Genomic DNA, 47158 nt, shown 5'->3' with positions numbered 1-47158 from the left:
ACCGTAATCACCTGCTCAGCACTGGCCGCCGTTCCCGCCGCGTTGCTCACGGTCACGTTGAGCGTGGTGGTGCCCGCGGCCAGCGCGGTCAGCGCCGCCGAAGGTACGCTCAGGCTCCAGCTGCCGTCGGCCCCGACGGTCGTGGTATAGGTCTGGCCGCCCAGCGTCACGGTGACGGTCTGGCCCGCCTCCACGTTGCTGGTGGTGCCGGAGACCAGCTGATCGCTGGCCTTCTCGCTGTTGTCCAGGACGTTGTCACCGGCAAAGGGATTAACGGTCAGGGTCGGTGTTGCTGGCGTTCCAGGCGTTCCCGGTGCTGCCGGTGTGTCACCGCCTCCGCCTCCGCCGCGACTGGTGCCCAGTGCTAAGCCCCCCAGTCCCAACAGGCCAACACCACTCGCCGTCATCAGGCCGGTAGAAATATTGCTGTTATCAGCCAGCAGGAGCGGCTCCACGTTATCAAGTGACTCAAATCCGGGCGTCACGGATGTTGTCGCTAAATCTGTTGCGCCTGCCGTCGTGGGAAAGAGTGCATGCTCTGGTGGGTTCACGCCATCATCAAAGACCAGTTCACTGTGGTCGCCTGCGGCATCGTCGAGGAAGAATTTTTTATAGCGAACGGAGCTTCCGTCACGCATCTGGACGATGAGATCGTCGCCCTGACGTTGGTATTGTACGACAGCCTCACGCGTACCATTAATGCGTACTACGCTCGGTTCATTAAGAGTGATCGTTTGCGTTAAGCCGCCGTCGACCTGAGACGTAAGCGTACCATTTGCACGGGAAATGATATCGACGCGACTTTGAGTGAGTTCTGCCATCTTGACCTTGCTCCACCAGAATATCTAATTAGCTGAAATGAAAACCATAAACATAAGTTATGATTTTTCATTGACGTTTTTTCATGCTGTGTATCGGAAAACGTTTCAGCCTGGCGGAGGCGGTTTAAGCAAACAGACGAAGTAAAAGGCAACTCCGCAAGTATTGACTTTGTTTTTTTAACATTTGTATTAATCGATGCTCACAAATGGCAACATCGTGCAATCAATAGTTAACTTTCTGCGTTTAAAAATCAATCATAAGATGCAGTTTTATTTATGAATTAATAAAAATAACATTAGCAATTTTTGTGATTTATCAGGGAGGGAAAAGGCGGAATGCATGTTATTGCATGTCAAAATATTGCTAAATATTTCCAGTAAATTGCAAAAGTGCCGGAAATGTCTCTATTTTTTTGTTTTCTGGGTTCCTGCCCGATACTGAAATTCAGCTAAGCAATTCACATCACTAAACTGTGATGCAGATCGTTCCTGAAAGAGGGCCGGTGCAGGGTTTACCCGCGGGTTATGCCAGGAAAGTTCTGGAAAAAAAATTTGTCGCGGTAAAAGTCGGTACACTGGCCGCTGACAGGGCTGATAAAAGCGGTCCGGAAAACCTGTTAAACCTGTGTTCTCACAGCGTTTTGCAGCCAATTAATGCTACACTTTTCTGCTTTGCTACTGATGAATTAGGGCCATGACAGCATTGGATGCCGCAAAATCAACTCCCTCTGACCGCCGCCTGAGCGGGGGCACACGCATCATTTTTTTGATCAATGGCCTGGGAATGTCAGCCTGGGCGCCACTGGTGCCCTATGCACGCGATCGCTTGCATTTAGATGGTGCTTCCCTGGGGGCCCTGTTGCTGTGTCTGGGTATCGGTTCATTGCTCGCGATGCCGGTAACCGGCACGTTGGTGGCGCGCTTTGGCTGCCGTACAGTGATGATATTTTCAACGCTACTGGTGTTATGTATGATGCCGCTGCTCGCCACAGTGCAAACGCATCTTTTCATGGCCGCCGCGTTGATGCTGTTTGGTGCCGGACTCGGCATGCTGGACGTCGCCATGAATTATCAGGCCGTAGAAGTGGAAAAAGCAGCTGGCAAGCCGATGATGTCAGGCTTTCATGCTTTTTTTAGCCTGGGCGGTATTCTGGGTGCCGGGGCGGTCAGCCTGCTGTTGAGCCTGGGATTGACGCCACTGCTTTCCGTGCTGATCGTGATGGCCGTGATGATGGTGCTGTTGTTGTGGCGAATCCCCACCTTTATGAATCAGCGTTTGCACCAGCCCGATCAGCCGTGGCTGGTCATCCCACGTGGACGCGTCGCCTTTCTGGGCATGCTGTGTTTTATTCTGTTTTTAGCAGAGGGCGCCGTGCTCGACTGGGGCGCACTCCTGCTGTTGCAAAACCCTGTGATGACGACCGCGCATGCCGGGCTCGGCTACGCGCTGTTTTCCGTTGCCATGACAGTTGGGCGTTTTAGCGGGGATAAAATTATTCATCGCTTCGGCCGTTATCCTGTCATGTTGGTGGGCGCGCTGGCGGCGGCATCAGGAATGGCATTAGCGGTGCTCCTCCCATGGCCCGAAGCTTCATTGCTGGCGTTCTTACTGGTCGGCTTTGGATTATCGAATACCGTGCCGATGTTGTTCAATGCGGCAGGTAACCAGCATGATATGCCGGCTAACCTGGCGATTTCCGCCATGACAACGTTGGGATATGCAGGTATTCTTTCTGGTCCGGCGTTGATCGGGTTCATTTCTCAATGGATTAGCCTTAGCGGTGCGTTTTTACTCATAGCACTGTTATTGTTGGCTGTGGCTGTCAGTGCGCGCAACGTTGCGCGATAATTCAGGTATCTGAGACGCTATGTTGTATAAGTTTCCGCTGACATCCGGCAATGTCACTCGCTTTTTTATCGTATTTAATCTGGTGCTGTTACTGGCGCTAGGCTTTATGGTGCAAAACTCCGTCAATGCCTGGTTGACCGACAAACGTTACGCCATGGCGGATATGGCGCGAGATATTCAGAAACGTATTGATGCCTACCGTTTCGTTACCTGGCAGATTTATGAAAACCTGTCGACCAGTGCTGCCGGTACGCCTCCTGCCAGTAATCTGCAAGAGACGCGCCTGCGTCCGGATGTCTACTATCTGGAAAAAACGCGCCGCAAAACCGAAGCGCTGATTTTCGGGTCCCATGACAGCAGCACGCTGGATATGTCGATGCGAATGTCCAGCTATCTGGACACCTTATGGGGTGCAGAAACGCCGACCTGGTCCATGTACTTTTTAAATGGTCAGGACAACAGCCTGATCATGATCTCCACCCTGCCGCTGAAAGACATGACGACGCGTTACAAAGAGAATGCCATCAGTTCTCTGGTTGAGGCACGACGTGCTGAAATGCTGCAGCAGGCCAATGCGCTGGATGAGCGTGAAAGCTTTTCTCCCCTTCGCCATCTTGCCTTTCAGAACGACCACTATTTTACGTTGCGCACCACGTTTAATCAGCCCGGTCATCTGGCGACCGTGGTGGCATTTGATCTGCCCATCAACGACTTAATTCCCCTGAATATGCCGGTGGAGAATTTCCAGCTGCGTCAGGATGCCACGCTGAATAACAACGCCAGCAGCAATCAGGACGATGTTGAAACCACACAGGTAGCCCTGGTCAATCACGATATTGAAATCGCCGCTGCACTACCCAGTACATCGCTACAGCTGGTTTACCGTGTGCCGCTCTTACGCCTGTTGCTCGACAGCGCACATAATTTGATGTGGCCGCTGCTGATTAACCTGGTGCTGTTTTTACTCTCGCTTAGCGGCATGTTGTTGCTACGTCAGCAGTCTCTGCGACCCAGTGAGAATCAAAGCGCCGAGCTGGATTCGCTCCGGGTGCTCAATCAGGAGATTGTGGCCAGTTTGCCCGTTGGCCTGCTGGTCTATGATTTTGCCAGTAACCGCACGCTGTTGAGCAATAAAATCGCTGAGCATCTTTTGCCTCACCTGAATCTGCAGAAAATCATCAATATGTCCGACCAGCATCAGGGCGTACTGCAAGCCACCATCAACAATGAAGTGTATGAGATTCGTCACGCACGAAGCGTGCTGTCTCCGCATACCCAACTGTTCATGATGCGCGATCAGGATCGCGAGCTGCTGGTGAATAAGAAACTGCAAAAAGCGCAACAGGTGTTAGATCGCAACCACCAGATGCGTCAGCAACTGCTGCATCATCTTGGTCACGCGTTAAATCAGCCGCTGGAAAAAATTGTCTCGCAGCTGGTGCACCTGAGCCAGCGAGAGAATGACGAAAGCGTGCTGGATATTCTGGATGAGAGCCAGTCACTGGCACGTCTGGTTGACGATATTGTGCTGCTGAATCGCCTTGAAGCGCACGACTGGTCGCCTGACGCCAGTGTGTTTAATCTGCAGGAACTTCTGGACGAAATCGCGCTGGAAAGCCTGCCACTGCTGCGTCGTAAAGGGTTATCGTTGGTGGTGAATAATCATCAGCCGAACGATGAAGTACGCTTTGGCGATCGCCGTGCCCTGCGCAAAGTGCTGACGACGCTAATGCACTATGCCCTGATCACCACGCGCTGGGGCAAGATTACCCTTGAGGTAAAAACCGCCGAACAGCACCCTGACCGCCTCTATATCGAGCTGGTGGATACGGGAGCTGGGCTCACGATCGATGAACTGGCCAATGTCGATTTTCCGTTCCTGGGCGATACCAGCCAGGATCGTTATGGTCAGGCTTCGGGCATGGCCTTTTTCCTGTGCAAACAGCTGTGCAAGCAAATGGGCGGCAGCCTGGAAATCGTTGCCAAGGCGGACATTGGCACCCGATATAACATTCAGCTTCCGCTCACGCTTGAAGAGAAGCACGAAGACGATCAAGAGAAGATTCTCGAAGGGATTACCGCCCTGGTTGAGATTGCCGTTGAAGACGTGCACAAGATCGTCTGTCGCCATCTGGAGAACTGGGGCGCACGCTGCCTGACGCCGGATGAACGTATCTCAGGCCAGGATCACGATGTACAGATTACTGACGATCCCAGCAAACTCAGCGGCTGGGCTTTATTGCTGGCGGAGGATGAACCCGGCCATCATGCTTTAAACGACCAACAGTATCGCGTCAATTTCAATCTCAGCAATGCATTACTTGATGCCTTGCTGGCACTGATTGAGAAGCAATTGTCCCACGATGTGATGGAGGATGACACTGAAGATGACGCCGGCACGGCACTGTTAAGTGGAGGCTATTTCCAGCTGTTTACTGAGACAGTACCGGATGATGTAAAGAGATTGTATACTGAGTCAGCGATATCAGATTATGCCTCGCTTGCTCAGACAGCTCATCGCCTTAAGGGCGTGTTTGCTATGCTCAATTTGACACCGGGCAAACAGCTTTGTGAAGCGTTAGAACACCACATCAAAGTATGTGACGATTCAAACATTAAAAATACCACCAGTAATATTGACGCTTATGTCAATCAACTGCTGCAGCAAGGTAACCAATAAGATGAATAACTTGAATGTAATTATTGCCGATGATCACCCAATTGTTCTTTTCGGTATCCGAAAGTCTCTGGAACAAATTGAGTGGGTTAACGTTGTAGGTGAATTTGAAGATTCAACGGCGCTAATCAACAACCTGTCCAAACTTGATGCGAACGTCCTGATCACCGACCTCTCTATGCCAGGGGAAAAATACGGCGACGGTATTACGCTGATTAAATATATCAAACGTCACTATCCCGATCTGTCCATCATTGTTCTGACAATGAACAATAACCCAGCCATTCTGAGCTCGGTGCTGGATCTGGATATTGAAGGCATTGTCCTGAAACAGGGGGCGCCAACCGATTTGCCAAAAGCGCTGGCGGCACTGCAGAAAGGCAAGAAATATACGCCGGAAAGCGTCGCCAAACTGCTGGAGAAAATCAGCGCGGGCGGCTATGGCGATAAACGTCTGTCACCTAAAGAGAGCGAAGTATTACGCCTCTTTGCTGAAGGTTTCCTGGTGACCGAAATTGCCAAGAAGCTGAACCGCAGTATTAAGACCATCAGTAGCCAGAAAAAATCGGCCATGATGAAGCTGGGCGTGGATAATGATATCGCCCTGCTCAACTACCTGTCGTCCGTCAGTGCGACACAAATCGATAAAGATTAAGTCCTCAGGCGGTGCGTTTCGCACCGCCTCTTTTCCCTGCTACCCTACCCGCGTTTTCCGTACCCGCTCTGCATAAATGCCCAGCGTTGTTTTCAACACGTCTAAGGTCACCGGCTTCGACAAACAATTGTCCATCCCTGCATCCATGCAGCGCTGTTTTTCTTCTGCCAGCGCGTTGGCGGTGACGCCGACTACCGGGAACACGTGCCCCAGTTGGCGCAGCCGCTGCGTCAGGCGATAGCCATCCATATTCGGCATGTTGACATCGGTAAGCACGATATCGATGTTATTACGACTGAGAACGTTTAACGCATCGACGCCGTCCTGGGCGGTCTTGACCTGATAACCCAGGGTGCCAAGCTGTTCTGACAGCAGCATACGGTTGATAGGATGATCGTCAACGATCAGTACCATAATGTCGTCATTATGAATTTTCTCTTCCACCGGACCGTCGAGCGCCAGGCCATCGTTCACCTCCGCGTCAACCGTAATCCGGTAAATGCGCGCCAGCAGCGTGGGTAACTCATGTAGGGTTGCCGTGCTGTGGATCCAGCGTCCCGTCTGAGGCTCACGAGGCATGTCCACGTGCGAACCGTCAAAAGTGATAACCGCCCGCACTGGCGCGTGGATGTCGGGCACGTAATCTGTCAGCACCACATCATCACTGCCCGGCTGGGCCTGATATTCAGCAACCTGGATACCATGCTGCTTTAGCAGCCGTTCAAGGTACTGCGCCAGATATTCATTGCGCATCGCCAGCCAGATTTTCTTATCCTGTAAGCCGTCCAGCAGCGGAATGGAAGGCTGTTTACCGTTGTAGATCGGAATACGGACAATAAACTGGCTTCCCATCCCCGGCTCAGACTCAACCTCAATGTCACCGTCCATCATGTTGATCAGTTTTTCACAGATCGCCAGCCCCAATCCGGTCCCCTGGAAATTACGCTGTACGCCGTTGCCCACCTGGAAAAAGGGATCAAACAGTCGGGTCAACTCTTTAGCCGGAATACCCACACCGGTATCACGCGTGCGGAACGCCAGATAGCCTTGTGTGACATAGGCATGCAGAATAATACAGCCCGTATGGGTGAATTTAATGGCGTTATTCAGAAGGTTAGAAATCACCTGCTGCAGTCGCAGAGGATCACCATCAAGTGCCTGCGGAACATCGTGCTCGATATAGCAGTAAAGCGTCAGGCGCTTCTTCACCACCAGGGAGAGATAGTTTCCGACAATATGGGTGATCACTTCGCGCGGCGAGAAAGGTCGCGGCTCTATTTTCAACTGTTCCGATTCAATTTTGGAGAAGTCGAGAATATCGCTGATGATCTTCAATAGCAGGCTGGAAGAGTTATTCATCGCGGTCACCAGCGAGTCTATACCGCTCGGCAGCTGCCGCGTCTGCAGCAGATCCAGGTTACCAATGATGCCATACAACGGCGTACGAAGTTCGTGACTGACCGTTGCCAGGAACATGGATTTCGACTGGCTGGCCTGCTCTGCCGCGTGGGCCATTTCCTGTAAGGATTGCTCCATGCGCACGCGGGCGGAGACATCCACCAGCACACAGATCGCCACGTTTTCATTGCGGTAGCGGGAATGCACAAAGCTGATTTGCAGGTTAGTATTACTGCCCGTCAGGACATCAACAAAGTTAACCTGCTGCCCGCCGATGATCTCATTTAATCGCTTACGGTCTTCCTGCGTCAGCAGCGTCAGATAGTTGTGTGCCAACTCGTTACTGAGAATATTGGTACCATCGCTGGTGCGTAAAATGCAGATCCCTACCGGCGCTGAAGCGACAATTTTACGGTTGAACTGCTCGTGCTCTTCCAGCCGGTGTGCGTTTTCTTCCGCTGGCAAAAACATGCGTCTCTCAAACAGCCAGGCAAGCGTAAACAGCAGGATGGCGCTCAGGATATTCAGCAACAGGGCATTGATCATCATCAGTTTGAGCTGATCGACCAGCACATCGGTAGAGACCGACCACACCACGTTAAGATTCGACGGTGGCAACGGTTTTTTCAGCACCAGCTGACGGTAACCGTCAAGATAGCCAAACCAGGTTTTATCATCAGGCAATTCATTTAATGAAAAGCCCAAACCGCCCCGGCGCGAGGTCAGGAGCGGAGCGTAATTTTCATCCGTAATCGTTGCCGTGACGGGCAGGCTACCGGGCTGAATAAACGCATCAAGCTGGATATTTTGCTCGACGCCCAGCAGGGCCTGAAGTTTATCCGCCACGTAGATCGGCATGATAACAGAGAAGTTTCCTACGCCTGGCTGGGCGCTGCTGTTTACCCAGTAGACCGGGTTGCGACGCTCCTCTTCCGAACTGTTGCGGTAGCGCTGAAGGTTTTCCTGCAACAGCTTGAGGCTGTTATCGCGGTTAACGTTGTTACCAATAGCAAAATCCGCCAGACACTTGTTATCGCCACCAATGAGGAACACCCGGTTGAGCTCATAAGATGAGGCGAAATGACTCCTCCAGTAATTGATATAGTTACTGAGTGAGTCCAGTGAGTTGCGCCAGGTCGCGCTCATGGCGGTGCAGTCATCACTGGAAAAAAGGGGGGTAAACTGCGGTTGAATCGTCTTTCCTGCCGTTGACCGATCCGAGGCTTCTCCCCCGGCGCTGGCGCTGGTGAGGTGGTTTTCAGCGATGAACTTAAGCTCGCGCATCTTGCCCGCTGAGAGGCGAACGTACCAGTCAATTGTGCCGTAGTTGCCAGCAAATTCCTGCCGTACCTTGTTCTCTTTATCGTGAAGTACGCTAATGATGTAGAAGGTGGTCAGCACCGCGCCCAGTAGCCAGATTAGCAGCGCCAACGCGCGAAACAGATAGCGCGAAATGCGAAGCGTCGTGCGGAAAGAGACTAGATATTTCAAAGGTAACTCGCAGGTGGCAAGGTTAGTCGCATCGTGGGATTTTTAATGCTCATACACTAGCTTTATCGCAGCAAAAAAGCCAGTCGGTGACGGGCACCGGGCGCAGTTTGGGACTATTTGCCCCTGAGGAAATCATCCTTTGCCAAACCTGCCGCAAAAAAAACGGCAGGTCGGGTGATCCCTGACCTGCCGTTGCTCTTAACGTACGACGCGCTAATTACTCATCGTCGTCCGCTGCGGGTACGTCATCGTCGTCATTGTCGACTTCAGGTACGATATCGTCATCCCCTTCCGCCACGCTGCCGTCGATGGAGTCCAGCTCTTCTTCTTCCACCGGCTCAGCCACGCGTTGCAGTCCGACCACGTTCTCGTCCTCTGCCGTACGAATCAGAATCACACCCTGGGTATTACGGCCCACGATGCTGACTTCAGACACACGGGTTCTCACCAGGGTGCCGGCATCAGTGATCATCATGATCTGATCGCTGTCGACCACCTGCACTGCACCAATCACCGGGCCATTACGCTCGGTCACTTTGATGGAGATCACGCCCTGCGTCGCACGGGATTTGGTTGGATACTCACTGTTCGCGGTACGCTTACCGTAGCCGTTCTGCGTCACGGTAAGAATCGCGCCCTCTTCACGCGGCACAATCAGGGAAACCACACGATCGTTTTGCGCCAGCTTGATACCGCGTACGCCCGAGGCCGTACGGCCCATGGCACGCACGGCAGATTCGGCGAAGCGAACCACTTTACCGGCGGCCGAGAACAGCATCGCCTCGTCGTTACCGTTGGTCAGCGCTACGCCAATCAGCTCGTCATCATCGCGCAGGTTAATGGCGATGATACCGGCGCTGCGTGGACGGCTGAACTCCTGCAGACCGGTTTTCTTCACCGTGCCGCTCGCGGTTGCCATAAAGATATTGAAGCCTTCGGTGTATTCGCGCACAGGCAGAATCGCCGTGATACGTTCATTCGCTTCAAGCGGCAACAGGTTGACGATTGGACGTCCACGTGCCCCACGGCTGGCTTCCGGCAGCTGGTAAACCTTCATCCAGTAGAGTCGGCCACGGCTGGAGAAGCACAGAATCGTATCGTGGGTGTTTGCCACCAACAGACGATCGATAAAATCTTCTTCTTTAATGCGGGCGGCAGACTTGCCTTTGCCACCGCGACGCTGCGCTTCGTAATCACTCAGCGGCTGATATTTTACATAGCCCTGATGCGACAGCGTGACGACCACATCTTCCTGATTGATCAGGTCCTCGATGTTGATGTCTGCGCTGTTCGCAGTGATTTCCGTGCGGCGCTCATCGCCGAACTGATCGCGCATCAGTTCCAGCTCTTCGCGAATGACTTCCATCAGGCGCTCAGAACTTCCCAGGATGTGGAGCAACTCCGCAATTTGATCCAGCAGCTGTTTGTATTCATCCAGCAGCTTTTCATGCTCAAGCCCGGTCAGTTTCTGTAAACGTAAGTCCAGAATGGCCTGAGCCTGCTGTTCAGTCAGGTAATATTTACCCTCACGAATACCAAACTGCGCTTCCAGCCACTCTGGGCGGGCAGCATCATCACCGGCACGCTCCAGCATGGCAGACACGTTGCCCAGATCCCAGGATTGTGCGATCAGGCCCGCTTTCGCTTCGGCAGGCGTGGGCGCACGGCGGATCAGCTCAATGATCGGATCGATGTTAGCCAGCGCAATCGCCAGGCCTTCAAGGATATGCGCACGATCGCGAGCTTTGCGCAGTTCAAAAATCGTACGACGCGTGACCACTTCACGACGATGGCGAACGAAGGCTTCCAGAATCTCCTTCAGTGCCATAATCTTCGGCTGGCCCTGATGCAGCGCCACCATGTTGATACCGAAAGAGGTTTGCAACTGAGTCAGTGAATAGAGGTTGTTGAGGACGACTTCACCAACCGCATCGCGCTTGATTTCAATGACAATACGCATGCCGTCTTTATCAGACTCATCACGCAGCGCACTGATGCCTTCAACGCGTTTTTCTTTCACCAGCTCGGCGATTTTCTCAATCAGGCGCGCTTTGTTCACCTGATACGGCAGTTCGTGAATGATGATGGTTTCACGCCCGGTTTTGGCGTCCACTTCCACTTCACCACGGGCACGGATATACACTTTACCGCGACCGGTGCGATAGGCTTCTTCAATGCCGCGACGACCGTTAATGATGGCCGCTGTCGGGAAGTCAGGCCCCGGAATGTGCTCCATCAGCCCTTCGATGCTGATGTTTTCATCTTCGATATAGGCGAGGCAGCCGTTGATCACTTCACGCAGGTTGTGCGGTGGAATGTTGGTTGCCATGCCGACTGCGATACCGGACGAACCGTTTACCAGCAGGTTAGGAATTTTGGTGGGCAGAACTTCAGGGATCTGCTCGGTGCCGTCGTAGTTCGGAACGAAATCAACGGTCTCTTTTTCCAGGTCAGCTAACAGGTCGTGGGCGATTTTGGACATGCGCACTTCGGTATAACGCATCGCCGCAGCGGAGTCGCCGTCGATGGATCCGAAGTTGCCTTGACCGTCCACCAGCATGTAACGCAGGGAGAAAGGCTGGGCCATACGTACAATGGTGTCGTAAACGGCAGAATCACCATGGGGGTGATATTTACCGATAACGTCACCGACGACGCGGGCAGATTTTTTATAGGGTTTGTTCCAGTCATTACCCAGTTCGCTCATCGCGTATAGTACGCGGCGATGTACTGGCTTCAGGCCATCACGCACATCGGGTAAAGCTCGGCCAACGATGACCGACATGGCGTAATCGAGGTAAGAATTTTTTAACTCTTCTTCGATATTAACCGGTGTAATTTCTCTCGCAAGGTCGCTCATGGAGCCGCTATCCCTCTACTAATCCCGGATTTTAAAGGTGCGAAAGTATATCACAGAGCAATTCGCTGGTGAACGTTAACCACCTTATTAAGGTGCTTTTCCTCAAGTTGATAAGGTGCGTCAGAGTCAGTTAAGCGTTTATACTGATGTCACGTTTTGTCAGGAGTCACGATTCAATGAATGCACAACCACAGAATCATCAGCACAATGTCGATGCACAGGAAATTGCCAAGTTTGAGGCCGTTGCCTCGCGCTGGTGGGATCTGGAGGGCGAATTTAAACCGCTGCACCGTATTAACCCTCTGCGGCTGGGCTATATTGCGCAACACAGCAACGGGCTGTTCGGCAAGAAAGTCCTGGATGTTGGCTGTGGCGGCGGCATCCTGGCCGAAAGCATGGCGCGGGAAGGCGCGGTGGTCACCGGGCTGGATATGGGTGCCGAACCGCTGGAAGTGGCGCGTCTGCATGCCCTGGAGAGCGGCGTCACGCTCAGCTATGTGCAACAGACGGTTGAAGAGCACGCCAGCGCGCATGCGGGCGAATACGATGTGGTGACCTGCATGGAGATGCTGGAGCATGTGCCCGATCCGCGTTCGGTGGTGCATGCCTGCGCGCAGTTGGTGAAACCCGGCGGTGAGGTGTTCTTTTCTACCATTAACCGTAATCCCAAAGCCTGGCTGATGGCCATTTTTGGTGCTGAGTATGTGCTGCGCATGGTGCCGCGCGGCACGCATGATGTGAAAAAATTTATCCGCCCTTCCGAACTGCTGGGCTGGGTCGATGAAACACCGCTTCGTGAGCGCAATATGATTGGCCTGCACTACAACCCCATCACCGATAAGTTTCGTCTGGGTAACGGTGTGGATGTGAACTACATGATACACACGCATCACGGCGACGCCTGATAAACCTGCAGCGTGCGGCTGTGCCCTGCCCACGCTGCTGTCATCCTGTTGTCATCTGCGCAGGTTAGCGTTTCAGAGGGGCGGATCCAGGCCATTGGCTGAGACAGTATCTGCACGTTTTGCTCTCCCGCGCTGAGGTGTTGGAAAAGTTAGCGCAATGTTTGAAAAATCAGCGGTCGATCATAAATTGCAATATTTTCTCTGAATGGTTGACACGACCTGCGGCCTTACGAGACGCGGCTTAAGAAAACCCTCAGAAAATACAACCCCCGCAGACATCATTTTTTCCTCTTGTTAAGCGCCAGCAAAATACTAGAATAAGCCTCCATATTGTTATGCATATCGTCAACAACCCCAAGATGTAGTGTTTATCCACAACATTATTCACAATGAATATGCTGTGTATAAATCGGGATTTCTTTTAATTATTGGATACTCACGCAAAGGTAAAAACGCGACATGAACCAAAGTCTGCTCGTTACTAAACGCGATGGCCGCCAGGAGCGCATTGATCTCGACAAAATTCACCGTGTCCTCGACTGGGCGGCCGAAGGGCTGAACAATGTGTCGGTTTCACAGGTAGAGCTGCGTTCCCACATTCAGTTTTATGATGGCATCAAAACGTCTGACATCCATGAAACGATCATCAAGGCCGCTGCAGACCTTATTTCTCGCGATGCCCCTGACTATCAATACCTTGCTGCCCGACTGGCAATCTTCCACCTGCGTAAAAAAGCTTACGGTCAGTTTGAACCGCCCGCGCTGTACGATCAGGTTGTTAAGATGGTCGATCTGGGCAAGTACGATCGCCATCTGCTGGAAGACTACAGCCGTGAAGAGTTCGAGCAGATGGATGGCTTTCTCGACCACTGGCGCGATATGAATTTCTCCTACGCGGCCGTGAAGCAGTTAGAAGGCAAATACCTGGTTCAGAACCGCGTTTCCGGTGAGATCTACGAAAGTGCCCAGTTCCTGTATATCCTGGTCGCCGCCTGCCTGTTCTCAGGTTATCCGCGCGATACGCGTATGGATTACATCAAGCGTTTCTACGATGCGATCTCGACCTTCAAAATCTCGCTGCCAACGCCCATCATGTCGGGAGTGCGTACGCCTACTCGTCAGTTCAGCTCCTGCGTGCTGATTGAGTGCGGCGACAGCCTGGATTCGATCAATGCCACCTCCAGCGCCATTGTGAAATACGTTTCTCAGCGCGCGGGCATTGGTATCAACGCCGGACGTATCCGCGCGCTAGGCAGCCCTATCCGTGGTGGCGAAGCATTCCACACGGGCTGTATCCCGTTCTATAAGCACTTCCAGACTGCGGTGAAATCCTGTTCGCAGGGCGGCGTTCGTGGCGGCGCAGCCACGCTGTTCTACCCAATGTGGCACCTGGAAGTCGAAAGCCTGTTAGTGCTGAAAAACAACCGTGGCGTTGAAGGCAACCGCGTGCGTCATATGGACTATGGCGTGCAGCTCAACAAAATGATGTATCAGCGTCTGCTTAAAGGCGAAGACATCACGCTGTTCAGCCCGTCAGACGTGCCTGGCCTGTACGATGCCTTCTTTGCCGATCAGGATGAGTTTGAGCGCCTCTACACCAAATATGAAAAAGACAGCAGCATTCGCAAGCAGCGAGTGAAAGCCGTGGATCTGTTCTCGCTGATGATGCAGGAACGCGCCTCAACGGGCCGTATCTACATCCAGAACGTCGATCACTGCAACACACACAGCCCGTTTGACGCCAGCATCGCGCCGGTTCGCCAGTCTAACCTGTGTCTGGAAATTGCGCTGCCGACCAAGCCGCTGAGCGACGTCAACGACGAGAACGGTGAAATCGCGCTGTGTACGCTGTCAGCGTTCAACCTGGGCGCCATTGACAGCCTGGACGATCTGGAAGAGCTGGCGACCCTGGCGGTACGTGCGCTGGATGCCCTGCTCGATTATCAGGATTACCCGATTCCTGCCGCACAACGCGGTGCGATGGGCCGTCGCACGCTGGGTATTGGCGTGATTAACTTTGCTTACTACCTGGCGAAGCACGGCGTGCGTTACTCCGACGGCAGCGCCAACGGCCTGACGCACAAAACCTTTGAAGCCATTCAGTATTACCTGCTGAAAGCCTCAAACGAGCTGGCGAAAGAGCAAGGTGCCTGCCCGTGGTTTAATGAAACCACCTATGCGCAGGGCGTACTGCCGATCGACACCTACAAGAAAGATCTGGATGCGATTTGCAATGAGCCGCTGCACCTGGACTGGGAAACCCTGCGTGAGCAGATTAAAACCCACGGTCTGCGTAACTCAACGCTTTCTGCGCTGATGCCGTCTGAAACCTCATCGCAGATTTCAAACGCCACCAATGGTATTGAGCCGCCGCGTGGTCATATCAGCATCAAGGCATCCAAAGACGGTATTCTGCGTCAGGTGGTGCCGGAGTATGAGCGTCTTAAAGATCAGTACGAACTGCTGTGGGATATGCCCTCCAACGACGGTTACCTGCAGCTGGTTGGCGTGATGCAGAAATTTATCGATCAGGCGATTTCGTCTAACACCAACTACGATCCGTCACGCTTCCCGAATGGCAAAGTGCCGATGAAGCAGTTGCTGAAAGATCTGCTGACCGCCTATAAGTTCGGCGTGAAGACGCTCTATTATCAAAACACCCGTGATGGTGCGGAAGATGCGCAGGATGATCTGGCACCTTCTATTCAGGATGATGGCTGCGAAAGCGGCGCCTGTAAGATCTGACGGTCGGGCGGGAGCCATTCCCGCCCACATTTTCCCGCGAGGCCGGTGCTGAGCCTCGTCTACATTGGACAGTTTTTTATGGCTTACTCCACTTTTTCTCAGAATAAAAATGACCAGTTGAAAGAGCCGATGTTTTTCGGTCAGTCCGTTAACGTGGCCCGTTTTGACCAGCAGAAATACGATATCTTTGAAAAGCTGATCGAAAAGCAGCTTTCGTTCTTCTGGCGTCCTGAAGAGGTCGATGTTTCACGCGATCGCATCGATTACCAGGCCCTGCCCGATCACGAAAAACACATTTTTATCAGCAACCTGAAATATCAGACGCTGCTGGACTCCATTCAGGGACGCAGCCCAAACGTGGCGCTGCTGCCGCTGATCTCCATTCCTGAGCTGGAAACCTGGATCGAAACCTGGGCATTCTCAGAGACAATCCACTCACGCTCCTATACCCACATCATTCGTAACATCGTAAACGACCCGGCGGTGGTGTTTGACGATATCGTGACCAACCAGCAGATTCTGGCACGTGCTCAGGATATCTCGCAGTACTACGATGATCTGATTGAGATGACCAGCTACTGGCATCTGTTAGGTGAAGGCACCCATCAGGTTAACGGTAAGTCCGTCACCGTCAGCCTGCGTGCCCTGAAAAAGCAGTTGTATATCTGTCTGATGAGCGTCAACGCGCTGGAAGCCATCCGTTTCTATGTCAGCTTTGCCTGCTCGTTTGCGTTTGCCGAGCGTGAGCTGATGGAAGGCAATGCGAAAATCATCAAGCTGATTGCCCGCGACGAAGCCTTACATCTGACCGGTACTCAGCACATGCTAAACCTGCTGCGCACTGGCGAAGACGATCCTGAGATGAAAGAGATCGCCGCCGAATGTCGTGAAGAGTGTTTTGAACTGTTCAAAAAAGCGGCACTGCAGGAAAAAGAGTGGGCGGAATACCTGTTCAGCGGCGGTTCGATGATCGGCCTGAACAAAGATATCCTGTGTCAGTATATTGAATACATTACCAATATTCGCATGCAGGCGGTTGGCCTCGATCTGCCTTTCGAAACGCGTTCTAACCCGATTCCCTGGATCAACGCCTGGCTGGTGTCGGACAACGTTCAGGTGGCACCGCAGGAAGTGGAAGTCAGCTCCTATCTGGTCGGTCAGATTGACTCCGAAGTGGGCGAAAACGACTTCGACGATTTCCAGTTGTAATGATGAGCCGTTCCGTTGTTATTCTGCGCAGTTCCGGTACCCGACTGGAGGGCGCAGACGATCACCCTAACCTGCTGACGATGCTGGAAGCCAACAACCTGTGTGTTGAGTTCCAGTGCCGTGAGGGCTATTGCGGCTCCTGCCGGATGCGGCTACTGAGCGGCGAAGTCGACTACGCGGAAAAGCCGCTGGCGTTTATTGAGCAGGGCGAGATCCTGCCCTGCTGCTGTAAGGCGAAGGGCGAGATCGAGCTTGAACTCTAGGCTCGCATCTCAGGCAATTAAAAAACCGTCATTCCAACCGAATGGCGGTTTTTTTTCTGGCGCTGGCTCAGGGAATACGGGCAATCACCTTGATTTCAAAATCGAAGCCAGCCAGCCAGGTGAGATCAACAACGCCACGTCCGCAGCATAAAACCGTCAGCGCGCGCCGCTTAACGATTTGTCGACGCTTTCATAAGACAGGCTGGGCGACGCCAGCCCCTTACGTAAGCTCAGGCTTAGTGCTTCACCGTTTCGATCACATCGATCCAGCCGTGCCCTGTGCTTACCTCACTGCCGTGTAGCCAACGGCGCAACATGTTCATCGCCATCATCGCCACCACTTTTTGCCGGGTTTCCAGATTATGACGACCGTGGTTAAACTTCACGCGTTGTCCCCAGGTCGCCTCCGGCGTGTGTAGCGCAACGGAAATCTCGCCTTCGCTCAGGTTGCCGACCGACAGGGCCAACGGCGTCTGCAGCCTCGCCGCCAGCGCCTGCGTGCGCATCACCTGTACCTCAAGGCTTTCGTCCTGCTGCGGCAGAATTTCGGTGGCGCTCAGGGGAACCTCAGCCGAAGCCAACTGCCAGTTGAGTAACCCCGCCGTGTACTGCTCGCTGATTGCGAGACGCAGGTTACGTTGATTCAGTTCTCGCGCCAACAGCGCAGGCAGCCCCTCCAACCCTTCAAAAATCGTGCATTCCGCTAGCAGTAAACGCACCTGCTGCCAGACCTGCTCCATCGCCACGCGCTGTGAGGCAGGCCCGGTGAGCTTAATTTCGATAATGGGCATTGATGAACGGTAGCCCATCAACACATTTTCCGGCAGCGCCAGCGGCTCAAGTTCATTAGCAATATCGCTTTCACCCCGACCAAAGGTCGTCAGCCGCAGGCACAGCGGCGGCTCTGGCAGGTCAAATTTATTTTTCAGGCGGGGGATGATTTGTTGTTCAACCATCACTTTAAATTCAGAGGGTACGCCGGGGGTAAAAAACAGCCAGCAACGGTTGAGCTGCAGGGCAAATCCACAGGCGGTGCCGACCGGATTATCGAGCATTTCGGCATTGGCAGGAATTTCGGCCTGTTTGCGATTGCTGTCGGCCATCACACGTCCACGACTGGCGAACCAGACTTCCATAGTTTCAAGCCAGGCTTCCTGCATCACCAGTTCAACGCCACTCGCCATCGCAGCCGCCTGGGCGCTAAGGTCATCAGATGTGGGCCCCAGGCCGCCGTTAACAATGAGCACATCCGCTTCAAGACTACGTGCCTGTAAGGTCTCAACCAGGGACGACAGGGAATCACCTACCGTTGTACGGCTGGTCATCGGCATTCCGTGCTGAAATAACACATCAGCCAGCCAGGCCGCGTTGGTATCGACGATTTGACCGTGTAACACTTCATCGCCCGTGGACAGCATTTCGACTCTAATCACGTTCTTTCTCCTTGTGCCATTAGGTTCACTTTAGAAAGCCCCTGCGTAAAACACAATCTGTAAGGGAGATTTAGCGTCGAATAAGGCCGCGTCTGGCGAGAGGATAAGGAGGAGATAAGAAGATAAAAAGCAGGCAAGGGATGTTGAGAAAGCGCAAACGGACAGGAGTGAGCCTGCCCGTTGTACGTATTGCACTACGCGTTTAGCTTAACGGCGAGCCAGCAGCAGACCTAAAACCAGCCCTGCCGTTGCACCAATACCGATGCCCTTCCACGGTTTCTCATGAACGTAATCGTCGGCACGGTAAGCAACCTGTTTAGCACGATAGTAGTAGCTATCGGACGCCTGACTAACACGTGACTTTACATCTTCCAGCGCTCGTTCAGCTTTGGTTTTCAGTTCGATGTATTTCTGGTCGGCCGGATCCCCTGATGACTTCAGCACTTCTTCCAGCGTTTCGGTCAGCAGTGCGATATCGTCGTCATAGCCTGTTTCAAAAGATTCAGTCTGTTTTACCATCATTTCCTCCATGTGAATTGCAAAGCACCTGGTTAACTATAGTCCCAAAACAGGGCTTTGCGTGGAACTCCGCCAGGAATTGCCTGAAAATCAGCGTGAGTAAACAAAACGGCAGTGAATCTGTGTCACGCTGGGCGCTACGCAAAGAAGTGTAAGAGATGGCCTGCTGGCAGCGATTTCGCTTCGCTTATTTGATTTATCTGATAAATTTTCAACGAAATGAATTTTTATCTACGCCGACTGTCGTACCCAGCTGTTGCCTGTAATAATCAGGCCATGTGCATATCAATGCGCTGACACGACAGTCACAGCAAACTCGAACAGCTAAGGAATGATCTCTGGCATGAATCGCAGAATGTTTATGAAAGCGTCAATGGCCTTTTCCGCCGTAAGCGGTATGACAGGCTTATCAACGCTGTTCGCGCAATCCGCCTGGGCAGATGATGGCATTGCTGACGGAACCGCAGTACGCTTCGATTTCGATGAGTTGAAGAAGAATGCGGCCGCGCTGGCTAAAAAACCCTGGGGCGGCGCACCCGGCCCCCTTCCCCCCACGTTGGCAACCCTGACACCACAGGCATACAACGACATTCAGTATGATGCCAACCACTCTCTGTGGAACAATATTCCCAATCGCGAACTGGATGTGCAGTTCTTCCACGTAGGCATGGGATTTAAACGCCGCATCCGCATGTTCTCTGTGGACAGCGCCAGTCGTGAAGCACGCGAAATTCATTTTCGTCCTGAGTTGTTTAACTACAACGATGCCAAAGTCGATACCAAACAACTGCAGGGTAAAACGGATCTTGGCTTTGCCGGTTTCCGCGCCTTCAAAAAACCTGAGCTGGCCCGCCGCGACATTGTCTCGTTTCTGGGTGCCAGCTATTTCCGCGCGGTCGATGACACTTATCAGTACGGCCTGTCCGCGCGTGGCGTGGCCATCAACACCTTCAGCAACGGTCAGGAAGAGTTTCCAGACTTTACGGCCTTCTGGTTTGAAACGCCGAAAGCGGAAGACACCACTTTTACCTGCTATGCCTTACTGGACGGTGCCAGCATCACCGGGGCCTATAAGTTTGTCATTCACTGCGAAGCAGAACGCGTGGTCATGGAGATTGAGAATCATCTCTTTGCCCGCAAGGACATTCGTCAGTTAGGCATCTCGCCGATGACCAGCATGTTCAGCTGCGGCACCAACGAACGCCGGATGTGTAACACCTATCATCCGCAGATTCATGACTCCGATCGCCTGGCGATGTGGAGCGGCAAAGGTGAATGGATTGCCCGGCCGTTAAATAATCCTCAGCGCCTGCAGTTCAACGCCTACGAAGACGAAAACCCGCGCGGCTTTGGCCTGCTCCAGCTTGACCATGACTTTGAGAACTATCAGGACGTGATTGGCTGGTATAACAAACGCCCAAGCCTGTGGGTGGAACCGGTAGGCAAATGGGGCAAAGGCGCCATTAACCTGATGGAAATTCCAACCACCGGCGAAACGCTTGATAACATCGTCTGCTTCTGGCAGCCCGCAGAGCCGATCAAAGCCGGTAGCGAATACAATTTTGCCTACAAGCTTTACTGGAGCGCCCTGCCGCCCGTTCAGAGCGATCTGGCCCGCGTAGATGCGACCCGCACCGGCATTGGTGGTTTCCCCGAAGGCTGGGCGCCGGGCGAGCACTTCCCGGATGTCTGGTGCCGCCGTTTCGCTGTGGACTTTATCGGCGGCGACTTGCAGGCAGCCGCACCGAAAGGCATTGAACCGGTGATTACGGTTTCCTCAGGCACCTTTAAACAGGTAGAGATCCTGTATGTCGAACCGATAAAAGGTTACCGCATCCTGTTCGACTGGTATCCCAACAGCGACAGCGTACAGCCCGTCGAGATGCGCCTGTTCCTGCGCACCAAAGACGAAACCCTGAGTGAGACCTGGCTCTATCAGTATGTGCCACCGCCGCCGGACCAGCGTAAATACGTTGACGATCGCCAGATGACCGTAAGCTAACGCTTCCGCCTCACGTGAAATGCATCTCAGGCCAACCGCCGGGATGCATTTTTTTTGTCCGACATGGCATCTGAGCCGTGAGCGGCGCTTTACTGCCCTGCTCTGCGCATATCGATATGGAGAATACCGTCCTCAAGATAGCTGTCGCTGACCGTGATAAAGCCATGTCGCTGATAGAACGCCTCAAGATGCGCCTGAGCAGAGAGAAACTGTGAATGCCCCGGCCAGTGCTGCTCACAACTGGCGATTGCCTGTGTCATCAGCTGGTTGCCTAAGTTCAGGCCACGTGCCTTACTGGATATGATCACGCGTCCGACTTTCACCTCTGCCCCCGCGCGATCGGGTGACAATATGCGCGCGTAGGCCAGCAGATCCCCCTGCGCCATACCGAGAATGTGACGATTCTCGCCCTGCAAATCCAGGCCATCGACGTCCAGATAGGCGCACTGCTGCTCCACGACGAATACCTCACAGCGTAAAGCCAGCGCCGCGTAGAGCTGCGGAACGCTTAAGGCTTGATGCTGAAGATCCAGCCAACTGATATGCATGTCTTATCCTTACTAAAATGGGCCGCCTGCCCGGGAGGCATCACATCACTTTACCGCGCCGGCCTTTCTGCAGCCAGTGAAGATAATGTTGAGGCCAGGCCATGGTCGGCGTGCCGGGTTTTCCCATACCAAAGCCATGCCCGCCCGTGAGATAGCGCACCAGCTCGACGTCAACCTGATGCTGTTGGCAGGCGCTGGCCATCATCAGGGTGTTATGGGGATCGGAAACCGGATCGTCTTCGGCCTGGACCAGAAAAAAGGGAGGCGATGTCGATGACACGTAATTCTGAACCGACCAGACTGCGTCCTCTGCCGCCGTCGCATGCGTTCCCACCAACATACGGTGCGTTGCGGTGTGCGTATAGGGCGCTTCCAGGGTGATCACCGGATAGATCAGCGCCGCCCCGTCAGCATAAGCTGGCGCACTGTCCAACGCATCAAGGGCTGCATAGCTTTGAAAGTCTTGGCGCGTCACAGCCATTCCGAGTAAGTGCCCACCCGCGGAAAAACCCAGCACCGAGAGCCGCTTTGCCTGCGGCCGTAACAGCCGCAGCGCGCGCTGGGCGTCCTGCAGCGCGACTATGTTGCCCGCTGCCCAGCCCTCGCCGGGAAGCCGATAGCGCAGAATCGCCGCCGTATAGCCGCGTGCCGTTAACCAGCGTGCCGCAGGCCAGGCTTCTTTCGCCATTTCTATCCGTTTGTACCCCCCGCCGCCGGCTATCAGAACAACATGGCCGTTGGGCATGTTCGGTTTGATCACTGTCAGCGTCGGCACCGCGATATTGCGCTGTGCGCCCGAAGATGAGGTCTTAACGGCACCGACAGGGCCGCCGCCGCCGGGTGGCGTGCCAGGCCAGAGCGGAATCACCGTGTGTGAGATTTCCGGCTGGGATGCCCGCGACAGCGTGGTCTTTGCGACTATCAGCGCAGCGGTGAAGCCTAATAAAAAATGACGGCGCTCCATAGGCCATGCTCCTGTAACAAGCCAGAGGACATTGCAGCAGAAAAATAGGGAGACAGAATGAAGATAACGTATTTTTTTAGGGCAGCAGCAACCCTTGCGTCGTCACCGGTCGTGCGGTTAAGTCGCTGCATGGTGCAGTAGGCAGATTTCAGACAAAAAAAATCAGGCCCGAGGGCCTGATTCAGTATGACAATCGACGATTACATCAGGGGCTGAGCCATCTGTACCAGTCTGATTAACGGCTGCGGATAAACACCTAACAGCAGTACCAGAATCGCTGAAATCAGTACCACCACGCCGCCCGCGGTGAAGGCCCAGTTATCAGGCGTATCGCGGTTGAGCAGTTCTGGTGGGCTCAGGTACAGGCTCACGGTCACGCGCAGATAGTAGTACAGGCCAATAGCACTTCCCACCACCACCGCACCGGTCAACCACCACAGGTGCGCACTCACGCCAGAGGCAATCACGTAGAACTTACCGATAAAGCCCAGCGTCATTGGAATACCGGCCAGCGACAGCATCATCACCGTCATCACCGCAGACAGAACCGGACGACGCCAGAACAGACCGCGATACGAGTAAAGTGAATCCGCATCCGGACCGCGATAAGGGCTCGACATCAGGCTCACGACACCAAAGGCACCCAGGCTGCTGAACAGGTAACCGGCCAGGTAAACCCCAGAGGTTTCCAGCGACAGCTGATGATCTTTCACCGCAATCAGCGCCACCAGCAAATAACCCAGATGCGCGATGGAGGAGTAACCCAACAGGCGCTTAATGTTGCTCTGCGAGATCGCCATCAGGTTACCGAACAGAATGGAAACGAAGGCGATGATACCCAATACCGTTCGCACCGCTTCGCTGTCGGTCACCGGCGCATACATGAACAAGCGCATGACGACACCGAAGATGGCGATTTTACTGGCCGTGGCCAGGAACGTTGATACCGGAGCCGGTGCCCCCTGATACACGTCTGGCGTCCACAGGTGGAACGGCACCAGCGACAGCTTAAAGCCCAGACCAATAATCAGCATTCCCAGGCCCACCAGCAACAGTGGCGCCTGAATCATGCTGTCAGTCAGGCTTTTGCCCAGGCTGACGAAGCCCAGGTTGCCAGAGTCAGCGTAAATCAGCGCAATACCAAACAGCAGGAAGGACGATGCCGCCGCCGACAGGATAGTGTATTTCAGGGCCGCTTCCAGCGAACGTTTCTGACGGAACGCGTAACCAATCAAACCAAACAGCGGCAGTGACAGCAGTTCAATTCCGATAAACAGCGATGCCAGGTGGTTAGACGCTGACAGCACGATACCGCCCAGTGCGGCAATCAGGACCAACAGATAAAACTCGTCCTTGTTATCCGGGAAAGTCGCCAGCCATGGATAGGCAAACGTACAGGTTGCCAGGCTGGCCAGCATCACCAGTGCGGTATAGAACATCGAGTAAGCATCAACGCGCAGCAGCGGCGTGACGTCCATCGCCCCGACCTGGCCCACAAAATATAGCGACAGCAGAGCCAGGTTCAGGCCAACCACTGTTAGCGTGGCGTTAACAAAGTGGTTGCGTCGCCAGGCAATGGACAGCATCACAACCACCACCGTCAATCCGACGATTAACAGCGGCAGCAACGCGATCAATTGTTGAGGAGTTATTGTCATGGCGAATTACGGCCTTGTAGTTGAAATTGAAGCGGTAAACCACTGCTGAATATTGCTCATTGCAGCATGTGAGGTATCCAGAATCGGCTGGGGATAAATACCCAACAGCACCAGCAGAACCACGAGCACGCCAATGGTCAGGAATTCACGTGCCGACATTCCCGGCAGTGGATCTTTAGATTTCGCTTCGCCGTAGTAGGCACGCTGCATCATGACCAGCGAATAAACCGAAGCGAAAACCAGACCAAAGGTCGCAATCACAATAATGACAGGAACGACCTGGAAGCTGCCGGTGAGGATCATAAACTCACCCACGAAGTTACCGGTGCCCGGCATCCCCAGGTTGGCGACAGCAAAGAACAGTGATAAACCCGGAATCCATTTGATGCGCGACCACAGACCGCCCATCTGACGCATATCACGCGTGTGCAGGCGCTCATACAGCTGACCACAAAGGATAAACAGGGCCGCCGCAGACAGGCCGTGCGCAATCATCTGTATCACCGCGCCCTGAATGGCCAACTGGCTGCCGGTGTAAATCGCAATCAGCACAAAGCCCATGTGGGAAATCGAGGTGTAGGCAATCAGGCGTTTAATATCCGTCTGCGAGAACGCCATCCAGGCACCGTAGAAGATACCGATGATACCTAACCACATCGCGATAGGGGCAAACTCAGCGGATGCATTGGGGAACAGCGGCAGGCTGAAACGCAGCAAACCATAGGCCGCAGTTTTCAGCAAAATACCCGCCAGGTCCACAGAACCTGCTGTCGGCGCCTGACTGTGCGCATCGGGTAACCAGCCGTGAAGCGGCACCACCGGCATTTTCACCGCAAACGCGATAAAGAAGCCCAGCATCAGCAGATATTCGACGGTGTGCGACATGGGCGTTTTCAACAACTGCTCGTAGTTGAACGTCCAGACGCCGGTCGCGTTGTAGTGGACAAACACCAGCGCCAGAATCGCAATTAACATCACCAGACCTGATGCCTGGGTATAGATAAAGAATTTGGTGGCCGCGGTGATACGGGTTTTCCCGTCCGAGGCTTTATGTCCCCACAGTGCGATGAGGAAGTACATCGGCACCAGCATCATTTCCCAGAAGAAGAAGAACAGGAACATGTCGATGGCAAGGAACACACCGATAACGCCGCCCAGAATCCACATCAGGTTAAGATGGAAGAATCCCTGATACTTCTCGATCTCGTTCCACGAACACAGCACGGCCATCAAACCGAGCAGCCCGGTCAGCACCACCATTAATAGCGAAAGGCCATCAAGCGCTAAATGGAAATTAATGCCGAAACGGGGGATCCAGGGTACTGAGAAGCTCGATTGCCACTGCGGAATACCCGCTGCCTGCGTCAGTGAATAGCCTCCCTGCAACCACAGCTGCAGTGAAAGCGCCAACGTCAGCCCCATGGTGATCAGTGCAATCCAGCGTGGCACTTTCGCGCCGAAGCGCTCGGCGAGCCAGCAGATAAAACCACCGAAGAAGGGTATGAAAATTAGCCAAGGTAATAACACGGCATACTTCCCTTTTATGGCCTTTTATGAGCTATCTTACTTACCATCTTCATTCCCGGCAGTGCTCGCAATCCTCACGTACTTCAGTACGCTCCGATTGCTGTGCGCTGGCGGTAATGAAACTGGCTGCGACGATTGCGCTCATTACTCGGTTATTTGGACATTCTTAACTGGGGTAAGCGAACTCACCCCGCTCATCAATCTTTAAATTACCAGCAACAGGGCCAGAACCACGACGGCACCCACGCTCATCGACGCCACGTACCAGCGCAGATAACCGTTTTCACTGACCACCAGACCTTTATTGGCGATACGTGAAAGCAACGCAGGGAGGTTCATCAGGCCGTTGAGCGGATCGCGTTTTAACAGCCACGCAATGCCCAGGTACGGTTTGACAAACACCTTGTCGTAGAGCCAGTCGAAGCCCCAGGCAGCGAACCACCAGGTGCCGAAGAAGCGGCCCGGTGCGCTGTTGGCAATACGGGTCACCAGCTGACGTTTGCCCAGCCAAAGTGCGGCTGCAATCACGATGCCGGAAACCGCGACCAGACCCGATGCAATCTCCAGCGTCACTTTACCGTTTTCACCAAACTCATTCGCCGGCAAAACCCCCGCCAGTGGTGGGGTAATCAGTGCGCCAACGAAGGTAGAGAGCACCAGCAGCACCAGCAGCGGCAGATGATGGGTAATGCCTTTACCCGCATGAGCATGAATCTTCTCTTCACCGTGGAACACGATGAAGATCATGCGGAAGGTATAAATTGAGGTCAGGAACGCACCCACCAGGCCCGCTACCATCAGGTTAAGATGACCGTTCGCCAGCGCACCAAACAGGATTTCATCTTTACTGTAGAAACCGGCGGTAATCAGTGGCAGTGCCGCCAGCGCGGCGCCGCCCACCAGGAAGCAGGTGTAAACCAGCGGGATGCTCTTACGCAGTCCGCCCATCTTAAAGATGTTCTGCTCGTGGTGGCAGGCCAGAATAACCGAACCTGAAGACAGGAACAGCAAGGCTTTAAAGAAGGCGTGGGTCATCAGGTGGAAAATCGCGGCATCCCACGCCTGTACGCCCAGCGCCAGGAACATGTAGCCAATCTGGCTCATGGTGGAGTAAGCAAGAACGCGTTTGATGTCCGTCTGAACCAGGGCAGCAAAGCCTGCCAGCACCAGGGTAATGGCACCGATAATGCCGACCAGATGCAGCACCTCAGGCGTCAGCAGGAACAGGCCATGCGTGCGGGCAATCAGGTAAACCCCTGCCGTTACCATGGTCGCGGCGTGAATCAGTGCCGATACCGGTGTCGGGCCTGCCATTGCATCGGCCAGCCAGGTCTGTAAGGGCAACTGGGCCGATTTACCGACCGCACCGCCTAACAGCATCAGGGTAGCCCACTGCAGCATGTGATTATCAGCCGCAAAGTGTGCCGGTGCCAGCTCAACCATCTCGCGGAAGTTGAGCGTACCCAGTTCGTTGTAAAGGATGAACAGCGCAAAGGCCAGAAACACATCGCCGACGCGGGTGATGATAAAGGCTTTCATCGCCGCTTTGCCGTTTTCCGGATTGCTGTAGTAGAAGCCGATCAGGAGGTAAGAACACAGCCCTACCCCTTCCCAGCCCAGATACATCAGCATCAGGTTATCCGCCAGCACCAGAACCACCATGCTGGCGATAAACAGGTTGGTATAAGCGAAGAAGCGTGAATAGCCCTCTTCTCCGCGCATATACCAGGAGGCGAACATATGGATCAGGAAACCGACGCCGGTAACCACCGACAGCATGGTAAGCGAGAGGCCATCCAGAGTCAGATTGACCTGAATGTTAAAATTGCCCACGTGAATCCAGGTCCACAGCGCTTGGGTGAATGCCTGCTGCCCGTTAGCAAAGAAGTCAACGCCAACATACAGGGTGGTCAGTGCGGCTAACCCCACCGATCCCATTCCGACCGTCGCCGACAGATTCTCTGACCAGCGACCACGGGAAAACGCTAACAGCAAAAAGCCGATCAGCGGAAACAAGACAGTTAAATAGAGAAGGTTCATCCGCGCATCTCGCTCACAATATCAATGTTCAGCGTCTGACGACGACGATAGAGCTGAAGCAGCAGGGCCAGACCGATACTGGCTTCCGCTGCGGCGAGGCTGATTGCCAGAATATACATCACCTGACCATCGGCCTGTCCCCAGTAGCTGCCCGCAACGACCAGCGCCAGCGCCGCGGCGTTGATCATAATTTCAAGGCTGATCAGCATAAACAGCAGGTTGCGGCGCAGTACGAGCGAGGTCAGGCCAAGAACGAACAGCACCGCGGCCAAAATCAATCCATGTTGTAACGGGATCATGCTTGCTCCTTATTCGCCTGCACGGCATCGTTTGAACGGTTGCTCAGGACTTCACCCTGGCGCTCTTCACGTCCCAGATGGAAGGCAACAACCAGACCGGCCAACAGCAGCATTGATGCCAGTTCAACCGCCAGGACATACGGGCCAAACAGGCTAATACCGACCGCTTTCGCGTCGATGATTTTACCGTCAATGCCCTGATCCTGTGCCGTCATGATGGCGTAAATCATGACCGCCAGTAGCAGAAAGGACACCAGACCGGGACCGATCCACAGGGACGGGCTGAGCCATTCGCGTTCCTGTTTCTCCGTGGCCTTGCCCAGGTTGAGCATCATCACGACGAACACGAACAGCACCATGATGGCACCGGCATACACGATGATTTCCAGCGCACCGGCAAAGTAGGCACCCAGGGAGAAAAAGACACCCGCCACCGATAACAGCGAAACGATCAGGTACAGCAATGCATGTACCGGATTAGTGTGGGTAATGACGCGTAACGTCGTCACCACCGCCACCAGTCCGCAAAGATAAAACGCAAATTCCATGCCTTGCTCCTTAAGGTAATAAGCCTTTGACGTCGATGGGTTTCGCTTCATTTTCAGCGTCACCTTTATCTTTACCGTCAATCGCCATACCTGCCATGCGGTAGAAGTTGTACTCCGGATATTTACCCGGCCCCGAGATCAACAGATCGTCTTTTTCATACACCAGATCCTGACGCTTGAACTCGCCCAGCTCGAAATCCGGCGTCAGCTGGATAGCGGTGGTTGGGCAGGCCTCTTCGCACAGGCCGCAGAAAATGCAGCGTGAGAAGTTAATACGGAAGAACTCTGGATACCAGCGACCGTCTTTGGTTTCGGCCTTTTGCAGTGAAATACAGCCTACCGGACAGGCTACTGCACACAGGTTACAGGCAACGCAACGCTCTGCCCCATCGGGATCGCGCGTCAAAACGATACGACCACGATAGCGCGGTGGCAGGTAGACTGGCTCTTCCGGATACATCTGGGTTTCGCGTTTCGCGAAGGCGTGCATGCCTATCATCCAGATACTGCGAACTGTCGTGCCGAAGCCTACGACAATATCTTTTAATGTCATTTGTTTACCCCTTACTGCGCTGTGTACAGAATCACTGCGGCGGTCGCCAGCAGGTTCAACAGCGTCAACGGCAGACACACTTTCCAGCCGAACGACAGCACCTGGTCATAGCGTGGACGCGGAAGCGCAGCACGAATCAGGATGAACATCATCATAAAGAACGCCGTTTTCAGGGCGAACCAGATGAAAGGCGGCAGGAAAGGCCCATGCCAGCCCCCGAAGAACAGCGTCACAATCAGTGCTGAGACGGTGGTAATCGCGACGTATTCGCCCACAAAGAACAGGCCGAATTTCATCCCGGCATATTCAATGTGGTAACCGTCGGCCAGCTCTTGCTCAGCTTCTGGCTGGTCAAAAGGATGACGGTGACAGACCGCGACGCCCGCAATACAGAAGGTCAGAAAACCAAAGAACTGCGGGATGATGTTCCACATGTGCGTCTGGCTGTTGACGATATCGGTCATGTTGAACGATCCCGCCTGGGCCACTACGCCCATTAGCGACAGTCCCAGAAACACTTCGTAACTCAGCGTCTGCGCAGAGGCGCGCATGGCACCTAACAGCGAGTATTTGTTATTACTCGCCCAGCCGGCAAACAGTACGGCATAGACCGCCAGGCCCGCCATCATCAGGAAGAACAGCAGCCCGATGTTCAGGTCAGTGACGACCCAGGTCGGCGAAACCGGCACGATGGCAAATGCCAGTAGCAGTGACACAAAGGCGATGACCGGCGCCAGGGTAAAGATAAAGCGGTCGGTGAACGGGGGAACCCAGTCCTCTTTAAAGAACATCTTGATCATGTCAGCAACCAGCTGCAAGGATCCGCCCCAGCCCACGCGGTTCGGTCCATAGCGGTTCTGGAACAGGCCGAGCAGACGACGCTCGGCGAAGCTCATAAACGCACCGCAGCCCACCACGACCAGCAGAATCACCAGCGCTTTACCCACGGCGATCAGAATGTCGATAACACCTGGAGTTAACCAGCTCATTGCGCCGCCTCCTGCAGAGAATCAATTTTTGCATTCGCCAGGAATGGCGGTACGCCCGGCAGACCGAGTGGAAGCCCCACCTGCCCTGCCTGCAGCGACGCGGAGAAACGCACAGGCAAGCGTACGGTTTCACCGGCACAGGTTAATTCCACAGACGCGCCACTGTTCACGCCCAGCTTAGCCGCATCCTCCGGGTTCAGGACCAGAGTGGGTGCCGACATACGCTGTTGGATCACCGGCGCGCGCTGCGTCATCTCTTCACTACCGAATAGCTGATAGTAAGGCGCGACGCGGAACTGACCGTTAGTGGTATACGCGCCAGGTACGCTGCTGAACCAGGCTAACTGTGCGTCGCTGGCTTCGAACAGACGCACGCCGGGATCGCCGTGACGCAGTTTACCGCCCACTTCATCCTGGAATTTGTTCCATGCCTGAGGTGAGTTCCAGCCTGGCGCCCAGGCAAAGGGGATCTGCGAACGCGGTGCGTTCGGCTGGTTGTTCCCTTCCATTGAGAAGGCAAACATCGTGTCCTGATCCTGCGGCTGACGCGGCTCGTGCACGCTGATGTTGGCGCGCGCGGCGGTACGGCCACTGGCACGATGCGGTGAACGCGCCAGTTTCTGACCACGGATACGGAAGCTGGCATCCGGTGCCGCCTCTTTAATGCCCTTCAGCTGTGGCAGACTGGCAACCACGGCATCAATGACGTGATCCAGCTGCGTCCAGTCAACGTGGCGGCTTTCCAGCGCGCTGTGCAGCGAATGCAACCAGCGCCAGCTTTCCAGCATCACGATGCTGTTGTCATAATAGGCAGGATCGTACACCTGGAAGAAACGCTGTGCGCGCCCTTCGTGGTTGATTGAGGTGCCGTCGCTTTCCGCGAAGCTGGCCGCGGACAAAACCAGTCCGGCTTTCTCCAGCGTGGCGGTGCGTTGATGATCAACGACGATCACGTTAGCGGCCTGATTCAGCGCCGCATCCACCTGCGCTTTTGGCGCATGGCGATAGAGATCGTTTTCCAGTACCACGACCGCATCGGCTTCGCCGCTTTGCAGTTGTTCTAGCGCCTGGTCCAGGGTGTTTCCGCCCATCAGGCTCAGCCCCATGCTGTTCGCATGGCCTGCCAGTAAGGTGATACCGACGTCTGCGCCGCGCGCTTTCAGCGCTTTCGCCACGTTCGCGGCCGCTTCAATCATGGCAGTGCTGCCTGAGTGAACACCGGAAACGATCAGCGGTTTTTTAGCGCCGGCCAGCGCCTGCACGACGACATCCAGCTTGCCGTTCAGCGCAGCGTCGAAATCGCTTACGGCCGGGGCGGTTTCGTCCAGCGCATTGGCGATGGCAAATCCAAGACGCGCCTGATCTTCCACTGGGGCACGATAGCTCCACGCGGCAATATCATCGAGACGCGTTTCATCGACGTTGGTGACAAAGAGCGGATGCTTAGCGTGCTGACCGATATTCATGATGGCCGCGATTTGCCAGTCTGCGACTTTCTGCGCAGCGGCCATTTCACGGGCCTTACCTTTCACAGCCTGGCGCACAGACAGGGCCACGCGCGCGCCAACCTGGGTCAAATCTTCCCCCAGCACCAGCACTGCATCGTAGCTTTCAATTTCACGCAGCGATGGCGTATAAATTCCGCCGTCACGCAGCACTTTTAACAACAGTTCAAGGCGTTCCTGCTCACCGGCAGGCATGCCGGTAGAAAAGTTTTCGGCCCCGACCAGTTCACGCAGCGCAAAGTTGCTCTCGACGCTGGCACGTGGCGAGCCGATACCAATCACGCGTTTCGCCTGGCGCAGCACGTCTGCCCCGACGTTCACCGCCTGCTCCGCATTCAGCGTCACGCGATCGCTGCCGCGCAGCTGTACCGGATGGTGAGGGCGGTCCTTCAGGTTGACGTAACCGTAACCAAAGCGACCACGGTCACACAGGAAGTAGTGGTTAACGCTGCCATTGTAACGGTTTTCGATGCGGCGCAGCTCGCCATAGCGCTCACCCGGACTGGTGTTACAGCCCACGCTGCACTGCTGACAGATGCTGGGCGCGAACTGCATATCCCATTTACGGTTATAGCGTTCAGAGTGGGTTTTATCGGTAAATACGCCGGTTGGGCAGATTTCAACCAGGTTGCCGGAAAACTCGCTTTCCAGCGTGCCGTCTTCCGGGCGGCCGAAGTAAACGTTGTCATGCGCGCCATAAACGCCCAGATCGGTACCGTCAGCATAATCTTTGTAATACCGCACACAGCGGTAGCAGGCGATACAGCGGTTCATCTCATGTGAAATGAACGGGCCAAGGTCCTGATTACGGTGGGTGCGTTTGGTGAAGCGATAGCGGCGGAAGCTGTGGCCGGTCATTACCGTCATATCTTGCAGATGACAGTTACCGCCCTCTTCGCATACCGGACAGTCGTGCGGGTGGTTGGTCATTAACCACTCAACCACGCTTTCACGGAACTCTTTCGCTTCGCCATCATCAATAGAGATGAAGGTGCCGTCAGACGCCGGCGTCATACAGGACATGACAAGGCGGCCGCGAGTATCTTCAGCGTTCTGGAATTGCTTTACCGCACATTGGCGGCAGGCACCCACGCTTCCCAGCGCCGGATGCCAGCAAAAATAAGGAATATCAAGGCCCAGAGACAGACATGCCTGTAGCAGGTTGTCCGCTCCGTTCACATCATATTCTTTACCGTCTACATGGATTGTAGCCATAGTGACATGCTTCCGTAAGGCTCGTCATAAACGAGCGTTAATCAAATTCTTGTTCCTGCACACTGCAGCAGGAACGGCGGCACAGGGCCAGCTCCCGTGGATAACGGCGAATTACCAGCGCGCTTTCAGCAGGTTTGGCTGAATACCACCGATCGATCGGGTATTACCAAACACCTGCGGCGCGATACCGGCTTCAAACTCTTCACGGAAATATTTAATGGCGCTTTGCAGCGGTTCGACTGCACCGGGTGCGTGGGCGCAGAACGTCTTGCCCGGGCCGAGCTGGCGGCAAAGCTGCTCCAGGGTTTCGATATCCCCCGGCTGGCCTTTTTTCTGCTCCAGCGCGCGCAGGATCTTCACGCTCCACGGCAAACCATCACGGCATGGCGTACACCAGCCGCAGGATTCACGGGCAAAGAACTCTTCGAGATTGCGTACCAGTGAAACCATATTGATTTCATGGTCCACGGCCATGGCCAGCGCCGTACCCAGACGGCTGCCCGCTTTACCGATGCTGGCGAACTCCATCGGCAGATCCAGATGCTGTTCCGTCAGGAAGTCCGTTCCCGCCCCGCCCGGCTGCCAGGCTTTAAAGCGCAGACCATCGCGCATGCCGCCGGCATAGTCTTCCAGGATTTCACGGGCCGTGATACCGAACGGCAGTTCCCAGACGCCAGGGTTTTTCACCCGACCCGAGAAGCCCATCAGCTTGGTACCCGCATCGTCGCTCTTAGACAGACCCTGATACCACTCAACGCCGTTTGCCAAAATAGCCGGCACGTTTGACAGCGTTTCAACGTTGTTCACGCAGGTCGGCTTACCCCAAACGCCCGCGCTCGCCGGGAAAGGCGGCTTAGAACGTGGGTTAGCACGGCGTCCTTCCAGCGAGTTAATCAGTGCGGTTTCTTCACCGCAAATATAGCGGCCTGCGCCGGTGTGGACGATGAGTTCGAAATCGAACCCTGAGCCCAGGATATTTTTACCCAGTAACCCGGCTTCGGTCGCTTCAGCGATGGCACGGCGCAGATGCACCGCCGCTTCAATGTATTCGCCACGCAGGAAGATGTAGCCACGGTAGGCTTTCAGGGCAAACGCACTGATCAGCATGCCTTCAACCAACTGATGCGGCATCTGCTCCATCAACAGGCGGTCTTTATAGGTGCCCGGCTCCATTTCATCGGCGTTACACAGCAGGTAACGGATGTTCATGGATTCGTCTTTCGGCATCAGGCTCCACTTCAAACCGGTAGAGAAGCCTGCACCACCGCGTCCCTTCAGGCCGGAATCTTTCACCAGCGCCACGATCTCGTCGGGTGCCATGCCCTTCAGTGCTTTTTCCGCACCGGCGTAGCCGTTTTTGCTGCGGTACTCATCCAGCCATACCGGCTGCTGATCGTCGCGCATGCGCCACGTCAGTGGATGGGTTTCGGCAGTACGAATGATCTGTTTAATTGTCATTGATACTGCTCCAGCAAAGAGGCGATGCCTTCCGGCGTCAGATGAACGTGCGTATCTTCATCCACCATCATGGTTGGGCCTTTATCGCAGTTACCCAGACAGCAGGTCGGCAGCAACGTAAAGCGGCCGTCGGTCGTGGTCTGGCCGGGCTTGATATTGAGGTTTTCTTCCAGAGCGGCCTGAATGCCCTGAAAACCGGTAATGTGACAGACCACGCTGTCGCAGTAGCGGATCACGTGGCGGCCAACCGGCTGGCGGAAAATCTGGCTATAGAACGTTGCCACACCTTCTACGTCACTGGCGGGAATGCCCAGAACGTCGGCAATCGCATGAATCGCGCCGTCTGGAACCCAGCCACGTTGTTTCTGTACGATTTTCAGCGCTTCAATTGACGCCGCGCGTGCATCTTCGTAATGGTGTTTTTCGTGCTCAATCGCATGGTGCTCTTCCGCACTCAGCACGAAGACCTCGTTAGGGTCGATCGTTTTAATAGCAATGTGTTGATCGTGCATAATTAGCGGTCCACGTCTGACATAACAAAGTCGATACTACCGAGGTACACGATTAAATCGGATACCAGGCTGCCACGGATTACCGAAGGAATCTGCTGCAGGTGCGGGAAGCTCGGCGTACGCACACGTGTGCGATAACTCATCGTGCTGCCATCGCTGGTCAGGTAGTAACTGTTAATCCCTTTGGTCGCCTCAATCATCTGGAAGGATTCATTGGCCGGCATAACCGGGCCCCATGACACCTGCAGGAAGTGAGTGATCAGGGTTTCAATGTGCTGCAGCGTGCGCTCTTTTGGCGGCGGGGTTGTCAGCGGATGATCGGCTTTAAACGGCCCTTCCGGCATGTTGTTCAGGCACTGTTCCAGAATACGCAGCGACTGCCACATCTCTTCCATTTTCAGCTGTACGCGCGTGTAGGCATCGCTGATACCGGCACCCACGGGCACTTCGAAGTCGAAGTTTTCATAGCCTGAATAGGGACGCCATTTACGCACGTCAAAATCGAGACCGGTGGCACGCAGGGCTGCACCTGTGGTGCCCCAGGCGAGCGCTTCTTCCATATTGTAGGCTGCCACACCTTGCGAACGGCCCATCAGAACGGTGTTGCGCAGCGCCGCTTTGTCGTACTCTTTCAGGCGCTTTGGCATCCAGTCCAGGAAGTCACGCAGCAGGCGCTCCCAGCCTTTCGGCAGGTCGTGTGCCACACCGCCAATACGGAACCAGGCCGGGTGCATACGGAAACCGGTAATCGCCTCAACCACATCATAAATTTTCTGACGGTCGGTAAAGGCAAAGAACACCGGCGTCATTGCGCCAACGTCCTGAATAAAGGTCGAGATGTACAGCAGGTGACTGTTGATGCGGAAAAGCTCAGAGAGCATGACGCGAATAACATTCACGCGGTCAGGCACCACGATACCAGCCAGTTTCTCAACGGCCAGTACATAAGGCATTTCGTTAACGCAGCCACCAAGGTACTCAATACGGTCGGTGTAAGGAATGTAGCTGTGCCAGGACTGACGTTCGCCCATTTTCTCTGCGCCACGGTGGTGATAACCAATATCCGGGACGCAATCGACGATCTCTTCCCCATCCAGCTGCAAAATGATGCGGAAAGCACCGTGCGCTGACGGGTGGTTTGGACCGAGGTTGAGGAACATGAAATCTTCGTTGGCGGTACTGCGTTTCATGCCCCAGTCTTCCGGCTTGAACGTCAGCGCTTCCATTTCCAGATCTTCTTTCTGCTTCGTCAGCGTGAAAGGATCGAATTCGGTCGCACGCGCAGGATAGTCCTTGCGCAGCGGATGCCCTTCCCAGGTCTGCGGCATCATAATGCGCGTCAGATGCGGATGACCATCAAAGGTGATACCAAACATCTCCCAGGTTTCGCGCTCATACCAGTTGGCATTGGCGAAAATATTGGTGATGGTCGGCACATGCATATCGTTTTCAGATAAAGCCACCTTGAGCATGATGTCGCGATTGCGTTCAATCGAGAGTAGGTGGTAGAAAACGGAAAAATCCGCGGCAGGTAAACCGGCGCGGTGGGTACGTAAGCGTTCGTCCATGCCATGCAGGTCATACAGCATGACGTACGGCTTAGGAAGTTTTCGCAGGAATGTAATGATTTCCAGCAGCTGTTCACGCTTTACCCAAACAACCGGAATACCGGTGCGGGTCGCCTGAACGGTAAAGGCATCCGGCCCAAAACGATTACGCAGCTCGCCGATCACCGGGTCATCCAGGTGATCCCGGGTTTGCCATAGCGGCTGAGCGAGATCTTGCGTGGTCAAATCTGTCATACGTTACTCACCATTCCGGCCTGATAACAGGCGCTCAAATGAAGGCGTCAGGATGGTGCCATGCATTAATTTGTGGTGTTGTCTGCTGCAGGCACTGATTCCATCCATACGGTTAACTTAAACTTCGTCTGGTGTACGCAGGTTGGTTACTGCAATACGTTCGCCACGCTTACGTTCACGCTCAGACTGCATATTGGCACGGTAAACGCCCTGGTCTCCGACCACCCACGAAAGGGGACGGCGCTCTTTGCCAATGGATTCCTGCAGCAGCAGCAGTGCCTGCATGTAAGCTTCAGGGCGCGGCGGGCAACCCGGGATATACACGTCAACCGGCAGAAACTTATCAACGCCCTGCACGACAGAATAGATATCGTACATGCCGCCTGAGTTGGCACAGGCACCCATGGAAATCACCCATTTCGGCTCCAGCATCTGATCGTACAAACGCTGAATCACCGGGGCCATTTTGGTAAACGGCGTACCGGCAATGACCATGAAGTCGGCCTGACGTGGCGATGCACGCATAACCTCTGCACCGAAACGCGCGACGTCGTGCACGGCGGTGAAGGAGGTGGTCATCTCAACGTAGCAGCATGAAAGACCAAAGTTGTAAGGCCACAGGGAGTTTTTACGTCCCCAGTTCACCATGTCGTGCAGGGCGTGTTCGAGCTTGCCCATGTAGACGCTGCGATGAACGTGCTGCTCCAGCGGATCGCTGACGATTTCCTGCTTTTGCAGAGGGTAACGGTCGTTCTCACCACCGTTTGGGTCTATGCGGGTGAGCGTATAGTCCATCTTATTGCCTCTCTTTTACTGCTTATGAGGATTGGTGTGACTTACCGTGGGCGTTTTAACCACGATTCGCCGGCGTGCAGGCGTCCAGTCCAACGCGCCAATGCGCACCAGATAAACTAGGCCCGCCAGGAGCACCAAAATGAAAATTGCGGCTTCCACAAAGCCGACCCAGCCGCTTTCACGAATAGAGGTCGCCCATGCGTATAAAAAGAGAGCTTCTACGTCGAAGATAACGAAGAACATCGCTACCAGGTAGAATTTTGCTGATAAGCGGAGGTGAGTGTCACCGACGGATTCAATGCCGGACTCAAAAGGTGTGTCTTTGTAACGGGCACGCGCTCTGCCGCCAAGCAGCCAGCCTCCGGTTAACATGAACGCACAGAGGCCAAAAGCGATGACGATAAATACGACGAATGCCCAATGCTGAGCGATGATTTCGGTGGTAGTTGACATACTCATTGCTTACTCATCAAAAGTGGCGCGGGCATCCTGCTCGGGTTCTGGCAGCAAACTCACCACATCGATTCAAAGGGAAGGATAAAAACCTTACAAATTTTGCTGTTACTCTGCAATAAGCAGCAATTTTATGGGGTTTTTTACTCCTTTCTATAACCTTTTGTCAACTTTGACAAAAGTATCCAAACTTTATTTTACACCTGCATCATATTATTAACATATGATGCGCGTGTTTCCAGCTAAATCGCTTCAGTCTGTAAGGGTAATTTTAGTGTAGCGGGTATTTGCGCGCATGGATCGTGCAATTAACCCTCATATTTTGACAGGATTTCGGGGGTTTTCCTTCCCTTGGGAATGGCTATTTTGTTGATCCAGAACACAGAATTATCTTTTTTGTGTTAAATTTCAGCAGTTATCAGACTGATTCGAATCAAATATTTTACATTTTGCCTCTCGCCCGCCATTTACATCGCACTGAAATGCTTGCGGGCAGGCGATAAACTCAGCGTCTCCGGGCGGGCTTTTATTTCGCAGGAAAAAGGTCAAAAAAAAGCCTCCTGTTCTTTTTACAGAACAAGAGGCCTGTTTACAGCCATTATCTTACCGGTGAATGACGTTTTTTTTGCGACAGCGTGAAAATGTTACTCTTCGTCATCCAGCAACAGCGTGCCGTCAGCGTTGGCCACCATGTTGTACGGATCGTGCGTGGACTGCATAGCATTAAAGATGGCCAGCGCCAGCTCGTTGTCGCTGTCGGCATTACGGCACAGCAGATACTGTGTATCCGGTAAAACCGGCAAGCCTTCTGCTGCGCCCATCACGCGCAGTTCCGGGCTCATCATTTCTACCGGACGCGCCGTTACACCCAATCCTGCTTTGACTGCCGCACGAACGGCCGCCAGGGTTGATGCAACGTAAGAGATACGCCACGGGATACCGGCTTCGTTGAGATGATCAATCGCCATATCACGATACGGACTGGGTTCATCAAGCAATACCAGTGGAATAGCTTCTCCACGCTGGAACACATAATCCGCCGCGCAATACCACAGGGTCGGAGAGGTACGCAGAACCTGATGGGTAAAGTTACCCGGGCTTGACGTCGTGACGACTAAGTCAACTTCGCCCTGATTCAGCATTTCCATCATGAACGGATTGCGTTTCACGCGAACATCAATCGCCAGTTTTGGATAGACAGAGGTCACGCGGTTTAACAGGAACGGCAGAATGGTATCTGAGGTATCGTCAGAAGCGCCAATCGTCAGTACACCCTGGATGTTGCTGTACATCAGTGAAGTACAGGCTTCATCGTTAAAACGCAGGATTTTCCTGGCATAGCCCAGAAGCTGAATGCCGTGTTCAGTTAACAACTTGTTGCGGCCATGTCTGGCAAACAACTCTTTACCGACCAGTTGTTCCAGACGTTGCATCTGCTGACTCACTGCCGATTGCGTTCTGCACACCGCAGCAGCAGCGGCTGCAAAGGTGTTCAGGTCAGCTACAGCAACAAAAGTCCGGAGCAGATCGAGATCGAGATTGAGTATCGGACGATTTGCATTAGTCATGTTTTTTCTTCACTTATTAGATTTTTAAGAACTACTATCCTGGTGTTATTACAAGCTTATCAAAGCGATAAGCGGTAATGATGCTTCATGGCGTCCCGGCAAAGGGCCGACATAAAATTTACTTACGGAGGAAGACGGTACTTCCCTGCAAAACAGGGAAACCGGGTCCTGAAGACAGAGACAACTTCTGTACCGAAGGCACTGGATGCAAAAATGCGGGAAGCTGTGTAGTTGTCTTTTCCTACCCCCAAAGTGCCCTCAGGCAGGGGTAAACGGGTCTGTAATACGCTAACGGTACGCAGCGTTTAATCTCATCAAATAGTAAATTATACTTAATCATTTTTGACCGCAAAATGGAAATGTTTTTGTGAAAAGCATTGCATATTTTGATCAAATAGCATCTTACATCCCTTCGAGAATGTCCTGAGCGGACGTAACCTGCCTGAAAACAGGAAATACGACTTTTCAGCGATGAAACATGCATTGATGATGCTCCCGGTTGTCTCTCCCGGCCCTGAAAATCTTATAAAAAACCTTTGATATAAGATAGTTAACATTATGCACCATCGTTTTTTTTCAGGTTACTCTGAGTTGAGGCCGCTTTTTGCGTGCAAATTTTATGCATCAATAAAGCATAATTAAACTATTTCACTCATGACGCATCACAGATTCTCAGATTGTTTTACGGCCTTCAGGTTCATTATCGGCAAAATAAAAGCAGACATTACCCAGCGCTCAATTTTTAATCGCAGCATAATAAACCAATAAAACTCAAAAAAACAAACGTTACAACCGGCCTGCTTGATAACCAATACGCATTCCATCGTCTGGCTGGAGACAAAGATGCTGAACACGCCAAAACCGCGCCCTGCCCTTCTTTTGTCGGCCTGAGGAGAGTACATTGTGCAGGTTTGTTTTCAGCGGCAGGCACAAGGATTCTGCACATTAAGGCGGCCACAATGACTTTTCAAATTGATAAATCCGGCAAACTGGACAATGTCTGTTACGACATTCGTGGACCGGTTTTAAAAGAGGCTAAACGCCTTGAAGAAGAAGGTAATAAAGTTCTTAAGTTGAACATCGGCAATCCGGCCCCCTTTGGCTTCGAAGCGCCGGACGAGATTCTGGTTGATGTCATCCGTAACCTTCCCAGCGCACAGGGATACTGTGACTCCAAAGGATTGTATTCTGCTCGTAAAGCCATCATGCAGCACTACCAGGCGCGTGACATGCGCGACGTCACGGTGGAAGACATCTATATCGGCAACGGTGTTTCTGAACTCATCGTCCAGGCCATGCAGGCGCTGCTGAACAGCGGTGATGAAATGCTGGTGCCGGCACCTGACTACCCGCTGTGGACCGCGGCCGTGTCGCTCTCAAGCGGCAAAGCCGTGCACTACCTGTGTGATGAGTCCGCAGGCTGGTTCCCGGATCTGGATGATATCCGCAGTAAAATTACGCCACGCACGCGCGGCATCGTGATTATCAATCCCAATAATCCAACCGGTGCGGTTTACAGCAAAGCACTGTTGATGGAAGTCGTTGAGATTGCCCGCCAGCATAACCTGATTATTTTCGCTGACGAGATCTACGATAAAATTCTGTACGACGACGCACAGCATCACTCTATTGCTGCACTGGCGCCGGACTTGCTGACCGTAACCTTTAACGGCCTGTCTAAAACCTATCGCGTAGCGGGTTTCCGCCAGGGCTGGATGGTGCTAAACGGCCCCAAAAAGCATGCTAAAGGTTATATCGAAGGGCTGGAGATGCTGGCCTCCATGCGTCTGTGTGCCAACGTCCCCGCGCAGCATGCCATTCAGACTGCGTTGGGCGGCTATCAGAGCATTAGTGAATTTATTGTGCCTGGCGGGCGGCTCTATGAACAGCGTCAGCGCGCATGGGAACTGATCAACGATATTCCAGGCGTGAGTTGTGTGAAGCCGCAGGGCGCGCTTTATATGTTCCCGCGTATTGATGCCAAAAAATTCAATATCCACGACGATCAGAAAATGGTGCTGGATTTCCTGCTACAGGAGAAAGTGCTACTGGTTCAGGGAACGGCGTTTAACTGGCCGTGGCCCGATCATCTGCGCATCGTGACGCTGCCGCGCGTCGACGATCTGGAAATGGCGATCAATAAGTTTGGCCGTTTTCTGCAAGGCTACCGCCAGTAGTCCGGATGCGCCTATACTGATGTGATTTCGGGGAGAGCAGGCCTCTCCCCTGTCGCAAACAGGAATTACCATGACTCAGAGCCATTTCTTCGCCCACCTTTCCCGTCTCAAACTCATCAACCGTTGGCCGCTGATGCGCAACGTGCGCACCGAGAACGTCTCTGAACACAGTTTGCAGGTCGCGATGGTTGCCCACGCGCTGGCCATCATTAAAAATAAGAAGTTTAACGGCAACCTTAATGCCGAGCGCATCGCCATGATGGCGCTGTATCACGACGCCAGTGAAGTGCTGACCGGAGACTTACCCACGCCGGTGAAGTACTACAACGCGCAGATCGCCCACGAATACAAAAAGATTGAGAAAATCGCGCAGCAGAAGTTGATTGAGATGCTGCCGGACGAGTTGCAGGATGTTTACCGTCCGCTGATTGATGAGCATCTGCACAGTGAGGAAGAAAAAGCCGTCGTGAAACAAGCCGATGCGATCTGTGCCTACGTAAAATGCCTGGAAGAGCTGTCGGCCGGGAATAATGAGTTTTTGTTAGCAAAAGCGCGGCTGGAAAAAACCCTGAATCAGCGTCGTTCGCCCGAAATGAGCTATTTCGTGGAGGTCTTCATTCCCAGCTTTAGCCTGTCTCTGGACGAAATCTCGCAGGACACGCCGCTCTGACAATGGCGGCTTCACGCCGCCCTTTTACCTAGCCTTGATGGTGAAACGCAAACTTGCCCGTCGATCGTTTGGTGACCACCAGCGATTCCAGTGAAGTCAGGCGCAGCGCCACTTCGTCAATGCGTGGCGTATCATCAGGCGCATTCGCGGCGATCACGGCACAGCCCGCAGCTAACCCGGCGATCACGCCGGCCGGCGCATCTTCTACCACTACGCAGTCGGCTGGCGACAGCTTTAACCTTTCTGCGCCCAGTAAGTAAGGATCGGGTTCTGGCTTGCCCTTCGCCACCTGTTCGGCCGTAATAAACACGGCAGGCTGAGGTAAACCTGCTGCTTTGTGACGCGCATGCGCCACCGGCACGGAGCCGGAGGTGACAATCGCCCAGGGGATTTGCAAAGCATTCAGCTGCGTGAGCAACGCTTTTGCGCCTGGCAGCGCCCGCACGCCGTCCGTGTCTTCTGCTTCCGTTTTTTCCAGCGCCAGAAACTCGGCCTGGATTGCCGCTTCTGACTGGCCCGCCATAAAGTGGCGCAGTGAAGTAATCGCCTGTTTTCCGTGGATGAAGTCCAGAATCTCATCAGCCGCAATGCCATGACGTGCACCCCAGTTGCTCCAGGCGCGTTCAACCGCGGGTAGCGAATCCACTAAGGTGCCATCTAAATCAAATAAAAAACCACTGTACTCCACGCGTCACTCCTCATCAGGCGTTAATGATTTGCGCAATCTCGTTTACGCTTAAATGGTATTGGCGAGGACAAGTCTGCCACAAAGCCAGCATACGTTGATACTTTTCCCACATCGGCGTTTGCGCATTAAAGCCATGCGTTCCCGCATCAAAATGGGTATAGCGCCCTTCGATGTTCACCATAAACCGCACATAACCGAGATAGCGGGATTCCGTGGCGGCATCAAACCCCAGAAACGCCAGACGTCGTGGGTCGATATCGCCTTGGGTCTTGAGATTAGCCCAGGAGACCTGCAGCGCGTGGTGCATTTCCATAATGTCGATAAGCGTCCGGCAGGTCTCTTCGGGAAGCTTGCCAAACTCTTTGTCCAGCTCCCGCATTTGCAGGCCATAGCCACGCTCAATGATAGTCTGGTAGCGACGAAAACGTTCGGCGCTCTCCGGTTCCAGCATTGCCATGATTTTGTACTGGTTAGTCAGGATCAAACGTTGCGCGTGGGTCATTTCCATCATCTTGTCCTCCAGCCCGCGGGCTGTTCAGGTTTTATACGATGGAAAGATAATTACACAGGGAAAGCGATGCGGGCGTAGCCACATCGCTTTTCATTGATTTAACCGCAGGTTTGCGTGCAATAATTTCTGCGCGGTGCGGATTAAAGATCGTCCAGAAAGGTGCGGTCCAACTGTTTGAAGGCGCGCTTAAGCAGATCGGCCAGTGCCTGGTAAGTTGGTTTGCCTTCAACCGGTGCGATCGCCTGGCCTGCGGCTTCCAGCTTCGTGCGCACTTCATGGAACCAGCGCAGCAGCGTGGGCGGCAATGGGGTGACGGATCGCTTACCCAGCCACCATAATCCCTGCATAGGCAAACTACAGGCAAAGAGAGCCGTTGCTACTGCCGGGCCCAATTGCCCACCCATCGCTATCTGCCATGTGAGCGTAAAGACCGCCAGCGGCGGCATAAAGCGAATCGCAAAGCGCGTAGCCGTCGATACCCGGTTCTCAGGAAAGACCGGTGCCAGGCGTTTATCGTTGGGCCAGGTCTTCATATAATGCTGTCCGCGTTGAAACATCCGGAACCAGCCGGTGTGAGATTCATTCGCCATGGCTCGCCTCAACTAATACTGTATTTTTTGAAAAATAATTATAACCACACAACTTTACGTAACATCCTTCAAATATTTTTGTCTTTAAAGGTGACTCCGGCTATTCTGACGCCGTTTTGACAGCGTCACTGCCGCAACTTCCCTTGTAACAGAGACGACAAGGCCCGTTTTAAGCGAAATTTCAAATTTATGCGTAAAGACTCAATTTTTTTTGCATAAAACGCACTATTTTGACCTGGGTATGACTTCTGTCATTAATCTGGCTGCGTCGATGGGCTACGCTGTAAGTCTGATTGCGTTATTTTTAGCCACTTTTAACAAATAGGTACTTCCATGTCGAGTAAGTTAGTACTGGTTCTGAATTGCGGCAGCTCTTCTCTCAAGTTTGCCATCCTTAATCCCACCAGCGGTGAAGAATTCCTCTCGGGTCTGGCTGAATGCTTCCACCTGCCCGAAGCACGGATCAAATGGAAACTTGATGGTCAGAAGCAGGAAGCACCTTTAGGTGCTGGCGCAGCCCACAGCGAAGCGCTGAATTTCATTGTTAAAACAATTCTGGCACAAAAACCAGAGCTTTCAGCACAAATCGCTGCAATAGGTCACCGTATTGTTCACGGCGGCGAAAAACTTACGCAGTCAGTGGTCATTTCTCAGTCTGTTGTGCAGGGTATCAAAGATGCATCATCTTTTGCACCACTGCATAACCCAGCGGGCCTGATTGGCATTGATGAAGCCATGAAAAACTTCCCGCACTTATCTGACAAGAATGTGGCGGTTTTTGACACCGCTTTCCATCAGACAATGCCGGAAGAGTCCTACCTTTATGCGCTGCCGTATGCCCTGTATAAAGAGCACGGCGTGCGCCGCTACGGTGCGCACGGTACCAGCCACTACTATGTCACCCACGAAGCGGCAAAAATGCTGAATAAGCCGCTAGAAACGCTGAACATCATTACCTGTCATCTCGGTAACGGCGGGTCTGTTTCTGCTATCCGTAACGGTGAGTGTGTGGATACGTCTATGGGCCTGACCCCGCTGGAAGGCCTGGTCATGGGGACCCGCAGCGGCGATATCGATCCGGCCATTATCTTCTTCCTGCACGACACGCTGGGCATGAGCGTCGATGCCATTAACAAGATGCTGACCAAAGAGTCGGGGCTGTTAGGGCTGACCGAAGTCACCAGCGACTGCCGTTATGTTGAAGACAACTACGCCACCAAAGACGATGCTAAACGCGCAATGAATGTCTTCTGCCACCGTCTGGCCAAATACATTGGCAGCTATACCGCGCTGATGGACGGTCGTCTCGATGGCGTGGTCTTCACCGGCGGTATCGGTGAAAATGCGGCGATGGTGCGTGAGCTGACCCTGGACAAGCTGGCGCTGCTGGGCTTTCACATTGACCACGAGCGCAACCTGGCGGCTCGCTTTGGCAAGTCAGGTTTTATCAACAAAGAAGGCACTCGCCCGGCAGTGGTGATCCCCACTAACGAAGAGTTAGTGATTGCCCGAGATGCCGCTCGCCTTACCGCCTGATCTCCTTTCGTCGTCAGCTCCGGCTGACGGCGTTGTTTTGACACCCAGTGAAATCTGAGAGGTTCAATCGTGTCACGTACAATTATGCTCATTCCGACCGGCACCAGCGTCGGTCTGACCAGCGTTAGCCTTGGCGTTATTCGCGCCATGGAACGTAAAGGCGTTCGACTGAGCGTTTTCAAACCCATTGCACAACCGCGTGCGGGCGGCAATGCACCTGACCAGACCACCAGCATTGTGCGCAAGAGTTCAGGCATCCCGGCCGCAGAGCCGCTGCCGATGTCCCGTGTGGAATCGCTGCTGGGATCTAATCAGCAAGACGTGCTGATGGAAGAAATTATTGCCCGCTACCACGCCAATGCGCAGGATGCTGAAGTGGTTCTGGTTGAAGGCCTGGTGCCTACGCGTAAGCACCAGTTTGCCAGCGCGCTGAACTATGAAATCGCCAAAACGTTAAACGCTGAAATCGTCTTCGTGACCGCGCTGGGTAACGATTCTCCCGCACAGCTCAAAGAGCGTATTGAACTGACACAAAGCAGCTTTGGCGGTTCGAAGAATAAAAGCATCACCGGTGTGATCATCAACAAGCTGAACGCGCCCGTTGATGAGCAGGGCCGTACGCGCCCTGACCTGTCTGAAATTTTCGATGACTCATCGAAGGCCAGCATCGCGAATATTAATCCTGACCAGCTGTTTGCCAACAGTCCCTTGCCCATTTTGGGTTGTGTGCCGTGGAGCTTCGACCTGATTGCGACCCGCGCCATTGATATGTGCCGCCACCTGAACGCCCGGATTATTAACGAAGGTGAAATTCAGACCCGACGTGTCAAATCAGTGACCTTCTGCGCACGCAGCATCCCGCACATGCTTGAGCATTTCCGCCCGGGCTCGCTGCTGGTCACCTCGGCTGACCGCCCTGACGTGCTGGTTGCCGCCTGTCTGGCCGCGATGAACGGTATTGAGATCGGTGCCATTCTTTTAACCGGTAACTATGAAATTGACGAGCGCATCGCCAAACTGTGCGATCGCGCCTTCCAGACTGGCCTGCCGGTCTTCATGGTCAAAACCAATACCTGGCAGACCTCGCTCAGCCTGCAAAGCTTTAACCTCGAAGTACCGGTTGATGACACGCAGCGCATTGAAAAAGTCCAGGAATACGTCGCAAGTTACATTAACGCGGACTGGATCGAGTCGCTGACCGCCACGTCTGAGCGCAGTCGCCGCCTGTCGCCGCCGGCTTTCCGCTATCAGTTAACCGAACTGGCTCGCAAGGCTGGCAAGCGCATTGTTCTGCCGGAAGGGGATGAACCCCGTACCGTTAAAGCCGCAGCAATCTGTGCCGACCGCGGCATTGCGACCTGTGTCCTGCTGGGCAATCCGGATGAAATCCAGCGCGTTGCGGCAGCCCAGGGCGTTGAGCTGGGTAAAGGCATTGAGATAGTCGATCCTGAAGTGGTGCGTCAGAACTATGTTCCGCGTCTGGTCGAGCTGCGCAAAAGCAAAGGCATGACCGAGGTGGTTGCGCAGGAACAGCTGGAAGATAACGTGGTGCTGGGCACCATGATGCTGGAAAGCGGGGAAGTTGACGGATTGGTCTCGGGCGCGGTACATACCACGGCCAACACCATTCGTCCGCCGTTACAGCTGATCAAAACCGCGCCCAACAGCTCACTGGTGTCATCCGTGTTCTTTATGCTGCTGCCGGAGCAGGTGCTGGTCTACGGC

At 53.8% G+C, this 47158-nt stretch carries 36 protein-coding genes (1 of these 36 cut by a window edge); 12 read left to right on the top strand and 24 right to left on the bottom strand.

Annotation, left to right across the window (positions count from 1 at the left end):
* The coding region (locus QLG08_RS10655; RefSeq protein ID WP_282472903.1) for a BapA prefix-like domain-containing protein at positions 1-821 on the bottom strand (821 nt) is incomplete at its 3' end.
* A 694-nt stretch (positions 822-1515) separates the two neighbouring features.
* On the opposite strand from QLG08_RS10655, the gene QLG08_RS10650 reads away from it, so the two are divergent.
* From QLG08_RS10650 to rcsB, 3 genes are read left to right on the top strand one after another with little or no spacing between them, the layout of a single operon-like run.
* A complete protein-coding gene (locus QLG08_RS10650; RefSeq protein ID WP_014594154.1) occupies positions 1516-2670 on the top strand; it encodes an MFS transporter in 1155 nt (384 codons plus the stop codon).
* A 19-nt stretch (positions 2671-2689) separates the two neighbouring features.
* Positions 2690-5350 (top strand): phosphotransferase RcsD, encoded by a 2661-nt coding sequence (gene rcsD / locus QLG08_RS10645; RefSeq protein WP_014605388.1) that lies wholly within the window; start codon positions 2690-2692, stop codon positions 5348-5350.
* Between the two features lies 1 nt (position 5351).
* Positions 5352-6002, top strand: a complete 651-nt coding sequence (gene rcsB / locus QLG08_RS10640) for a response regulator transcription factor RcsB (RefSeq protein WP_014605387.1) — start codon at positions 5352-5354, stop codon at positions 6000-6002.
* Between the two features lie 39 nt (positions 6003-6041).
* Here the strand turns inward: rcsB and rcsC are convergent, their stop codons facing one another.
* Both rcsC and gyrA read right to left on the bottom strand, forming a co-directional pair.
* On the bottom strand, positions 6042-8891 hold the full coding sequence (rcsC, locus tag QLG08_RS10635) for a two-component system sensor histidine kinase RcsC (protein ID WP_014605386.1): 2850 nt from the start codon (positions 8889-8891) through the stop codon (positions 6042-6044).
* A gap of 217 nt (positions 8892-9108) precedes the next feature.
* Complete coding sequence (gene gyrA, locus QLG08_RS10630; protein WP_019105996.1) at positions 9109-11751, bottom strand: DNA topoisomerase (ATP-hydrolyzing) subunit A; 2643 nt, start codon at positions 11749-11751, stop codon at positions 9109-9111.
* Between the two features lie 176 nt (positions 11752-11927).
* Between gyrA and ubiG the strand changes: the two genes are divergently transcribed.
* The 4 genes from ubiG to yfaE all read left to right on the top strand — a co-directional run bounded on the left by ubiG (position 11928) and on the right by yfaE (position 16873).
* Positions 11928-12656: a bifunctional 2-polyprenyl-6-hydroxyphenol methylase/3-demethylubiquinol 3-O-methyltransferase UbiG gene (gene ubiG, locus QLG08_RS10625; protein ID WP_029569021.1), complete on the top strand. Its 729-nt coding sequence runs from the start codon at positions 11928-11930 to the stop codon at positions 12654-12656.
* A 459-nt stretch (positions 12657-13115) separates the two neighbouring features.
* Complete coding sequence (gene nrdA / locus QLG08_RS10620) at positions 13116-15401, top strand: class 1a ribonucleoside-diphosphate reductase subunit alpha (RefSeq protein WP_013026495.1); 2286 nt, start codon at positions 13116-13118, stop codon at positions 15399-15401.
* A 78-nt stretch (positions 15402-15479) separates the two neighbouring features.
* Entirely contained in the window at positions 15480-16610 is a 1131-nt protein-coding gene (nrdB, locus tag QLG08_RS10615) for a class Ia ribonucleoside-diphosphate reductase subunit beta (RefSeq protein ID WP_014594159.1), read from the top strand.
* Between the two features lie 2 nt (positions 16611-16612).
* Positions 16613-16873 carry a class I ribonucleotide reductase maintenance protein YfaE gene (gene yfaE, locus QLG08_RS10610; RefSeq protein WP_014605383.1) on the top strand — a complete coding sequence of 87 codons (261 nt, stop codon included), beginning with the start codon at positions 16613-16615 and terminating at the stop codon, positions 16871-16873.
* 236 nt (positions 16874-17109) lie between these two features.
* Here yfaE and QLG08_RS10605 read toward each other — a convergent pair whose 3' ends face one another.
* Together QLG08_RS10605 and elaB are read right to left on the bottom strand one after the other, a co-directional pair.
* Complete coding sequence (locus QLG08_RS10605) at positions 17110-18306, bottom strand: nicotinamide mononucleotide deamidase-related protein YfaY (RefSeq protein ID WP_013026498.1); 1197 nt, start codon at positions 18304-18306, stop codon at positions 17110-17112.
* Between the two features lie 207 nt (positions 18307-18513).
* Complete coding sequence (gene elaB / locus QLG08_RS10600) at positions 18514-18825, bottom strand: stress response protein ElaB (RefSeq protein ID WP_015699853.1); 312 nt, start codon at positions 18823-18825, stop codon at positions 18514-18516.
* A gap of 343 nt (positions 18826-19168) precedes the next feature.
* On the opposite strand from elaB, the gene QLG08_RS10595 reads away from it, so the two are divergent.
* Entirely contained in the window at positions 19169-20827 is a 1659-nt protein-coding gene (locus QLG08_RS10595) for a glucan biosynthesis protein (protein ID WP_019105998.1), read from the top strand.
* 89 nt (positions 20828-20916) lie between these two features.
* Here the strand turns inward: QLG08_RS10595 and QLG08_RS10590 are convergent, their stop codons facing one another.
* The 16 genes from QLG08_RS10590 to lrhA form a co-directional block, all read right to left on the bottom strand.
* Positions 20917-21375 carry a GNAT family N-acetyltransferase gene (locus QLG08_RS10590; protein WP_158150939.1) on the bottom strand — a complete coding sequence of 153 codons (459 nt, stop codon included), beginning with the start codon at positions 21373-21375 and terminating at the stop codon, positions 20917-20919.
* 40 nt (positions 21376-21415) lie between these two features.
* Positions 21416-22339, bottom strand: coding sequence for an alpha/beta hydrolase (locus QLG08_RS10585; protein ID WP_282472902.1), 924 nt, complete (start codon positions 22337-22339; stop codon positions 21416-21418).
* A 200-nt stretch (positions 22340-22539) separates the two neighbouring features.
* On the bottom strand, positions 22540-23997 hold the full coding sequence (nuoN, locus tag QLG08_RS10580; protein ID WP_013026503.1) for an NADH-quinone oxidoreductase subunit NuoN: 1458 nt from the start codon (positions 23995-23997) through the stop codon (positions 22540-22542).
* A gap of 6 nt (positions 23998-24003) precedes the next feature.
* Complete coding sequence (nuoM, locus tag QLG08_RS10575; protein WP_013026504.1) at positions 24004-25524, bottom strand: NADH-quinone oxidoreductase subunit M; 1521 nt, start codon at positions 25522-25524, stop codon at positions 24004-24006.
* A gap of 204 nt (positions 25525-25728) precedes the next feature.
* A complete protein-coding gene (nuoL, locus tag QLG08_RS10570; protein WP_064374127.1) occupies positions 25729-27564 on the bottom strand; it encodes an NADH-quinone oxidoreductase subunit L in 1836 nt (611 codons plus the stop codon).
* Positions 27561-27863, bottom strand: coding sequence for an NADH-quinone oxidoreductase subunit NuoK (gene nuoK / locus QLG08_RS10565; RefSeq protein WP_013026506.1), 303 nt, complete (start codon positions 27861-27863; stop codon positions 27561-27563). Before nuoK ends, nuoL begins: the two co-directional genes overlap by 4 nt.
* Entirely contained in the window at positions 27860-28411 is a 552-nt protein-coding gene (gene nuoJ / locus QLG08_RS10560) for an NADH-quinone oxidoreductase subunit J (RefSeq protein ID WP_078828818.1), read from the bottom strand. The genes nuoK and nuoJ overlap by 4 nt, the downstream gene beginning before the upstream one ends.
* A 10-nt stretch (positions 28412-28421) precedes the next feature.
* A complete protein-coding gene (nuoI, locus tag QLG08_RS10555) occupies positions 28422-28964 on the bottom strand; it encodes an NADH-quinone oxidoreductase subunit NuoI (protein ID WP_013026508.1) in 543 nt (180 codons plus the stop codon).
* Positions 28965-28975: 11 nt separating this feature from the next.
* Positions 28976-29953, bottom strand: a complete 978-nt coding sequence (gene nuoH / locus QLG08_RS10550; RefSeq protein WP_078828819.1) for an NADH-quinone oxidoreductase subunit NuoH — start codon at positions 29951-29953, stop codon at positions 28976-28978.
* On the bottom strand, positions 29950-32673 hold the full coding sequence (gene nuoG / locus QLG08_RS10545) for an NADH-quinone oxidoreductase subunit NuoG (protein WP_161610868.1): 2724 nt from the start codon (positions 32671-32673) through the stop codon (positions 29950-29952). Before nuoG ends, nuoH begins: the two co-directional genes overlap by 4 nt.
* Positions 32674-32784: 111 nt before the next feature.
* The gene (gene nuoF, locus QLG08_RS10540; RefSeq protein WP_026021016.1) at positions 32785-34125 is read right to left on the bottom strand and encodes an NADH-quinone oxidoreductase subunit NuoF; all 1341 of its coding nucleotides are present in this window, start codon (positions 34123-34125) and stop codon (positions 32785-32787) included.
* A 2-nt stretch (positions 34126-34127) separates the two neighbouring features.
* Positions 34128-34643 carry an NADH-quinone oxidoreductase subunit NuoE gene (nuoE, locus tag QLG08_RS10535; protein WP_013026512.1) on the bottom strand — a complete coding sequence of 172 codons (516 nt, stop codon included), beginning with the start codon at positions 34641-34643 and terminating at the stop codon, positions 34128-34130.
* A 2-nt stretch (positions 34644-34645) separates the two neighbouring features.
* Complete coding sequence (gene nuoC, locus QLG08_RS10530; protein ID WP_013026513.1) at positions 34646-36445, bottom strand: NADH-quinone oxidoreductase subunit C/D; 1800 nt, start codon at positions 36443-36445, stop codon at positions 34646-34648.
* Positions 36446-36562: 117 nt separating this feature from the next.
* Positions 36563-37240 (bottom strand): NADH-quinone oxidoreductase subunit B, encoded by a 678-nt coding sequence (locus tag QLG08_RS10525; RefSeq protein ID WP_006120026.1) that lies wholly within the window; start codon positions 37238-37240, stop codon positions 36563-36565.
* A 15-nt stretch (positions 37241-37255) separates the two neighbouring features.
* Entirely contained in the window at positions 37256-37699 is a 444-nt protein-coding gene (locus QLG08_RS10520; RefSeq protein ID WP_013026514.1) for an NADH-quinone oxidoreductase subunit A, read from the bottom strand.
* A gap of 638 nt (positions 37700-38337) precedes the next feature.
* The gene (gene lrhA / locus QLG08_RS10515; RefSeq protein ID WP_013026515.1) at positions 38338-39261 is read right to left on the bottom strand and encodes a transcriptional regulator LrhA; all 924 of its coding nucleotides are present in this window, start codon (positions 39259-39261) and stop codon (positions 38338-38340) included.
* A 959-nt stretch (positions 39262-40220) separates the two neighbouring features.
* On the opposite strand from lrhA, the gene QLG08_RS10510 reads away from it, so the two are divergent.
* Entirely contained in the window at positions 40221-41438 is a 1218-nt protein-coding gene (locus tag QLG08_RS10510) for a pyridoxal phosphate-dependent aminotransferase (RefSeq protein ID WP_014594167.1), read from the top strand.
* A gap of 70 nt (positions 41439-41508) precedes the next feature.
* Positions 41509-42108 (top strand): 5'-deoxynucleotidase, encoded by a 600-nt coding sequence (yfbR, locus tag QLG08_RS10505; protein WP_013026517.1) that lies wholly within the window; start codon positions 41509-41511, stop codon positions 42106-42108.
* A 28-nt stretch (positions 42109-42136) separates the two neighbouring features.
* On the opposite strand, the gene QLG08_RS10500 is transcribed toward yfbR, so the two are convergent.
* The 3 genes from QLG08_RS10500 to yfbV form a co-directional block, all read right to left on the bottom strand.
* The gene (locus QLG08_RS10500) at positions 42137-42796 is read right to left on the bottom strand and encodes a sugar phosphatase (protein WP_013026518.1); all 660 of its coding nucleotides are present in this window, start codon (positions 42794-42796) and stop codon (positions 42137-42139) included.
* Between the two features lie 13 nt (positions 42797-42809).
* A complete protein-coding gene (locus tag QLG08_RS10495) occupies positions 42810-43304 on the bottom strand; it encodes a YfbU family protein (RefSeq protein ID WP_026021018.1) in 495 nt (164 codons plus the stop codon).
* A gap of 143 nt (positions 43305-43447) precedes the next feature.
* Positions 43448-43897, bottom strand: coding sequence for a terminus macrodomain insulation protein YfbV (gene yfbV, locus QLG08_RS10490; protein WP_014605378.1), 450 nt, complete (start codon positions 43895-43897; stop codon positions 43448-43450).
* Between the two features lie 333 nt (positions 43898-44230).
* Between yfbV and ackA the strand changes: the two genes are divergently transcribed.
* Together ackA and pta are read left to right on the top strand one after the other, a co-directional pair.
* Positions 44231-45433: an acetate kinase gene (gene ackA / locus QLG08_RS10485; protein WP_210448293.1), complete on the top strand. Its 1203-nt coding sequence runs from the start codon at positions 44231-44233 to the stop codon at positions 45431-45433.
* 84 nt (positions 45434-45517) lie between these two features.
* A protein-coding gene (gene pta, locus QLG08_RS10480; RefSeq protein ID WP_014594171.1) for a phosphate acetyltransferase crosses the window boundary here: on the top strand, positions 45518-47158 show its 5' portion. It continues 489 nt past the right edge of the window; the window shows 1641 of its 2130 coding nt (coding positions 1-1641); it begins with the start codon at positions 45518-45520; its stop codon lies beyond the right edge, outside the window.

It is taken from the genome of Pantoea sp. V106_11, from assembly GCF_029967885.1.
Taxonomy (GTDB): domain Bacteria; phylum Pseudomonadota; class Gammaproteobacteria; order Enterobacterales; family Enterobacteriaceae; genus Pantoea; species Pantoea ananatis.
Note: the sequence above shows the minus strand (reverse complement) of the source record. Positions and strands in the feature narration are given on the sequence as shown.

Bases quoted from the DNA above. Each gene is read 5' to 3' on its own strand.
- rcsD (WP_014605388.1), top strand. From the start codon at position 2,690: ATGTTGTATAAGTTTCCGCTGACATCCGGCAATGTCACTCGCTTTTTT.
- nuoH (WP_078828819.1), bottom strand. From the start codon at position 29,953: ATGAGCTGGTTAACTCCAGGTGTTATCGACATTCTGATCGCCGTGGGT.
- nuoL (WP_064374127.1), bottom strand. From the start codon at position 27,564: ATGAACCTTCTCTATTTAACTGTCTTGTTTCCGCTGATCGGCTTTTTG.
- elaB (WP_015699853.1), bottom strand. From the start codon at position 18,825: ATGGTAAAACAGACTGAATCTTTTGAAACAGGCTATGACGACGATATC.
- rcsB (WP_014605387.1), top strand. From the start codon at position 5,352: ATGAATAACTTGAATGTAATTATTGCCGATGATCACCCAATTGTTCTT.
- ubiG (WP_029569021.1), top strand. From the start codon at position 11,928: ATGAATGCACAACCACAGAATCATCAGCACAATGTCGATGCACAGGAA.
- nuoE (WP_013026512.1), bottom strand. From the start codon at position 34,643: ATGCACGATCAACACATTGCTATTAAAACGATCGACCCTAACGAGGTC.
- QLG08_RS10590 (WP_158150939.1), bottom strand. From the start codon at position 21,375: ATGCATATCAGTTGGCTGGATCTTCAGCATCAAGCCTTAAGCGTTCCG.
- QLG08_RS10525 (WP_006120026.1), bottom strand. From the start codon at position 37,240: ATGGACTATACGCTCACCCGCATAGACCCAAACGGTGGTGAGAACGAC.
- ackA (WP_210448293.1), top strand. From the start codon at position 44,231: ATGTCGAGTAAGTTAGTACTGGTTCTGAATTGCGGCAGCTCTTCTCTC.
- QLG08_RS10520 (WP_013026514.1), bottom strand. From the start codon at position 37,699: ATGAGTATGTCAACTACCACCGAAATCATCGCTCAGCATTGGGCATTC.
- yfaE (WP_014605383.1), top strand. From the start codon at position 16,613: ATGAGCCGTTCCGTTGTTATTCTGCGCAGTTCCGGTACCCGACTGGAG.
- nuoC (WP_013026513.1), bottom strand. From the start codon at position 36,445: ATGACAGATTTGACCACGCAAGATCTCGCTCAGCCGCTATGGCAAACC.
- nuoI (WP_013026508.1), bottom strand. From the start codon at position 28,964: ATGACATTAAAAGATATTGTCGTAGGCTTCGGCACGACAGTTCGCAGT.
- QLG08_RS10495 (WP_026021018.1), bottom strand. From the start codon at position 43,304: ATGGAAATGACCCACGCGCAACGTTTGATCCTGACTAACCAGTACAAA.
- lrhA (WP_013026515.1), bottom strand. From the start codon at position 39,261: ATGACTAATGCAAATCGTCCGATACTCAATCTCGATCTCGATCTGCTC.
- nrdA (WP_013026495.1), top strand. From the start codon at position 13,116: ATGAACCAAAGTCTGCTCGTTACTAAACGCGATGGCCGCCAGGAGCGC.
- yfbV (WP_014605378.1), bottom strand. From the start codon at position 43,897: ATGGCGAATGAATCTCACACCGGCTGGTTCCGGATGTTTCAACGCGGA.
- nuoG (WP_161610868.1), bottom strand. From the start codon at position 32,673: ATGGCTACAATCCATGTAGACGGTAAAGAATATGATGTGAACGGAGCG.
- QLG08_RS10650 (WP_014594154.1), top strand. From the start codon at position 1,516: ATGACAGCATTGGATGCCGCAAAATCAACTCCCTCTGACCGCCGCCTG.
- nuoJ (WP_078828818.1), bottom strand. From the start codon at position 28,411: ATGGAATTTGCGTTTTATCTTTGCGGACTGGTGGCGGTGGTGACGACG.
- nuoK (WP_013026506.1), bottom strand. From the start codon at position 27,863: ATGATCCCGTTACAACATGGATTGATTTTGGCCGCGGTGCTGTTCGTT.
- QLG08_RS10585 (WP_282472902.1), bottom strand. From the start codon at position 22,339: ATGGAGCGCCGTCATTTTTTATTAGGCTTCACCGCTGCGCTGATAGTC.
- QLG08_RS10510 (WP_014594167.1), top strand. From the start codon at position 40,221: ATGACTTTTCAAATTGATAAATCCGGCAAACTGGACAATGTCTGTTAC.
- nrdB (WP_014594159.1), top strand. From the start codon at position 15,480: ATGGCTTACTCCACTTTTTCTCAGAATAAAAATGACCAGTTGAAAGAG.
- gyrA (WP_019105996.1), bottom strand. From the start codon at position 11,751: ATGAGCGACCTTGCGAGAGAAATTACACCGGTTAATATCGAAGAAGAG.
- nuoN (WP_013026503.1), bottom strand. From the start codon at position 23,997: ATGACAATAACTCCTCAACAATTGATCGCGTTGCTGCCGCTGTTAATC.
- QLG08_RS10595 (WP_019105998.1), top strand. From the start codon at position 19,169: ATGAATCGCAGAATGTTTATGAAAGCGTCAATGGCCTTTTCCGCCGTA.
- yfbR (WP_013026517.1), top strand. From the start codon at position 41,509: ATGACTCAGAGCCATTTCTTCGCCCACCTTTCCCGTCTCAAACTCATC.